The following is a 57,671-nucleotide window of genomic DNA, read 5'->3' on the forward strand; positions in this document are numbered from 1 at the left end:
TCTTCATCACCGTCCTGATCGACATCCTCGCGTTCGGGCTGATCATTCCGGTGCTGCCGCTGCTGGTGAAGCAGTTCGCCGGCGGCGACACCATCAGCGCCGCGCACTGGATCGGCATCTTCGGCGTGCTGTTCTCGGCGATCCAGTTCGTCAGCGCGCCAATCCAGGGCACGTTGTCGGACCGCTTCGGCCGCCGCCCGGTGATTTTGTTGTCGTGCTTCGGGCTCGGTGTCGACTTCATCTTCATGGCGCTGGCCAACTCGATGCCGTGGCTGCTGGTCGGCCGCGTCATCTCCGCGATCTTCTCCGCGAGTTTCACCACCGCCAATGCTTACATCGCCGACATCACGGCGCCGGAGAAGCGCGCGCAGGCGTTCGGCATGCTCGGCGCGGCGTTCGGCCTGGGCTTCATCGTCGGGCCGGTGCTCGGTGGATTGCTGAGCGAAGTCGACCTGCGCTTCCCGTTCTGGGGTGCGGCGTTCCTGGCGCTGTGCAACTTCGTCTATGGCTGGTTCGTGCTGCCCGAATCGCATCCGCGCGAGCATCGTTCGGCGAAGTTCGACTGGCGCCATGCCAATCCGCTGGGCTCGCTCAAGCTGCTGCGCAGCTACCCGAAGATCTGGGGACTGGCCGCGGTGGTCTTCCTGATCAATCTCGCCCACTTCGTCTATCCGAACATCTTCGTGCTGTTCGCCGACTACCGGTTCCAGTGGCACCCCAGACAGGTCGGCATGGTGCTGGGCGTCGTTGGCCTGTGCGGCGTGATCGTGCAGGCAGGACTGGTGAAGCACGCGGTGAAGGCATGGGGCGAGCGGCGTGCGCTGATGTTCGGCCTGTGCGCGGGCGTCGTCGGCTTCACGATCTATGGCTGGGCGCCGAGCGGTGCGTGGTTCCTCGCCGGCATTCCGATCATGGCGTTCTGGGGCTTCGCGATGCCGGCGACGCAGGCGCTGGTGACCAAGCAGGTCGATCGCACGATGCAGGGCCGCGTGCAGGGCGCGCTGAGCAGCCTGATGAGCCTGGCCGGCATCCTCGCGCCGCAGTTCTACACGGGCATCTTCGCGTTCTTCATCAGCACGCAGGGTGTGCTGCACCAGCCGGGCGCGCCGTTCTGGGCCGCGGGTCTGCTGCTGGTGGTGGCGCTGGGCATGGCGTGGCGCTTCGCGCGCGCCCCGCAGGGCGTGCCGCAACCGGCGTGATCTTTGCAGCACCGCGCCTGCGCGGTGCTGTTGGCTTTCTCGCCAAAGATCAAAAGCGCCCCGCGCAGGCGAGGCGCTACAAGACCGTGGGACGCGAAGACGACGCGCGGCTCACGGGTGCCGCGCGACACTGCATGCTCCCTCGCGACACGGAGCATCGCCATGGCCCGTTGCGACGTCTGCGGCAACGATTACGACAAGGCATTCACCATCGACGGCCCGCGCGGGCGCGGCACCTTCGACGCGTTCGAATGCGCGATCCACGCACTGGCGCCGGTCTGCGCGCACTGCGGTTGCAAGATCATCGGGCACGGTTCCGAGCACGACGGCCGGTTCTACTGCTGCGCGCATTGCGCGCGCGAATCGGGCGTGCGTGGGCTGGACGACAGGGTCTGAGGCGAGGCTGCGCGCACCACGCCATTTGCCGTAGCGGCGCTGTGCGCACGGGGCCGCGTTGCAGCGTGCGCACCGCGCACGGTACGAATCATTTGCAGTGATGCGACGCGTTGTACAACGCACGTTGCGAATCAGAACGCTAGCTTTTCCAGCTGTTCCTGCGGCAGCGGAATCAGCGCCCAGAATGGCACGCCCAGGTCGCCCCAGGTCACGGCAGCCTCGTTGAGGACATCGAGCAGGATGGCGAAGTTCTCGTCGTCCGCCCCGCGCCAGGCATCGCTGTGTTCGAGCAGCAGCAGGTAACCGTCGGCGGAGAGCCACGAGAGGTCGCCGAGGCTGTCGGCCAGTGCGTCGAAGTTGCCGCCGAACCACTGCGGAAACCGCAACGCCTTCGCGAAGGCGCGCAGCACCGAATCCTTGTCGCTGCAGCCCGCCAGGTCGATGTGCGCGACGCGGAAATCCAGCGCCTCCGCCGCATCTGACAGCGCCGCGCTTTCGCGCGCATCGACGAAATACGCGCCGCCCTGCGCCGGGTCGGCCAGCACTTCACGCACGTCGACGGCCATCACGGCGACACCTTGAAAGGCTGGAAGCTGCGGTAGTGGTCGTCGGAGTACCAGTACTCGCGCGGAGGCTCGCCACCGGTGATGATGCGGCGCGCGCCGCGGTCACGCGACCCCGGCGTCTCCACCGTGTACTCGTGGTAGTAGCCGCGCGGTTGTGCGGGCAAACGATGTTCCCGGTTCTGGAACACGCTGCCATCCTGCCGGTATTCGAAGGGGCCACCGCGCGCGATCCGCTCGAGGACGTCGTGCGCTTCCGGCGGCAGAAGTTCGGGATAGGAGTGCGCGGCTTCGGCCGCAGGTTGCGGCGACGAAGCGGGTTCGTTCGGAGGCAGCGAGAACGGCGAAGTCGACGGCCCCGCGACCTGCGACGTGGCGTTTGGGGCCTGCACCGGCGCATGCGCGTAGTGCTGCGACCACAGCCACAGGCCAAGGATGAGCAGGCCAACGATGATCCAGACGGGACGGCGCATGCCTCTGGAGTATGCAAGGCCGATGCCAGCCCGATATATGCCGGAAACCACTCAGATGCGGGTCGTTCCGGGCCAATCATGCCCGGAACGAGGTGTTATCGACGCTTCCTGCACCTGTCGATGCAACCAGGATGGACCTTGTGCGTCACCCGCAGCCGGCGCGTCAGCCACACCTGACATTCGTCACCATGTTGTTGGCATCGACATCGATGTTCAGCCGGTTGCCGTTGAACTCCATCGTCGTGGTCTCGCCGGCCTTGAGCGTGCGCGCGGTTTCCGCGCCCGCGGCGGATCGGGCCTGTTCGACGACATCGGCGGATGCCGACTTGCCCACGATGCTGCGCGCGGCCTCGGCATTGCAGGACGTCGCCGAATTGGTGGTGCTGGTGGTGGTCGTCGTTGAAGTCGGGGTCGGCGCCGACGTGGTGCTGGTCGTCGAGGTGCCGGTGGTATCGGTCGTGCTGGCCGAAGCGCTGGCTTCGGGCGTGGCGGATTCGGCCGAAGCGGTTTCGTCGGTGGTCGCACATGCGGCCATCGACAGCATCAGGCAGGCGGACAGGGGCAGCAGATAGCGGGACATTGCGGTTCTCCTCCAGGGGAGGCGGCAGTGTTGCACCGGCCATGTGTGCTGGAAGTAAATCGCGGCCTGCCTGCGCGTGGTTTCATGCGCCAGTACTGTGCCGACTGCCGATTTGTTCAAATCGCGTGCAAGCAGTCGTTAGCGAAATGGAAGCAGCAGGAGAGGACCCATGACAAAAGCCCATGCGCCTGTCTGCGAGCGCAATCGCGAGCCGATCCTCGCCGTGCTGCGCGGCTGTTTCGCCGATAGCCGCAGCGTGCTGGAAATCGGCAGCGGCACCGGCCAGCACGCCGTGCATTTCGCTGCGGCGATGCCATGGTTGAGCTGGCAATGCTCCGATCGCGCCGAACACCTGCCCGGTATCCGCCTGTGGCTCGATGAAGCCCCGCTCGCCAACACGCCCGACCCGCTCGCACTCGATGTGAGCGGCGAATGGCCGCGACGCCGCTTCGATGCGGTCTTCAGCGCCAACACGCTGCACATCATGGGTTGGACAGAGGTGGAGCGCTTCTTCGCCGGTATCGACGCCGTGCTGGAAGCCGGAGGCGTACTCGCGGTGTATGGGCCGTTCAATTACGGCGGCGAGTACAGCAGCGACAGCAATCGCGAGTTTGATGCGTGGTTGAAGGCGCGTGATCCGCGTTCGGGCATCCGCGATTTCGAGGCGATCGATGCCCTTGCGCGAAACATCGGGCTGGCGCTGGTCGACGATGTCGCCATGCCCGCGAACAACCGCACGCTGGTATGGCGGCGTGCCGTGGGCGGAGGCGACTGAGACGCGGCTCAGCGCGCCGCGGCCACCTGCCCGCGCGCGGCTTCCTGGCGACGGAACTCGCGTTCCACCAAGGGCTGCAGCTGGGTCGTGAAGCGGCGGGCATCGGCAGCGGTCAGGTGGGACCACTCGGGCAGCTCGTAGCCTTGCAGCTGCGCGTGGTCCTCGAAGTGGATGCCCGTCGCGCCGGTACGCTGCAGCAACACGTCCCAGGTGCGCGCGCGGGGCAGCGCCTTCTGTTCGAACGCGTAGTAGTCGCCAGCGCTCGGGGGCCGCACGAAGACCACCCGCACACCGCGTGCGCGCAACGTTGCGACGGCCCTGGCGGCGCGATCGATCTGCGCGGCGGCCAGCTGCTGCGCCTTCTCCGGCGTATCCATCATCGGCGGCGGCGGCCCGGTGAGCCGCTCCGTCCAGATGCTGCGGGCGAGGGCGCGATAGGACGCATCCACTTCGACCTTGCGCCACATGCGAGTGCTGCGATCGGGACCGTACTGCACCATCAGCTTGCGCACGCGCGTGTCCCTGCGCAGCCCGGAGCGTTGCGGCCATTCCTGCCGCCGGATCACCGTGGCGAGCGCGAAATCCGGATCGTAGAAGGCGAAGTACGGTTCCAGCAGCCGCTTGGACAGCCAATGGCCGCTGCGTTGCGATGGCCCTTGCTTGTGGAAGTGTTCGATCGCCTCGCCGCGATAGGCGAAGCCGCTGAAGAACAGGTCCGGTGCCACGCCGATCACCAGCCGGCCGGTGAAATTCGGGTCCTTCGCGAGATCTTCCAGCACCGGCACTGGCGAAGTGCCCTCGAGCGCGAGCTGGATCGGGCGCTCGCCGCTCAACCGTTCCCACACCGGCAATTGCACGTCGAACAGGATGCGCGACGAGCCGATCAGCACGGTCTTGCTGCCTTCGCCCTGGTCGATGCGGCGGCGCTGTTCGGCCCATGCGCCATTGCTGTTGCGATAGCCGGGGACGGCGCCAAAGTCGCGCCAGTACGCTTCCCACGCTGCCATCAGCAGCAGGAACAACAGGGCGGCACCGAGCAGGATGCGGCCCCATGGCTGCGGCGGGATGTCGCGCTCGGGCACGGGTTGCGCGACGCCGGGACGATCGGATGCGGTCAGGCGGACGAAACCGGGACGCTCGAACTGTTGCGGCATCGCGATGCCTTCGGCCGCCAGCACGGCGGCATCGGCGAGAACCGCAGTCGACGCTCCGGATGCGAGCGCGTCAGAACTGGAAATAGATGAAGGCATTGCCCGCCCCTTGTGCTGCGACCACCGCGAACGCCATCAGGCCCAGCGCCGCGGTCAGCGGCACCGGGTGTTGTCGCGCAACCATCGCTTCCAGCGTGCGGCTGCGCATGAGCCAGTGCGCGGCGACGATGCCGCCGACGATCAACGCGACCATTGCAAGATCGGCGGTTTGCAGGATCGGCGTGGCATCGGCGTTGAAACCGAACATGCCGCGCAGCATCGTCCACGCCCCGGTGAACGTCTTCGCGCGGAAGAACACCCAGGTGATGTTGACCAGTGCGTAAGTCAGCAGGCCGAGCAGGAAGAACGCGAACGGCCCCGGTGTGTAGCCGGCGAAGCGCGTGCGCAACATGCGTTCGACCGCGAGATACAGCCCGTGCAATCCACCCCACACCACGAACGTCCAGCTCGCGCCGTGCCAGAGACCGCCAAGCAGCATCGTCGCCATCAGCGCGAAGTAGGTGCGCGACGCGCCGTGCCGGTTGCCGCCGAGCGGGATGTACAGGTAATCGCGGAGCCACGCCGACAGCGTGATGTGCCAGCGCCGCCAGAAATCGGAGAAACCCACCGCCGCGTACGGAAAACGGAAGTTGTCGGGCATCGCGAAGCCCAGGCACATCGCCGCACCGATCGCCGTCGTCGAATAACCGGCGAAGTCGCAGAAGATCTGCCCACTGAAGGCCAGCGTTCCCATCCATGCATCCAGTGCGCCGGCCGCGCCGTGTCCGTCGTACACCGCCTCGGCGGCGGGCGCGAGGAAGGCATCGGCGAGCACGATCTTCTGGAACAGGCCGAGCACCATCAACGCGAGCCCGAATTGCAGCTGCTGCGCAGTGGCACGGCGCTCGTGTGCGAACTGCGGCACCAGTTCGGTCGGGCGCATGATCGGGCCGGCGACGAGGTGCGGGAAGAAGGTGACGAACAGCGCGTAGTCGAGGAAGCTGCTCGCCGGTTTCGCGCGCCGCAGGTAGATGTCGAGCGTGTAGGAGAGCGTGGCGAAGGTGTAGAACGAGATGCCGACGGGCAGCACGATGTCGAGCTTCGGCGGCTGGTACATGACGCCGAGCGACGCCATCAGCGCGCTGAAGTTCTCCATCAAAAAGCCGCCGTACTTGAAGTAGCCGAGCATGCCGAGGTTGACCACCACCGACAGCAGCATCCACGAGCGGCGCGCATGCGGATGCTCCGCGGACACCAGCTTCTTCGCCGCCCACCAGTCGACCACGGTCGAGATCCATAGCAGCACGACGAACGGCGGGTTCCACGCCGCATAGAAGAGGTAGCTGGCCACCAGCAGGTTGGCCTTCTTCGTCGTCCAGCCCAGGGGCAGGTTGTGCAGCACCAGCACACAGGCGAAGAAGACGACGAACGTCAGGGAGTTGAACACCATGGACAGCGGCTTCCGGCGGCCGCATGGGCCGTTACGCGGGAGACAACGCGTTTACGGCGACGCGCAGGACACGGGAAAACGCCTGCGTGCTTCACGCGAGCGCGAAAAACTGGCCTGAATCGGGCGGGGAAGCGTTGGCGATGCCGGGTGCACCCCCGAACGGGTAGGGTCTTCGTACGCGGGTGATCCGCATGACGGGAGCACAACATGGCGCACACAGTGACTTTCAGCGTCCCGGAACGGTCGCTCGGACGCGAGGACATCGAATTCGTGGTGATGCGCGACGGCGTGCGCTTCGGCACGCTGCTGGTGTCGAAGGGTGCGGTCGAGTGGCGCCCGACCAACAACGTCTATCGCCGGCGCCTGCGCTGGGACCGCTTCGACCAGGTGATGCGTGCGAGTGGGCGACGGGTGTAGCGCGATTCGCGCAGCCGCGTTGGTGCCGTGCAGAGCGGGGCAAGCGCGATCTACGAAGGCGCAGTGACATGGAGACGTCCACGGGGCGGGCCCGGCGCAACAGTGCTGCGGAATGGCGGCAACAAAAAAAGCCCCGCTTTCGCGGGGCTTTTCGGCTTTGCGGATCAGGCGACCTTCACGATCCGCAGCGGGTTGCTCCATTCCTTCAGCAACTCCGCTTCGCGTGCCTTGGCCTTGTGCAGATGTTCTTCCTTGACGTGGCCGTAGCCGCGGATGTGTTCCGGGATCGAGGCAATCTCGGCGGCGAGGTCGACGTTGCCGCGGTCGAGCTTGCCGAGCAGGCCGTCGATCGTCACGAAGTAGTCGGCGATCAGCTGGCGCTCCATCTTCCGCTCTTCGGTCCTGCCAAAGATGTCGAACGCGGTGCCGCGCAGGCGGCGCAGCTTCGCCATCCACTTGAACGCGGTGAACACCCACGGGCCGAATTCCTGCTTGACCAGGCGGCCCTGCGCATCCTTCTTCGCCAGCAGCGGCGGCGCGAGGTGGAACTTCAGCTTGAAGTCGCCCTCGAACTGCTGCGCCAGCTTCTTCTGGAAGTCGCCGCTGGTGTACAGGCGCGCGACTTCGTACTCGTCCTTGTAGGCCATCAGCTTGAACGCGTAGCGGGCGACGGCTTCGGTCAGGTCGGTCGAACCCGGCGCCCTGCGCTCTTCGGCTTCGCGCACCTTCGCGACGAAGTCGGTGTAGCGCTTCGCGTACGCGGCGTCCTGGTAATCGGTGAGGAAGGCGATACGGCGCGCGACCAGCTCGTCGAGCGAACGCGACAGGCGCGCATCGTCGAGCGGCAGGAACGACACGTTGTCGTCGCCATGCGCCGGCACGTGGCGCAACTCGTCTTCGTGACGCGTGTTGCGCGGCGCGGACGTGGCGCCCCATTCGTTGCCTTCCCACGCGCCGGCCTTGAGCATCGGCAGCTCGCGTGGCGTGGCTTCAGCGGCGGTCGGCGCGTTGCGGATCAGGCCCGCGGCTTCGGCGACGCCCGTCGGATCGATCGCGGCGAGGCGGCCCCAGGCGAACGCGGTCTTGTTCATATCGACCGCGGCGCCGTTGAGTTCGATCGCGCGCATCAGCGAGTCGAACGCGATCGGCACCAGCGACTTCTGCCAGGCGTAGCCGAGGATGAAGAGGTTGGTCGCGATCGCATCGCCGAGCAGTGCGGTGGCGAGCTGGGTGGCGTCGACGAGCGACAGCTTGGCGGCGGCCTGCGCATCGCTTCCCAGCGCCTTGCTGATCGCGGACACGATGTCGGTCGCCGGGAACTGCATGTCGGGACGCGTGGTGAACGTGCCCGGCATCGCCTCGTAGCTGTTGAGCACGACGTGACTGCGGCCGGTGCGGATCTTCGACAGCACCCAGTAGTCGTTGACTACGACCATGTCGCAGCCGAGCACGAGGTCGGCTTCGCCTGCGGCGATGCGCACGGCGTGGATGTCGGCCGGCGTCTTCGCGATGCGGATGTGCGTCGTCACCGCGCCGCCCTTCTGGGCGAGACCGGTCTGGTCGAGCACGGTCGAGCCCTTGCCTTCGAGATGACCGGCCATGCCGAGCAGCGCGCCGATGGTGACGACGCCGGTGCCGCCGACGCCGGTGAGCAGGATGTTCCAGGGTTGCTCGAGCGAAGGCAGCGTCGGCATCGGCAGGTCGCTGAGACGATCCTTGGCCGACGAACCTTTCTTCTTCTTCAGTGCCCCGCCTTCGACGGTGACGAAGCTGGGGCAGAAGCCGTTGACGCAGGAATAGTCCTTGTTGCAGTTGCTCTGGTCGATGTCGCGCTTGCGGCCGAACTCGGTTTCCTTCGGCAGTACCGACACGCAGAACGACTTCTTGCCGCAGTCGCCGCAGCCTTCGCACACCAGCGAATTGACGACGACACGTTTGTTCGGATCGACCATCTTGCCGCGCTTGCGGCGGCGGCGTTTCTCGGTCGCGCAGGTCTGGTCGTAGATCAGGACCGAGACGCCCTTCACCTCGCGCAGGCGCTTCTGCACCGCGTCGAGTTCCTTGCGGTCGAAGAATTCGATGCCGCTGGGGAAGATCGAATGATCCGACCACTTCGCGATGTCGTCGGACACCAGCACGATGGTCTCGACGCCTTCACTGCGCACCTGGTGCGCGATCTGCGGCACCGACAGCGTGCCGTCGACGGGCTGGCCGCCGGTCATCGCCACCGCGTCGTTGTAGAGGATCTTGTAGGTGATGTTCACGCCGGCGGCGACCGACTGGCGGATCGCCAGCGAACCGGAGTGGAAATAAGTGCCATCGCCAAGGTTCTGGAACACGTGCGGCGTTTCGGTGAACGCCGCCTGGCCCGCCCACGTCACGCCTTCGCCGCCCATGTGGGTAAAGGTGTCGGTGTTGCGGTCCATCCACGTGACCATGTAGTGGCAGCCGATGCCGCCCAGCGCGCGCGAACCTTCCGGTACCACGGTCGAGGTGTTGTGCGGGCAGCCCGAGCAGTAGTGCGGCACGCGCGGGAACTGCGCGCGCGGCAGCGCGAGTTCGGATTCCTTCTCGGCCATCCAGCGCAGCACGTTCTCGATGTGCTCGCTGTTGTGGAAGCGCTGGATCCGCTTCGCGATCACACCCGCGATGCGCGCCGGCGTGAGTTCGCCGGTCGAAGGCAGGATCCATTCGCCGCTCTCGTCATATTTGCCGACGACGCTCGGGCGCTCGGCCCAGTTGTACATGTATTCCTTCATCTGGCTTTCGATGAAGGCGTGCTTCTCCTCGACCACCACGATGTCCTGCAGGCCGCGCGCGAAGTGGCGCAGGCCGACCGGTTCCAGCGGCCAGGTCATGCCGACCTTGTAGACGCGGATGCCGAGGTCCGCGCAGGCGCGCGCGTCGAGGCCGAGGTATTCCAGCGCCTGCAGCACGTCGAGATACGACTTGCCGGTGGTGATGATGCCCAGGCGCGCGTTCGGCGAATCGAGCACGATGCGGTCGAGGCGGTTGGCGCGCGCGAACGCCTGCGCGGCCTTCACCGCGTACTGGTGCAGGCGCATTTCCTGGTTGAGCGGCGGATCCGGCCAGCGGATGTTGAGGCCGCCTTCGGGCATCTCGAAATCGGTCGGGATGACGATGTCGAGCGCGAGCGGATTGACGTCGACCGATGCCGACGACTCCACCGTTTCGGCGATCGTCTTGAAGCCGACCCAGCGCCCCGTGTAGCGCGACATCGCCCAGCCGACCAGGCCCATGTCGAGGATGTCCTGCACGCCGGCCGGGTTGAGTACCGGCATCATCGCGCTGACGAATTCGTGCTCGGAGCCGTGCGGCAACGTCGAGGAACGGCAGGCATGGTCGTCGGCCGCCAGGGCGAGCACGCCGCCGAGCCTGCCGGTGCCCGCGGCGTTGGCGTGCTTGAACACGTCGCCGCAGCGATCCACGCCCGGGCCCTTGCCGTACCACATGCCGTAGACGCCATCGACCTTGGCGCCCGGGAACAGGTTGGTCTGCTGCGAGCCCCAGACCATGGTCGCGCCGAGGTCTTCGTTGAGGCCCGGGGTGAACTTCACTCCCGCGGCTTCAAGGTGCTTCTTAGCCCGCCACAGCTCCAGGTCGAAGCCGCCCAGCGGCGAGCCGCGGTAGCCGGAGATGAAGCCGCCGGTGTTCAGGCCCGCGGCCTGGTCGCGCAGGCGCTGCATCAGCGGAAGGCGGACGAGGGCCTGCACGCCGGACAGGTAGATGCGGCCTTCGACACGGCTGTACTTGTGGTCCAGCGTGTAGTCGGGATCGACCACGCTGTTGGTAAGCGCGGTGTTCGCCGAGGACGGCGAGCTGAGTTCGGCGGTGCTGGTCATGGCGTGGCTCCGGGCGCGGCAGGACAAACCGCGTGCGTGGCTGCGGGGATTTGGAAATTGGGGATCGTCGGAAAGACTTCGCGGCACCCCAGAAGTGCCTTGAAAATCGGTTGAAATTATAGCAGTGGGCTGAACGCCGGGCGTCGCATTTACTGCGTTGAAACGGGCGAATCAGCGGCGCAAACATGCGCGAATCGTGAAATGCGTGAGAGAGAATTCGAAGCCCGCCAACGCCGCTGCGTGGCGCAAAAGCAAATCCCCCGACCCCTTCTTCGAAGGGGCAAAAGCAAGCGCTTGCTACTGCATCTGAGAGGCAAGCCCACGCTTTGCTCCTCCCCGTGACACGCTTGCTCCTCCCGTGGAACGGAGACCCCCGCTTTGCTCCTCTCTCTGAAAGAGGGAGGCCGGGAGGGAGTTGCGCCGCGGCAGCGGCGCGCCCGCAGGCTTCTACTGGGTGAAGGCGAAAACGAAGTGGGTGCGGCCCGAATCGGCCAACGCACTTTGTTCGCGCGAATTACGCCTGCCCGCCGATCCAGTTTCCCTGCACATGCAGGGCAGGATCGAGCATAACCAGGTCGGCGCGATACCCCGGTGCGATCCGCCCCAACTCGCTACCGAGCCCGAGGAATTCGGCCGGATAAGTCGACGCCATGCGGCAGGCTTCATCCAGCGGCAGCCCGACCCGTTCCACCGTGTTGCGTACCGCGCCGGCCATGTCGAGCGCGGAGCCGGCGAGCCCGCCTTCGGCCGTGCTGCACTTGCCGTCGCGGCAGGTCATCGGAATGCCGTAGAGCGTGAAGTCCTCGCGCTCGCCGCCCACCGGCGGCATCGCGTCGGTGACCAGCATCATCTTGCCGCGCGGCTTCGCCGCTATCGCGACACGCAGCGAGGCATCGTGCACGTGGAAGCCGTCGACGATGATCCCGCACCAGCTGTCGGGATCTTCCAGCGAAGCGCCGACGCCGCCCGGTTCTCGACTGCCCAGCGGGGTCATCGCATTGAACAGATGGGTGACGCCACGCACGCCGGCGGCGAAGGCATCACGCAGCTGCTCGTAAGTCGCGGCGGTGTGCCCGGCGCAGACGAGCACGCCGCGTTCGGTCAATGCGTGCAGTGTTTCCGGTGCGAAGCGCTCCGGCGCCAGCGTCACCATCGTCTTGCCCACGCCGAGCGACGCGACGAGATCGAGTTCACGCGCATCGGGCATGTGGAACTTGTGCGAGTCGTGCACGCCCTTGCGTGCTTCGGCGAGATACGGACCCTCGAGGTGGATGCCGAGGATGCCGGGCACGTTCTGCGCGATCGCCTCGCGCACCGCTTCGATCGCGCGCTGCATCACCGCGACGTCGTCGCTGATCAGCGTCGGCATCAGGCCCGTGGTGCCGAAGCGGCGATGCGCCGCTGCGATCCGGCGCAGGCCTTCAACCGTCGGTTCGTCGTTGAACAGCACGTCGCCGCCGCCGTTGACCTGGGTGTCGATGAAACCGGGCACGAGATAGGTGCCCTGCAGGTCGACGGTCGATGCGGTAGTGGTCGTGCTGTCGCCGGGCAACACGGCGACGATGTAACCGTCTTCCACGACTACGCTGACGTCGCGTTCGAAACCGCGATCGGTGAGGACGTGGCCGTTGTGGAAGACGAGGGTGTTGTTCATGGTCATCTGTCTGGCTAGGCGAATGGCGACGTAGGGAACGGTCATCCCGAGCGTAGCGAGGGACCTGCTTCTGCTTTCACTTCGACGATCAGCCGGATCTGCGTGGCGCTCGGAACGATGGGCGACGCGATCCGCGGTTCTTAAACCGTCTCGGTGACCTTGTTGAGATGCGGCGGAACATCGGGATTGTGCCCGCGCGCTACCGCGAGCGCGTTCACCGCGCCGTAGAACGCCTGGATCGTGAGCAGCGGCGTGCACGCCGGATGCAGCGATGCCGGCAATGGCAGTACGCCCGCGCCGTGCGCGCCCGGACGCGCGAGCCACACCGGCGCGCCGCGCTTGCGGAATTCCTCGGCGACGGCCGCGGTGCCATCGCCGGTGCTGTCGTCCTGCGCAAAAACAAGCACGGGGAAGTCGGCATTCACGATCGCCATCGGCCCGTGCTTCACCTCGGCGGAGGAAAACGCTTCCGCGTGCAGGCCGCAGGTTTCCTTGAACTTCAATGCGGCTTCCTGCGCCGCGGCGAGGCCGAGGCCGCGGCCGAGCACGAACAGGTTGTTGGCCAGGCGAAGGCCGGACACCAGCGGCGACCAGTCCTGCTTCCAGGCTTCGCGCAGCGCGTCCGGCAACTTTTCGACAGCGGCAAGCAGCGCGGCATCGCCGCTCCAGCGGGCGGTGAGCTGCAGCAGCGCGGCGAGCGAACACAGGTAGCTCTTGGTTGCGGCGACGCTGTTTTCCGGGCCGGCGTGCAGCGGGATCACGGTATCGGCGAGCTGCGCCAGCGGCGAATTGGCGACGTTCACCAGCGCGACGACCTGCGCGCCGGCGGATTTCGCGATCTCCGCGTTGCGCAGCAAATCGGGACTCTTGCCCGACTGCGAGATCGCGATGAACAGCGCGCCTTCCAGTTGCGGCTTCACCGCGTACACCGAGCCCACCGACGGCGAAGCCGATGCGGTGACCAGTCCGAGCGTGGTTTCGAACAGGTATTTGCCGTAGGTCGCGGCGTGGTCGGAGCTGCCGCGCGCGCAAGTGACGATGAAGCGCGGCGGTTGCTGTTTCAGGCGCGCGACGAGTGCGTCGATGACCGCGGCGTTTGCGGCGAACTGGCGCGCAACCGCGTCGGCGGCTTCGGCCGCTTCGGCGTGCATTTTCGTGGTGGTGGGGTTGGTCATTGCGGATGCGTCCGGATGCATTAATGCTGCCGTTGTTTTTGCTCGTCATTCCCGCGGAAGCGGGAATCCAGTGTCTTTGCTCTGCTGGTTCTTGCAGTTGTTCTAGCTCGCCGTTCCCTGGGAAGGCTATGTCCGGTCATCCAGTGCCTCTGCTGTTGCCGTCTTCTTGCTGCATTGGAAAGCCAGGTCACTGGATTCCCGCCTTCGCGGGAATGACGAGCAAAAACGGGCAAAGCACGCGAAGCGAAATCCTCACTCACTGTGCAATTCGGCAACAAAGTCATACGCATCGCCGCGATAGAACGACCGCGTGAACTCCACCACGCGCCCATCTTCAAGAAACGTGCGCCGCTCGATGAACAAACCCGGGCTGCCCTCCGGCAACTGCATCAGCCGCGCCTGCTCGGCGTCGAACGCAATCGCGCGTAGGCGCTGCAATGCGCGGGACGGACGAATGCCACGCTCGGCGAACGCTTCGTACAGCGAATTCCCCACCATCGAAGGATCCGCGAGCACCGACTGCGGCACCGCGGTGCGTTCCAGTGCGAGCGGCTGGTCGCCGGCGGTGCGCAGGCGGTAGTAGCGGACAACCTGCGTACCGGGCGAGACGTTGAGCGCCATCGCTTCCTCGGGCGTGACTTCGCCCAGGCTGCGGTCGAGGAACACCGACTTCGGATCCAGCCCGCGCGCGCGCAGATCGTCGGTGAAGCTGGTTAGCTTGGAGAACGACTTGACGATGCGTTCGGCGACGAAGGTGCCGGCGCCATGGCGCTGGACGACGAGCCCGTCGCCGACCAGGCCGGCGATCGCCTTGCGCACGGTGACGCGGGAGAGGTCGAGCAGCTTGCCCAGTTCACGCTCACCGGGCAGCGCTTGGCCCGGCTTGAGCTCGCCGTTCTCGACCGCGTGCTGCAGGGTCCGGCGCAGGTGCTGGTAGGCCGGGGCCCGACGGGCCTCGGACTGGCGCTGGAATTCGCTGACCAGATAGCTGTGCATGGCCTAGACAATACCAGTTGCAGACCATATCGGGCAAATTATGAAGAGTGGTATGCAAGTGGTATCTCAGCTGGTATCGTGGCCCCACTGCCAACGGACCTGTCCCCATGACCCCCGTCGTACCCGCCGGTTCCGCTGCCCACCCGGCTCATCTCGCTCCCCTCCCCGCATTTGACCTGGTGATCTTCGGCGGCTCCGGCGACCTGGCCATGCGCAAGCTGTTGCCGGCGCTGTTCCACCGTTATCGGGACGGACAGATCGTCGACGGCACGCGCATCGTCGGCATCGCCCGCGATACGCGCAGCGACGAGGAATACCGGGAACAGGTCCGCGCGGCGCTCGCCGCTTCCGCCGAAAAGGAAGGGGCGGGCGCCGCGTTGGCAGACTTCCTCAAGTTGCTACACTTTCGCCGGCTCGATCTCGCCAATGACGCCGGCTGGGAGGAGTTCGCGAATGAAATGCGGCGCGAGCAGCGCGTGTGCGTGTTCTATCTCGCCGTGGCGCCGCAGCTGTTCGCGGTCGCCGCGGAGAAGCTGCACGCATGGAACCTGATCGACAACGACACCCGCGTGGTCGTCGAGAAGCCCATCGGCACCGACCGCACCAGCGCCGATGCGATCAACGACGCGCTCGGCCATGTCTTCGCCGAACGCCAGATCTTCCGCATCGACCATTACCTCGGCAAGGAAACGGTGCAGAACCTCACTGCGCTGCGTTTCGGCAATGCATTGTTCGAGCCGCTGTGGCGCGCGGAGCACATCGACCACGTGCAGATCACCGTCGCCGAAACCGTCGGCGTCGAAGGCCGCGCGCCGTACTACGACCGCAGCGGCGCGCTGCGAGACATGGTTCAGAACCACCTGCTGCAGCTGCTGTGCCTGGTCGCGATGGAACCGCCCACCTCACTCGACGCCGACGCGATCCGCGACGAAAAACTCAAGGTGCTGCGCGCGCTGCGTCCGATCGATGCAGGCAACGCCGCACAGCTGGTCGTGCGCGGCCAGTACCGCAATGGTGCCGCCGAAGGCCGCGCGGTGCCTGCTTATGCCGAGGAACTCGGCCACGCGTCCAACACCGAAACCTTCGTCGCCCTGAAGGCCGAGGTGCGCAGCTGGCGCTGGGCCGGCGTGCCGTTCTACCTGCGCACCGGCAAGCGGTTGCCGAATCGCGAGTCGGAAATCGTGGTGACCTTCCGCCAGGTGCCGCACTCGATCTTCGAAGGCGTCAGCGAACTGGCGCCGAACCGCCTCGTACTGCGCCTGCAGCCCGATGAAAGCGTGACGATGTGGCTGATGAACAAGGTGCCCGGCCCCGGTGGCCTGCGCCTGCGCCACGTGCCGATGGACCTGAGCTTCGCCGAAGCGTTTGGCGGCCGCCAGGCCGACGCGTACGAACGCCTGCTGATGGACGTGGTGCGCGGTAATCCGATGCTGTTCATGCGCCGCGACGAAGTCGAGGCCGCATGGAAGTGGATCGACCCCATTCGTGCCGCATGGGAAGCCAACAACGATGCGCCCAAGCCCTACACCGCCGGTACTTGGGGCCCGAGCGCGGCAGTCGCCCTCATCGAACGCGATGGCAGGACCTGGCATGAAGACGCGCCGTGAGCATCTCACCGTGATCACGCCGGACCGCCCCGCGTTCAATGAAAGCCGCCACGCGGGCAGCGAAGTACTCGCGGCTGCACTGGCGCGCAACGTGGCCGACGATCTGCGCAACGCGATCGCCACGCGCGGTGTAGCGAAGCTCGCGCTCTCCGGCGGCAGCACGCCGCTGCGTTTCCTGCAGGCACTATCGCGCGAAGTCCTCGACTGGTCGCGCGTGTTGGTCGTGCCGGTCGACGAACGCTGGGTCCCGCCCGTGCACAAGCGTTCCAACGAACGGCTGCTGCGCGAAGCCCTGCTGCAGAACGAAGCGGCTTCGGCCGCGTTGCTGCCCCTGTTCCGTCCGGTCGCGACGCCCGAACGCGCGCTGCAGGGCGTGCTCACCCAAGTGTCGTTGCGCGCGCTGCCGCTCGACGTCGCCGTGCTCGGCATGGGCGAGGACGGGCACATCGCCTCGCTCTTTCCCGACCTCGCGCGTCGCGACATCGGCCTGCAACCCAGCGGCCGGGCGCCGGTAATGGCGGTGCGCAGCAACGCCGCGCCGGAGCCGCGCATGTCGCTCACGCTCAGCGCGATCTTCAGCGCACCGAAGCTGTATCTCCACATCGAAGGCGAGGCGAAGCGCCGCGTGTTCGACAACGCCGTCGACGATCCGCGCAACCGCCTGCCGATCCGTTCGTTCCTCGCGCAGGCGCCGGTACCCCCGCGGCTGTTCTGGTGTCCGGATGCGGATGCCGCGCGCGAAGCACCTGCTGCCAGCGCCGCGAACGATCTCGACCTCTTCCGCACGGGAGCGGCATGACCAGCCTGCATTCGGTTCTTGCCGACGTCACCCAGCGCATCATCGAACGCAGCCGAGAACGCCGCACGGCGTACCTGTCGCGCATCGATGCAGCTGCGGGCAACGGCCCGCAACGGCGACAGCTCGCCTGCGGCAACCTCGCCCATGGTTTCGCCGCATGTTCGCCCGAAGACAAGGCCGCGTTGCGCGCGGGCATCGCACCGAACCTCGGCATCGTCAGCGCGTACAACGACATGCTCTCGGCGCACCAGCCGTTCGAACGTTTCCCGTTCCTGATCCGCAACGCCGCGCGCAGCGTCGGCGCCACCGCGCAGGTCGCCGGCGGCGTGCCGGCGATGTGCGACGGCGTGACCCAGGGTCGCGAGGGCATGGAGCTGTCGCTGTTCTCGCGCGAAGTAATCGCGATGTCGACCGCGATCGCGCTTTCGCACGACATGTTCGACGCCGCGCTGTACCTGGGCGTGTGCGACAAGATCGTGCCGGGGCTGCTGATCGGCGCGCTGAGTTTCGGCCATCTGCCTGCCGTATTCGTCCCGGCGGGGCCGATGACTTCGGGCCTGCCCAACGACGAGAAGTCGCGCGTGCGCCAGCGCTACGCCGAAGGCAAGGCGACGCGCGAGGAACTGCTCGAAGCCGAAGCGCAGAGCTACCACGGCCCCGGCACGTGCACCTTCTACGGCACGGCCAATTCCAACCAGATGTTGATGGAAATGATGGGCCTGCACCTGCCCGGGGCCAGCTTCGTCAATCCGGACACGCGCCTGCGCGACGCGCTCACCGCTGAAGCCACGCGCCGCGCGGCCGCGATCACCGTGCTCGGCGACGACTACCGTCCGGTCGGCCGCATCGTCGATGAGCGCGCGATCGTCAACGGCGTCGTTGGTCTACACGCGACCGGAGGTTCGACCAACCACCTGCTGCATCTGATCGCGATCGCCGCCGCGGCTGGGATCGACCTGCGCCTGGACGACATCGAAGCGCTCTCGCACGCCGTGCCGCTGCTGGCGCGCGTGTATCCCAACGGCAGCGCCGACGTGAACCACTTCCATGCGGCGGGCGGAATCGCGTTCGTGATCGGCGAACTGCTCGATGCGGGACTGCTGCACGACAACGTGGAAACCGTCGCAGGCCACGGCCTCTCGCGTTATCGCGTCGAAGCGCGATTCGACGCAGGCACCGGCAAAAGCGGTGATGGCCTCAGTTACGTGCCGGCGGCCGGACGCAGCGAAGATCTCTCCGTCCTGCGTCCGGCCGCCGAGCCGTTCCGTGCCGATGGCGGCCTGCGCGTGCTGCGCGGCGCGCTGGGAACCGCGGCGATCAAGATCTCGGCGGTGCCGGAAGACCGTTTCGCCATTGAAGCGCCGTGCCGGGTGTTCGCCGACCAGGCTTCGGTGAAGCGGGCCTTCGAACGCGGCGAACTCGACCGCGACGTGATCGTGGTGGTGCGCTTCCAGGGCCCGCGCGCGAACGGCATGCCCGAGCTGCACCAGCTCACGCCGCTGCTGACGGTGCTGCAGAAAAAGGGCCATCGCGTCGCGCTGGTTACGGATGGCCGCATGTCCGGCGCATCCGGCCAGGTGCCCGCGGCGATCCACGTCAGTCCCGAAGCCGAGTGCGGCGGTCCGATCGCGAAGTTGCGGGACGGCGACGTACTGCGGCTCGATGTGCACGGCGGCAGCCTTGATGCGCTGGTCGATGAAGCCGAATGGGCCGCGCGCGAAGCCGCGACCGCCGACCTTTCCGCCAACAGCGTCGGCATGGGCCGCGAACTGTTTGCGGTGTTCCGCAACATTGCCGCGACCGCCGATGCCGGTGGCGGTGTCTTCAACACGCCCCCGCTGTCGTAGTGCGCGCTGCGCATACGTTCGCCCGTCCGGACGCGCGAACTGCGCACGCGAAGCCACGGGCTCCCGAGCGCCAGTCTCCTGCGCCCGGAACGACTGCATCCGCAAAAAGAAATCGAACAACGAGGTTGGAAGAAATGGGTCTGCTCGAATCGGTACTGCATGCGTCGCCGGTGATCCCGGTGGTGGTCCTCGAAGATGCGCGTCACGCCGTCGCACTCGCGCGCGCCCTCGTTGCCGGCGGTGTGCCGGCGATCGAAGTCACCCTGCGTACGCGTGCCGCGCTCGATGCCGTGCGCGCGATCGCCGCGGAAGTCGAAGGCGCGATCGTCGGCGTCGGCACGGTGCGCCGCCCGCAGGATCTGCTCGATGCGGAGAAAGCCGGCGCCCGCTTCGCGGTGTCGCCCGGTTCGACACCGGCGGTGATCGCTGCAGCGAAAGATTCCGCATTGCCATGGTTGCCGGGCGCCGCTACCGCGAGCGAGGTAATGACCCTGGCCGAAGCGGGTTTCGCATACCAGAAGTTCTTCCCTGCCGAAGCCGCGGGCGGCGTCGCTGCGCTGCGCTCATTGCACGGCCCATTGCCGGACGTGCGCTTCTGCGCGACCGGCGGCATCGGCGTGCACAACGCGCGCGCTTACCTGGCAGCACCGAATGTCAGCTGCGTGGGCGGTTCATGGCTGACGCCGGTGAAGCAGATCGAGGCCGGCGACTGGAAGGCGATCGAGCAGCTGGCGCGCGGGGCGGCGTCGCTGCGTTTTTGATGTGTGTCCGGGATTGCCAGTAGGACTGGCAGCTGCACGCTCTCAAAACGCTCGTCATTCCCGCGAAAGCGGAATCAGCGACTTCGCTTTTGCTTGCAAAGAGCGAACGCAACGACAAGAGCAAGACACTGGATGAACGGACATTCGTCCGTGGAAAAGACGCCCGCTTTCGCGGGAATGACGGGCAACGGCAACGGCAACGGCACTGCGCTGCAATTGCAACGGCGACAGTAGCGACAGTAGCGACAGTAGCGACAGTAGCGACAGCAGTATCAGCAGCTGAAAAGCGCTGCAAAACACCCCAGGCGGTGCCTAGGCCGCCCGCTCAACCCTTCGGTCGCGGCGGCGCAGTCGACCCCCGCACCACCAGCTGCGGACTGAACCCCTCGTTCTGTGCCGTGCCCACGCGCCCCTGGATTTCCTCCAGCAACCGCCGCGCCGCGTGCTGCGCGATTTCCTCGGTCGCCTGCTTCGCCGTCGTCAGCGCCGGCCAGCTCTGCTTGGAGAACGGGCTGTCCTCGAAACCGGCGATCGACAGGTCGTACGGGACATTCATCCCGCTCGACTTCGCCGCCGCAAGCACGCCCGCGGCGATTTCGTCGTTGCTGCCGAAGATCGCGGTCGGGCGGTCGCCCAGGGCCAGCAACCGGCGCGCGCCGCGGAAACCGTCATCGAACGAATAGTCGCCTTCCACCACGAGCTCTTCGTCGAGCGGAATGCCGTAGTCGCGTAGGGCGTCGACATAGCCCTTGTAGCGTTCCCACGACGAGCCGTGCGACTTGCCGCCCCAGAGGAAACCGATGCGGCCGTGGCCCAGTTGAATCAGATATTCGGTGATCTCGTACGCGGCGTCGCGGTCGTCGACGTAAACGCAGGCACTGCCGTCCTGCGGGTCGGCGGAAGCCGAGACGATGCGCACCAGGTGGATGTCGTGCGCGACGAGTTCAGCGACAAGTTCCTTGCGCTCGGACATCGGCGGTGCCAGCACCAGCCCCGCCAGGCGCGAATGGCGCACCAGGTTGACGAGGTCCGCGGCGAGATCGGGCGACGAGGAGTCGCACGGATGGATCTGCAATCCATAGCCGGTGTCGCGGCACACCGACAGGACGCCGTTCTGCACTGCGATGACGTAATAGGGATTCGGGTTGTCGTAGATCAGGCCGATCGCGTACGACTGCGCGCTGCGCAGGCTGCGCGCGGAGGGGTCGGGCCGGTAGCCGAGTTCGGCGATCGCCTGCTGCACGCGCTCGCGCGTGCGCGCCAGCACCGCGGGTTCGTCGTTGATGACGCGCGAGACCGTCTTGAGCGACACCTGGGCGCGCTCGGCAACATCCTTGATCGTGGGTCTGCGCAACGAAGCCTCGCGTTAGATGCAGCGGCCGCGGCATCGCGTGCCGCCGTGGGTAACCAAGCCTAACCAACCACCGCCGCGTGCGAAACACGTGCGGTGGCGTCTGGTATGCCTCAGTTTTGTGACAGCGCGCCGCGCGCGGCCGTAGTCGCAACGGCGGCCTGATGCCCGACGCGATGACCGCGCACGGCGAAGTACAGGATGTACAGATAGCACGGCACCATCAGCAGCAGGAACACCAGCTGGAAGTCGTGCGCCTGCTTGAAGTGCACGAACAGTTGCGGGATCACCGCGCCTCCGGCGATGCCCATGATCAGCAGGGCCGAGCCCTTCTCGGTCAGTGATCCGAGACCGTGGATCGCCAGCGGAAAGATCGCCGGCCACATCATCGCGTTGGCGAAGCCCAGCGCGGCGACGAAATACACCGACGCGTAACCCTTAGTGAGGAAGGCGCCCGTCGCGAGCGCGATGCCGAGCACGGCCGAATAGCTCAGGTACCGTTCCTGCGATATGAAGCGCGGGATCACGACCAGGCCGACCATGTAGCCCACGAGCATCGCGCCCAGCGTGAAACCGGTGAAGTACTTCGTCTCGTCGAGCGGCAGGCCGAAGGCCTGGCCGTACGTGCCGATCGCATCGCCCGCCATTACTTCCACGCCCACGTAGACGAAGATGCACAGCGCCCCGAGCCACACGTGTGGAAACTGGAACAGGCTCTTCTTCGATGCGGAGCCGCTTTCGACGTTGGCGTCTTCTGGCCGGATTTCCGGCAGCGGCGAAAACACGATGCCCACCGCGAGCAGCGCCAGCAGGCCGGCCATGACCATGTAGGGGTCGTGGATGCGCGCGGCGAACTCATTCAGCACGCGCTCTTTCGTCGCCGGATCCGCGCCTGCGATCTGCCCGGCGACATCGCCCATGCCGTGCATCACCAGCGTCCCGATCACGAACGGCGCGGCCCAGCCGGCGATCTTGTTGCAGATCCCCATCACCGCGATGCGCTGCGCAGCGCCTTCGATCGGGCCGAGGATGCTGATGTACGGATTCACCGCGGTCTGCAGGATCGCGAGCCCCGCGCCGATCATGAAGATGCCGGCGACCGCGCCCGGATACACGCGTGCGGTCGTGTACTGGCCGAACACCAGCGCGCCGATCGCCATCACGAACAGGCCCAGCGCCATGCCCTTCTTCATCCCGGTCCTGCGCAGGATCAGCGACGAGGGCAGGGCGAGGAAGAAATACGACAGGTAGAACGCGCTCGGAATCAGGAACGCGAGCGTGTCGCTGACATCGAAGGCGAGCTTGGCGAAAGAGATCAGCGGGCCGTTGAGCCAGGTCACGAAGCCGAACACGAAGAACAGTGCGCCGACGATCGCGATGGAGCCGTAGCGGCCGGGCGACGCGGAGAGGGTGGCGGACGAAGCGGACATGCGGGACTTCCTTCGGAAAGGCGGAGCGCCAGGGCGGTCCGTAACGGTTTGACTCATACGACATCAAACAGGCCAACGTTGTCAAAGGCCGGCCGTACGGGACGGCCATGCGCGCGGACAGCCCGTCTTTACGGGCTTCTGGGCGCAACGGGCATGTTGCCCTGCAACACAAATCAGGCAGGGCCTGCCCCGTAAAACCGCAATGGAGACGATTTCACGACAGGCTCTTGACATCGTTGTCATTGCCGGAGCAGTCTCGGCCGCACCGAAGTACGGGAGCCGGGGACAGACATGCATTGGCGGGGCGACAGCGAACACGGAACACCGGGTGCCGCGCCATCTGCGCCCCCGTGCCCTGCGCAGGACAGGCACTGACGCCATGGCGCAGACGGCCTTTTCCGCTCCCGTGTTCATCGCCGCCGACGTCGGCGGCACCAACGCGCGCATCGGCGTGGTGCGGGTGGATGGCGACGGCAGCGTCGCCGTGCTCGCCTATCGCAAGTACTCCTGCGGCGATTACCCCAGCCTCACCGCGATCCTGCGCGACTTCCTCGCCACGCATGCCGCATATGCCGGCATCGATCGCATGGCGATCGCCAGCGCCGGCGTGGTGCTGGACGATGAAGTCATCAATTCCAACCTGCCCTGGCACATCTCCCTCTCGGAGATGCGCCGCGAACTGCAGTTGCGCGAGCTGCACGTGATCAACGACTTCGCCGCGGCCGCGCACGGCGTGCAGTCACTCGCACCCGGCGAATCGCGGCTGCTCACGCCCGGCATTCCGACGGCCGAACCCGGCCCCGTGCTGGTAATCGGCCCAGGCACCGGTTTGGGCGCGGCGATCTGCATTCCGCACCGTGGCGAAACCGTGGTGCTGCCCACCGAAGCGGGCATGACCGCGTTCGCGCCCGGCAGCGACACCGAGATCGACATCCTGCGCTGGCTGCGCCGCCGCAGCGCGCACGTCTCCACCGAACAGCTGCTCTCCGGCCCCGGCCTGGTCAATCTCCACGACGCGCTCTGCGCCATCCGCGGCAGCGCATCCATGTTGCGCGCGCCCGCCGCGATCACCGACGCGGCACGCCACGGCGACGCGATCGCGCGCGAAGCAGTGTTGACGTTCTGCGGCCTGCTCGGCAGCGTGATCGGCGACCTCGCCGTGACCGGCAGCGCGCGCGAAGTGTTCATCGCCGGCGGCATCGTGCCGCAGCTGCTCGACTTCATCGCCACCAGTGATTTCCACTCGCGCATGGTCGACAAGGGCGCGATGCGCGCCGTGCTCGAACGCGTGCCGGTGCGCCTGATCGAAAACGAAAAGCTCGGCGTCATCGGCGCCGCCAACTGGTTTCTGCAACACCTGGACCACCGGCAAGAGGCCGGCCTCAGCAACGCCGCGCACGATCACAGCAGCGCGGCCTAGATAAAAACCGAGCCGAAGGAACCGCGTTAATGCGGGAATCCCGAGGCCGACCAACTGCCCGACGGAGGGGATAAAGCAATGCAACTTCGCAAGAGGATTCTTTCGCTCAGTATCGTTGCCGCACTCGGCGTCGCCGGCACCGCCAGCGCGCAGGACGCGGCACCCGCCACGCAAGCCGCACCTGCGGACCAGACTGCGGACGAGGCCACCGATCTCGACACCGTGGTGGTAAGAGGTATTCGCGGCGCCATCCAGCAGTCGCTCGATACCAAGCGCGAAGCCAGCTCGCACGTCGAAGCCGTCAGCGCCGAGGACATCGGCAAGCTGCCGGCCAAGAACGTCGCCGACACGCTGCGCGAACTGCCTGGCGTGAACATCAGCTCCGCCAGCGCGAGCGAGGGCGGCTTCGACGAAGCCGACCGCGTCAGCCTGCGTGGCACCAACCCGAGCCTCACCCAGACCACGGTCAACGGCCACGCCGTCGGCACCGGCGACTGGTTCGTGCTGAGCCAGGTGCAGTCGGTCGGCCGCAGCGTCAGCTATTCGCTGCTGCCGTCGGAGATCGTCGACCAGGTGGTCGTGCACAAGACCTCGGAAGCCAAGCTCGTCGAAGGCGGCAGCGCCGGCTCGGTCGACATCATCACCCGCAAGCCGCTGCAGTACGCCGATCCGTTCACCGCTTCGGCGAACATCGGTGCGGTCTACGCCGACCTGCCGGGCAGCACCGACCCGCAGTTCGATGCGCTGATGAACTGGCAGAACGCCGCCGGCAACCTCGGCGTGCTTGTGCAGGGCTTCTACGAGAAGCGCAGCCTGCGCCGCGATGGCCAGGAAGTGGTCGGCGGCTACGGCGTGATCGGCGCAGACGCACCTGTCGTGCAGACCAATCCGGACCTGGCCGGCGTGTACTACCCGAACCTGCTCGGCGCGGTGCTGTTCGAGCAGGAACGCGAGCGCAAGGGCGGCGTGATCGACGTCGAATTCAAGGCTTCCGACTCGCTCACGCTCGACCTCAATGCGTTCTATTCGAAGCTTGAGGCCGACAACTACAACCGCAATTTCATGATGTGGACGAGCCAGTTCGCCAACAGCCAGGCGCCGCAGCCGGGCTACGTTGTCGAAGGCAACGTGCTGAAGAACGCGGTCTATGCCCCGGTGAACAGCACGACGGTCACTCCCTACGGCGTGTACGACATGATCTCGCGCCCCGGCGCCAGTTCCTCGTCGAACTTCGTCGCCCTCAGCGCCGACTGGCAGGCGAGCGACAGCCTCGGCTTCAACTTCCAGGCGGGCACCACCAAGGGCAAGGGCAGCAGCCCGACCCAGGACGTGCTGGAAACCGGCCTGGCCGGCAACGCCGGCGCGAGCTGGAACATGAACGACATCGGCGAGGCGATCGACTGGAACCTCGGTGGCACCAACACGCCGGCGACGCATCTGCCGCAGAACGGCTGGATCTTCGGCGGCCAAGGCATCAACGTGGACGACAAGGAAGACTGGTTCGCCGCTGATGGCGAGTACTACGCGAACGGGTCGGTGCTGAGCTCGCTCGATTTCGGCGTGCGGTATGCCGAGCATGAGCGCGGCAACGACTTCGAGATCGCGCAGGGTCCGAACAGTGCTGCATGGAACGACATCGCCTCTTATGCCCAATACGTCGGTGGCGCCGGCCACTACCCCGGCGACTTCGGCAGCGGGCTCGGCGGCAACTTCCCATCAGGCATCTGGTACTACACGCCGGAACAGCTCAGGCAGATCAACGCCGACTTCGCCAACCGCAACAATCCGGAGCGCTTCTACTTCTCCGACGTGTATTCGGTGAACGAGAAGAACTCGGCGGCCTACGTGCAGGCCAACTTCGCCGGCGACGGCTGGAGCGGCAACGTCGGCCTGCGCTACGTGAAGACCGACAGCGACATCGGCTATACGCAGGCGCTGCCGGTGAACTCGGGCATCCCGGGTGCGATCACCGGGTCCGCGTTCGGCGACTACCTGAAGGTCAGCACCAGCAACAACTACAGCGAGGTGCTGCCCAGCGCCAACCTGAAGTTCGACCTGCGCGACGACATGGTGCTGCGCCTGGCCGCGTCGAAGACGCTGACCCGGCCGGACTATTCGGCATTGGCTGGCTCGTTATCGCTTGCCGACCTGACCCACACCGGCAGCGGTGGCAACCCGAACCTCAACCCGCTGGTGTCGACCAACCTCGACGCGTCGTTCGAGTGGTACTTCGCTCCGCGCGCGCTGTTGTCGCTGAGCGTGTTCTCGATGGACCTGAAGGACTACATCGCCTTTGGCAACCAGACCATCCAGTACAAGGACCAGGCCGCCAGCGCCGCCGCGGGCACCGACGTCTACTCGGATTACCTCGTCTCGGTGCCGGTCAACGAGGACGGCAAGCTCACAGGCTACGAAGTCAGCTACCAGCAGCCGCTGGGCGAGTACTTCGGCATCGTCGCGAACTACACCTTCGCCGATGGCGAACTCGACGACGGCCGGCCACTCAACGGGGCTTCGCGCAACACCTGGAACCTCTCGGGCTACTTCGAAAACGATAAGTTCAGTGCGCGGGTGAACTACTCGTTCCGCGAGGCGTTCTACGCGGGCGTCAGCCGCACCGACGCGTTCTACCAGGACGACTTCGGCACGCTGTCGGCCTCCGTGGCGTACAAGGCGACCGACTGGCTGACCGTCAGCCTGGATGGCCTGAACCTCAACGACCCGGAGTACTCGTACTACACCAGCTCGCCGGTGGGCATGCTGCCGTACGCGATGTATTCGAACGGCCGCCAGTACTACGTCAACTTCCGCATCAAGTACTGATTGGTGGGCTAACGGAAGTTGATGTCCAAGGGCCCTGCGTTGCCGGGCCCTTTTTTCTGCGCCGCCTGCCTGCAGTGCACTTCGGCTTCCACGCGCCTTTGCCGCGTCTGCCCGCCTGTTGTGCCGCAGCGCCGTTCACCGTGTTTGCGGCGGCTGGCAGATGCCCGCAGCCGCAGCGAGCGGTAACATCGGCGCAGCAACAGGGGGCCTCCACCATGTCAATCCGTACCGTATTCCTGCTTATCGCGGGACTGGCCGCGGCCGGTTCCGCATCCGCGCAAGCGCTGCCGAAACCGGCTGAGTTCTATTTCGATGCCGAGCCAACCACCACCCGTCCGATCGTCGCGGTCAGGGAAACCGGCGACGCCGCCGCGCAGAAACTCCTGAAGGTCATCGAGCGCAATCCGCACGCCAAGGCCGAGCACGCGCAGCTCGCGCATCTGGCGATGGAAGCCGGACGCGTCGACCTCGGCAAGGACCTCTACACGCGCACCTTCGCCCGCGTCTCCGACACCGATGCGCTGTGGCGCCCGGTCGTGTGGAACTACGGCTGGGACCTGTACCGCAATGGCGATGCCGCCGGCGCACTCGCGCAGTGGCAGCAGCTGGTGACGGCGCGCCGCAGCAACGGCAGCTGGGTGCCGCCGACGCTCGCCCTCGCGTTGTGGAGCAACGGCCGCAAGGACGAAGCGGTGCAGTGGTACGCCGCGGCGGTGCGCACCGAGCCGCAGCTGTGGCGTGATCCGGCCAACTTCGCGCGCCTGCTGCCCGAGTGGCGCGACGAAGAACGCGCGCTGCTGGCCGAAGTGCAGGCCGCCTGGGCCGCGAACCCGCCCGCGTGGCCGTGACCCGCTGACGGCGCGCGTACACGCGTCTCCGACGGGGCGGTAGGTCGGGCGGTGCGAAGCCTGCGCACACACGCCTTGATCGGGGCTAAAGTGCGCGAGGCCACCGGGATCGCCCGCGCCGCAGTCCGCGGCGCGCGACAGGCCAGCTCACAGGGGGGCGGACGGGATGTCCTTGTCGCAACTAAGCGTGATGGTCGTGGAGGATCACGGCTTCCAGCGCCGCATGGCGCTGCGGCTGTTGACCGATCTTGGGATCGGCGGGCTCAGCGAAGCCGCCGACGGCCACAGCGCGCTGCATCTGCTCGAAGGCAGCAGCCAGCCGCCCGACGTGCTGCTGGTCGATCTCGACATGCCCGGCATGGACGGCATCGAATTCATCGGCCACGTTGCCCAGCGCCAGCTCGCGCGCGCAGTGGTGGTCGCCAGCGCGCTCGATCCCGCGCTGCTCAACACCGTGCAGACGATGGCCCGTGCCTACGGCCTGCGCGTGCTCGGCAGCGTCGAGAAGCCGCTGACCCGCGACAAGCTCGCGGCCGTGCTCGGCAGCTTCGACGATCAGCTGCATGCCTATGACGATGATGAAGTGGTCGAGGTCACCGTCGCCAACCTGCGCGATGCGCTCGCCAACAACGAAATCGAACCGTGGTTCCAGCCGCAGGTGGAACTCGGCAACGGCAAGCCGGTGGCGGTGGAAGCGCTCGCGCGCTGGCGCCGCAACGATGGCCATGTCGTCCGGCCCGTGCATTTCATTCCGCTGATCGAGCGCGAAGGCATGGTCAGCGAACTCACCGACCACATGCTCGCGCAATCCTGTCGCTGGAAACGCCAGTGGGACCAGCAGGGCATCCGCCTCAACCTGGCGATCAACGTCTCTCCGCAAGTGCTGGGCGATGAAGGCGCCGCCGACCGCTACCAGGAGATCGTGCGCCGCGAAGGCGTCGCGCCCAACGAGGTGATCCTGGAGCTCACCGAGAGTTCGGTGATGGCCGATGCCGCGCGCGGGCTGGGCGTGCTCGCGCGTCTCAGGCTGAAGGGTTTCGGCCTGTCGATCGACGACTTCGGCACCGGCTATTCGTCGCTCTCGCAGCTCTCGCAGATTCCGTTCACCGAACTCAAGATCGACCAGGGCTTCGTCTCGGGCGCGCACAAGCAACCGCGCAAGCGCGCGGTAATCGAAGCGAGCCTCGATCTCGCCCGCAAACTGCAGCTCGACGTCGTCGCCGAAGGCGTGGAAACCGTCGAGGACTGGCAGATGCTCGCCGACCTCGGCTGCGGCATGGCACAGGGCCACCTGATCGCGCAGCCGGTCCCTGGCGAGGAACTGCCCGCCGCCCTGGGGCGCTGGCGGCGGCCGGAGCATTGAGGATGGTCGGCTCACCGTTCTCCTGGCTCGTCACATCTACTGCTCGTCATTCCCGCGAAGGCGGGAGTCCAGTGTCTTTGGTTTGCCCTTTTGATCCGTGGACCAACAGCAAAGTCACTGGATTCCCGCCTTCGCGGGAATGACGAGCAAGAGCAACCTCAAAAGAGAGCCAGCTACTGGCATGAAGCTCGGCATCCGCCACCAGCTCTGGATCCTGTTCGGCCTGTTCCTGCTCACGGGCGCGACCGTGCTGGTGGTGGACGAAATCGCCCAGTACCAGGCGCGGCAATCGCTGCTCGCCCTGCGCGGGCAGTCGCTGCTCGCACTGCGGGAAATAAAGTCGGTATCCGACGCCTATGGACTCGATGTCGTCGACACGACGTTTCGCACGCGCAACGACCTGATCACCTGGGAAGAAGGCGCAGCCGCGATCGATGCGGCGCGCCAGCGCATCGATAACAGCTGGGCGGCGCTGGCGAACGTGCCGCGCACGCGTGAAGAAGACACGCACTTCCGCGTGGCTGCGAAGGAGCGCATTGCCGCCGATGCCGCAATGGTGGAGCTGCGCCAGATCCTCGCGCGCAAGGACCTCGCCGCGCTTGGCCACTTCGCCGACACCCGGCTGTACCCCGCGATCGATCCGGTCACGCTGCGGCTCAAGCTGCTGTCCGATCTCGCCACGGTGAAGGCGGATGCCGTGGTGCGCGACAACCTGCGCACCAACCGCCGTGTCAGCGCCCTGCGCATCGGCCTGTCGCTGGGCGCGTTGTTCGTGGTCGCACTGATCGGCCGCACCGTGTTGCGCAATGCCTACCGCGGCATCGAAAGCCTGACCTTCATCGCCCGGCGCATGCGCAGGCACGACTACACCGCGATGCCGCGCTACCTGCCTAAGACCGGCGAGCTGGCGATGGTCACCGACGCATTTCTGGAAATGCGCCGCGACGTGATCGATTTCGAAACCGAACTCACCCAGCAACTCGCGCGCAACGAACGCGTCAACGCCGAACTCGCGCGCCGCGAAGCGCTGCAACGGTCGCTGATGGAGGCCGCGCCCACCGCCATCGCGGCAATCGACAGCCAGGGCCGCTATTTCCTCTTCAATCCCGGCGCGGAACGCCTGCTCGGCCACGACGCGACGGACTTCATCGGCAAGGATGCGCCGATGCTCGACAGCGTGGGCGACTTCGCCCCCGCACTGGTGCCGGCCGCCAGTTACGAACAGCTGGCGATGATGTTGAGCGAACGCACCGGCGAAACCGTTCCCGCCGACTGGCGCGTGCTGCTCAAGGCCGGCGAACTCGGGCTGCCGCCCAGCGAAACGCTGATGCTTCATCGCGATGGCCATCTCGTGCATGCGCTGCTCGCGCTCGCGGCGATTCCCGACGAATTGCATGGCGGCAACGGCCTGCTCGGCGTCGCCGTCGACCTCACCCGCATCAAGCAGCTGGAAGACGAGCTGCGCGCGAGCGAAGCCCGTGCGCAGGAAGCCAATCGCGCCAAGTCCTCGTTCCTCGCCGCGATGAGCCACGAGATCCGCACGCCGATGATCGGCGTGACCGGCATGATCGAGATCCTCGCGCATTCCAGGCTCGACAACGACCAGCGCCACGCGCTCAACGTGATCCAGCAGAGCTCGCAGTCGCTGCTGCAGATCATCGGCGACATCCTCGACTTCTCGAAGATCGAGGCCGGGCGCCTGGAGATCACGCCCGGCGTCGTCGACCTCGGCGCGGTGTTGCGCAGCACGGTGGCCAATTACAGCGGCGCAGCGTCGAGCAAGGGCCTCACGCTCACCTGCGAGGTCGACCAGCGCGTCGGCCCCGCGCACCTGGCCGATGCGCTGCGGTTGCGGCAGATCCTCGGCAACTTCCTGTCCAATGCGATCAAGTTCACCGCGAAGGGCGGTGTGGAAGTCGCCCTCGAATGGCGTGGCGGGGCGGCACCGGATCCGGCGCAGCATGCCGGTGAACGCGGGCTCGGCGCCGACCTGTTGAGTTTCCGCGTCACCGACACCGGCATCGGCATCAGCGCCGAAGCGCAGCAGCGCCTGTTCCAGCCATTCGCGCAGGCCGAAGGCGACACCACGCGGCGCTACGGTGGCACCGGCCTCGGCCTTGCGATCTGCACGCGCCTGGCCGAACTGATGGGTGGGCTGGTGACGATGGACTCGGTGCCGCAGATCGGCACCACGCTGCGCCTGGCCATCACGCTGCCGCGCGCATCGGCAGCGGACCTGCCCGCCGACAACGCGCCCATCGGCAGCGCGGCCGCGTTCAAGCCGCGCCCCTTGCCGACGATCGAACAGGCCGCGCGCGAACGCAGCCTGGTGCTGCTCGTGGACGACCATCCCACCAACCGCATGGTGATCGCCCGCCAGCTAGCGCTCGCCGGTTACGCCAGCGAAGCGGCGGAAGACGGCGAACAGGGCCTCGAGTGCTGGCGCAGCGGCCGCTATGCGCTGGTGTTGTCCGACATCCACATGCCGCGCATGGATGGCTACGCGCTGGCCGGCCGGATCCGCGAGGAAGAACGGCAACGCGGCCTGCCGCGCACGCCGGTCATCGCACTCACCGCGTCCGCACTGAAGGGCGAAGCCGAGCGTTGCCTCTCCGCCGGCATGGACGATTACCTCGCCAAGCCGGTCGCCGTCGCGGTGCTTGCGGCTGCGCTGCAACGCTGGCTTCCGCACACCGCGATGAACCTGCCCGCGCAAGCACAGGCCGGTGAAACCAACGCCGCCGTGGCGCGCTCCGCAGGTGGTTTCCCGCAGCTCGACGAAGCGCCGCCGCTGCTGGACTTCCACGTGCTGCACGAACTCAGCGGCGGCGACGAAGGCGAAACCGGTGCGCTACTGCGGGAGTTCCTCGACGCTACCGCGCAGGACGTCGCGCAACTCGCGCATTGCCGCGAAGCCGGCGACATCCCCGCGATCACCCGCCAGGCGCACAAGATCAAGGGCGCCGCGCGTCTGGTCGGCGCCACCGAACTCGCCCATGCCGCCGGCGACCTCGAAGCCGCGGGGCAGGATGGCGAGTGGTCCGGCATCCTCCCGCTGGTGGCACACGTGGAAACCGCTGCGGAGCGCCTGAAGCTGTTCGTGGCCGAGCGCTACAGCACGGCATGATCGCCGGGCGAGGGCGCGCCGGGCGCGCTGATCCGGAAAAGCAGCTCCATGCGTGCGGCGCTAGGATGCGGGTTCCGCGTCGAATCCCACCGCTCCCATGCGCATCCTGCTGCTCGCCTCTCTCCTGACCCTATCGGTTACCGCCATGTGCGCCGACCGCATCACCGGCAAACCCTTCGCCACCCGCAGCGAGGTCTACGCGCCGCACGCGATGGCCGCGACCTCGCATCCGCTCGCCACGCAGGTCGCTTTGGACGTGATGAAGTCGGGCGGCAGTGCGGTCGATGCCGCGATCGCGGCGAATGCCTCGCTCGGGCTGATGGAGCCGACCGGCAACGGCGTCGGTGGCGACCTGTTCGCGATCGTGTGGGATCCGAAGACGAAGAAGCTGTACGGCTACAACGGCTCGGGCCGTTCGCCGAAATCGCTGACGCTGGCCGAATTCCAGAAACGAGGCCTCACGGAAGTGCCATCGCACGGGCCGCTGCCGGTCACCGTGCCGGGCACGGTGGACGCGTGGTTCGCGCTGCATGGCCGCTTCGGGCGCAAGCCGATCGCGGAGGATCTCGCGCCCGCGATCCGCTACGCCCGCGAAGGCCATCCGGTGCACGAAGTCATCGCGTACTACTGGGGCCGTTCGGTGCCGACGCTGTCGAAGTGGCCGGGCTTCGCCGAGCAGTTCACGGTGGATGGCAAGCGAGGGCCCCGAACCGGCGAGATCTGGAAGAACCCGAACCTCGCCAACACGCTGGAGAAGATCGCCAACGGCGGCCGCGATGCGTTCTACAAGGGCGACATCGCGCGCACCATCGACGCGTACTTCAGGGCCAACGGTGGATTCCTGTCGTATGACGACCTCGCTGCGCACAAGGGCGAGTGGGTCGAACCGGTTTCGACCAACTACCGCGGCTTTGATGTGTGGGAACTTCCGCCGAACGGGCAGGGCATCGCCGCGCTGCAGATCCTCAACCTGCTCGAACCCTATGACCTGAAGAAGTACGGCTTCGGCAGCCCCGAACACGTGCACCTGTTCGCCGAAGCGAAGAAACTCGCCTTCGCCGACCGCGCCGCCTCGTACGCCGATCCCGATTACTACAGGACGCCGGTAGCGAAACTGGTCTCGAAGGAATACGCGCGCGAACGCGGCAAGCTGATCTCGATGGACAAGGCGATGAAGTCCGCCGAGCCCGGCGTGATCCCGCAGCTCAACGAAGGCGACACGATCTATCTCACCGTCGCCGATGCCGACGGCATGATGGTCTCGCTGATCCAGTCCAACTACCGTGGCATGGGCAGCGGCATGGCGCCGCCGGGACTCGGCTTCATCTTCCAGGACCGCGGCGAGCAGTTCGTGCTGAAGGAAGGCCACCCGAATTCGTTCGCACCCGGCAAGCGTCCGTTCCACACCATCATTCCCGCGTTCGTGACGAAGGACGGCAAGCCGTGGCTGTCGTTTGGCGTGATGGGCGGTGCGATGCAGCCGCAAGGGCACGCGCAGATCGTGATGAACCTCGTCGATTTCGGGATGAACCTGCAGGAGGCCGGCGACGCGCCGCGCATCCAGCACGACGGTTCCACTGATCCCGCGGGCCAGGCCATCGCGATGAGCGACGGCGGCGAGCTCGACCTCGAATCCGGTTTCCCCTACGAAACCGTGCGCGCGCTGATGCGCAAGGGACATTCCGTGCGCTTCGCCGACGGTCCTTACGGCGGCTACCAGGCGATCATGGTGAATCCGAACGGCGGCTACATCGGCGCCAGCGAATCGCGCAAGGACGGGCAGGCCGCGGGGTATTGAGCAGTGATCAATACGGGCCTCGACCTTGCCTTCTGGCGGGAACAGTTGCGGCGAAACGGCCGCATGCAGGTTACGGGCTACCTCCTGCCCGATGCGGCCGAACGCCTGCGCACGTGCCTGGCTGAAGAGGTGCCATGGACGCTCGCGCTGCGTGATGCGCAAGGCGCGCGCACCATCGACCACGCGACCTACAGTGTGCTCACCGATGAGCAGGCGCAGCGGCTGTTCGCCGAGACGGCCGCGAGCGCAGGGCAGGAAGGCGACGATGGTTTCCGCTTCGCCTACGACAGCTACATGATGGTGCGCGCCTACCAGGAGCGGCGCGATCCCGGCCTGCTCCTTCACCGCGTGCTGGAATTGTTCAACTCACCCGACTATCTGGCGTTCGCACGCCATCTCACCGGCGACACGCGCATCCGCCGCATCAACGCGCAGGCGACGCGTTACCGGCCGGGTCAGTTCCTGCGCCATCACAACGACGAGGAACTCGACGAAGGCCGCCTCTACGCTTACGTGCTCAACCTGAGCCGCGGCTGGCAGGCGGACTGGGGTGGGTTGCTGCAGTTCATCGGCGACGATGGCCGCGTGCAGGACACGTTTCTTCCCACCTGGAACACGCTGTCGCTGTTCGCCGTCCCCGCGGGTCACGCGGTATCGCTGGTGGCGCCGTGGGCGAGGGACGACCGCCTTTCCATCACCGGATGGATGCTGATGTGAGCACGGGAGCCGCGGCGGATCGCATGGATCGCTTTTTTCGGCCTCGATCCTGATGGCATTTGATGCATTCGCCCTCGTGCTGGCGATGCTCGTGCTGGGCTACGTCTTCCAGCGCCTGCGTGCGCTGCCGGAAAACGCCGCGCAGGTGCTCAATCTCGTCGTGCTCTACGTCTGCCTGCCCGCGGCCGTACTGCGTTACGCGCCGCGATTGCACCTGGAGCCGGCGCTGCTCGCGATCGCCATCGTGCCGTGGCTGTTGTTGCTCGTCACGCTGGTGTGCGTCGGCGCACTGTCGCGCTGGCTGCGCTTCCGCGACGAGGAACATGCGGCGCTGCTGCTCACCGTCGCGCTCGGCAACACCAGCTTCCTCGGCTATCCGCTGACGCGTGCGCTGATCGGCGAGCACGCGTTGCCGTACGCGGTGGTGTACGACCAGTTCGGGGTGTTCCTGATCCTGTCGACGTTCGGCCTGTGGGTGGTCGCGCGTTACGGCGGGGCGTCGGTCGATGGCCACCCACCCGGCGCGAAGGACATGCTGCTGCGCATCGCGCGGTTTCCGCCGTTGTGGGCGCTGGTGCTTGGCTTCACCGTGATGCCGGCGGAGCCGCCGACGTGGATCGCAGGTGGATTGCAGCGCCTGTCCGATGCGCTGCTGCCGCTGGCGATGCTGACGATCGGCCTGTCGGTGCGGCTCACCCTGCCGCGCGAGGAACTCAAGCCGCTCGTCACCGGCTTGCTGCTGAAGCTGGCGCTGATGCCCGCGCTCGCCGCGCTGCTGGTGCCCGTGCTCGGACTGCACGGGGAGATGGCGCGCGCCACGGTGCTCGAAGCCGCGATGCCGCCGATGGTCACGGCGGGGGCATTGGCCATCGCCCACAACCTTGCCCCGCGCCTGGCGGCCGCGATGGTCGGCTACGGCTTGCTGCTCTCGTTGCTGACGCTGCCGTTGTGGGCGCAGTGGGGCCTGTAGGAGCGCCCCTCGGGCGCGACCTCCCGCATCACGTCTGTCGCGCCCGCGGGACTCTCCCGCGGGAATCGGCCATCAATCCGCCGGCACCGTGCGTTCGCGCGCCCATTCGCGCAGTGCCTCCACTTGCTCGGCCATCAGCACGGACAGCGGACGCGTCTGCTTGAGTTCGGCGCGCACCGCGAAATCGGACAACGCAACATTGGCCGCGCTCGCCGCAAACATCGCCGACACGATCGCCTGTTCGATTTCCGCCCCCGAAAATCCTTCGCTTGCCGCCACCAGCGCGGGCAGTTCGAACAACGCCGCATTGAAGCCGCGCTTTTCCAGGTGCAGCGCGAACAGTTGTTCGCGCGTGGCCGCGTCGGGCAGGTCGACGAAGAACACCTCGTCGAAGCGGCCCTTGCGCAGCAGTTCCGGCGGCAGCGCCTCCACCGAATTCGCGGTGGCGACCAGGAACACGCGCGAGCGCCGCTCCGCCATCCACGTCAGCAGGTAGCCGAGCACGCGCCGCGAGACGCCGCCGTCGAGGTCGCCCGTGTCCGATGCGAGTCCCTTCTCGATTTCATCGATCCAGACCACGCAGGGTTCGAGCTGCTCGGAGGCGGCCAGCGCCTCGCGCAGGTTCCTTTCGGTTTCGCCCTGGTACTTGTTGTAGAGCGAGCCGAAATCGAGCCGCACCAGCGGCACGCCGAAGCCGCCCGCGACCGCCTTGGCGATCATCGACTTCCCGCAGCCCTGCACGCCGAGCAGGAGCAGGCCCTTCGGCGGCTCCAGCGCCAACGCCGGCGACTTCACGGCCACGGTGTCCGCGGACGCGACCTCGCCCACGGGCTCGGCATCGGCGACGAACGCCTTGCGCCGCTGTTCCACCCAGCGCTTGATCCGCCTCGCGCCGGCGACATCGGCGAACCGCGCCGTGTCGTATTCGAAGCGCAGCAGGCCGCTGCGGTTGAGCAGCTCGAACTTCAGCTTCGCCAGCTGCGGCAGGTCATTCGGTCCCAGCGCGCCATCGTCGTTGATCAGATGGCGCGCTATGCGGCGGATGTCCACGCCGTCGAGGCCACGCAGGTTGCGCACGATCGCGTGGATCGCCTCGCCGTCGATTTCGACGCGGCGCCCGCCGTTCTGGCGCGCATAGGCGTCGGCTTCCTCGCGCACCAGCTTCAGGCGGGTAGCGGCGTCGGGAAGCTGCGGCGTGTAGCGCACGGCATGTGTCGCCAGTTCCGGCGGCAACTCGAGCTTGTGGCCGACCAGCACCAGCACGTGCGGCTGGCAATTGCGGCGTTCCAGGATTTCGCGCACCTGGCGCTGGGTAATCGCCGCGCCCATGAAGGGCACGGCGTCGAACAGCAGGTACACGCCGCGATGCGCCGCCTCGCGGATCGCGTCGAGCGTGCTGGACAGGTCGGCGGGGCCGCCGGGCTCGTCCTCGCGGTCCAGGTCGAAGCGGCGCAGCCCTTCGGTGATCGACCAGCGGTGCATGTGCCGCCAGACCTGCGACAGCGCCTGGCGGAAGAGTTCGACCACCCGCGCTTCATCGCGCGTTTCGATCAGGATCAGGGGCGTGTCGGCGCGCAACAGCGCGACCAGGTCCTGCAGTTCGGTCATGGAAACCAGCGCATCCGTGGGCGGCGTAAACCCGAATGATAGCGGCGCACCAACCTGTCCCGGGCTCCCGCGCGGACGCGAAAACTGCGATGTCCGATGTGAAAGCCGTCATCACATCGGCCGGACTAGTTTTTTCCGTTCCTTCTTTATTTCAATACCAGACCGGCTCGGCACGAGGCGCCGGTCGCCTCGCGATGAGCCAGACGGGGGGCTTACGTGGCAACGGAACTCAAACGGCGCGTCCGCTCGCGCGAGCGGCTCGTAGACGAAGACCCGTCGGAGTACATGCTGGCACTGCTCGCCGCGATGCAGGCGGTGGAAGCCGGCGACTTCTCGGTATCGCTGCCGGTGCACTGGCCCGGCGTCGAAGGCAAGGTGGCCGAGGCCTTCAACTCGATCGTCCAGCTCAACCGCCGCCTCGCCGAAGACCTGCAGCGCGTCGGCGTAAAAGTCGGCCGCGAAGGCCAGACCCGCCAGCGACTCACCGCCGCCAACCGCCAGGGCGCGTGGTCGGGCATGGAGCGCTCGGTCAACGACCTGATCGACGATCTCGTGCGTCCGGTCGAAACCATGACCGAGGCGATGGCCGGCGTGGCCAAGGGCGACCTCACCCGGACCGTGCCGTTGGAAGCCGATGGCCGTCCGCTGCAGGGCGAATTCCTGCGTTCGGCGTCGATCGTCAATCGCATGATCGAGCAGATGGGCGAGTTCTCGTCGGAAGTGACCCGCGTCGCGCTCGAAGTCGGTACCGCCGGCCGCCTCGGCGGCCAGGCGAAAGTAAAAGGTGTATCGGGCGTGTGGAAGGACCTCACCGACTCGGTGAACCAGATGGCGTCCAACCTCACCGGCCAGGTCCGCAACATTTCCGAAGTGACGATCGCCGTGGCCAACGGCGATCTCTCGCGCAAGATCACCGTGGACGTGCGTGGCGAGATCCTGCAGCTGAAGGAAGCCATCAACACGATGGTCGACCAGCTGCGCGGCTTCGCCTCGGAAGTGACGCGCGTGGCGCGCGAGGTGGGCACCGAAGGCAAGCTCGGTGGCCAGGCGATCGTGCCCGGCGTGGCGGGTACGTGGAAGGACCTGACCGACTCGGTCAACGCGATGGCGTCGAACCTCACCTCGCAGGTGCGCAACATCGCGGAGGTGACCACCGCCGTGGCGAAGGGCGACCTGTCGCGCAAGATCACCGTGGACGTGCGTGGAGAAATCCTCGAACTCAAGAACACCATCAACACGATGGTGGACCAGCTCAACGGCTTCGCCGCGGAAGTGACCCGCGTGGCGCGCGAAGTGGGTACGGAGGGAAAACTCGGCGGCCAGGCGCAGGTGCCCGACGTCGCCGGCACGTGGAAGGACCTGACCGACCACGTGAACTCGATGGCGTCGAACCTGACGTCGCAGGTGCGCAACATCGCCGAAGTCACCACGGCGGTAGCGAAGGGGGACCTCTCGCGCAAGATCACCGTGGACGTGCGCGGCGAGATCCTCGAGCTCAAGGACACCATCAACACGATGGTGGACCAGCTCAACGGCTTCGCCGCGGAAGTGACGCGCGTGGCCCGCGAAGTCGGTACCGAAGGCCGTCTGGGCGGCCAGGCGATCGTGCCGGGCATCGGCGGCACCTGGAAGGACCTGACCGATTCGGTCAACGCGATGGCGTCGAACCTGACCTCGCAGGTGCGCAACATCGCCGAGGTGACCACGGCCGTGGCGCGCGGCGACCTCTCGCGCAAGATCACCGTGGACGTGCGCGGAGAAATCCTCGAACTCAAGAACACCATCAACACGATGGTGGACCAGCTCAACGGTTTCGCCGCGGAAGTGACGCGCGTGGCGCGCGAAGTGGGCACGGAAGGAAAACTCGGCGGCCAGGCGCAGGTGCCCGGCGTCGCCGGCACGTGGAAGGACCTCACCGACAACGTCAACTCGATGGCGTCCAACCTCACCGCGCAGGTGCGCAACATCGCCGAAGTCACCACCGCGGTGGCGAAGGGCGACCTGTCGCGCAAGATCGCGGTGGACGTCAAGGGCGAGATCCTGCAGCTGAAGGAAACCATCAACACGATGGTGGACCAGCTCAACTCCTTCGCCGCGGAAGTGACGCGCGTGGCGCGCGAAGTCGGTACCGAAGGCAAGCTCGGCGGCCAGGCGCAAGTGCCCGGCGTCGCCGGCACGTGGAAGGACCTCACCGACAACGTCAACTCGATGGCGTCCAACCTCACCACGCAGGTGCGCAACATCGCCGAAGTGGCGACGTCGGTGGCGAAGGGCGACCTCTCGCGCAAGATCGCCGTGGATGCGGAAGGCGAGATCCTGCAGCTGAAGGAAACCCTCAACACGATGGTGGACCAGCTCAACGGTTTCGCCGCGGAAGTGACGCGCGTGGCGCGCGAAGTAGGTACCGAAGGCAAGCTCGGCGGCCAGGCGCAGGTGCCGGGCGTCGCCGGCACGTGGAAGGACCTCACCGACTCCGTGAACCAGATGGCGTCGAACCTGACGACGCAGGTGCGCGGCATCGCGAAGGTCGTGACCTCGGTCGCCAATGGCGACCTGCACAAGAAGCTGACCGTGGAAGCCAAGGGCGAAATCGCGGAACTGGCCGACACCATCAACGCGATGACCAACACGCTGGCGATCTTCGCCGACCAGGTGATCACGGTGGCGCGCGAAGTCGGCGTGGAAGGGCGCCTGGGTGGCCAGGCCTTCGTGCCGGGCACCGCGGGCATCTGGAAGGACCTGATCGCCAACGTGAACCAGCTCGCCGCCAACCTCACCAACCAGGTGCGTGCGATTGCGGAGGTTGCCACCGCGGTGACCCAGGGCGACCTCACGCGCTCGATCCAGGTCGACGTGCGCGGCGAAGTCGCCGACCTCAAGGACAACATCAACCTGATGATCGGCACCCTGCGCGCGACCACCGAGTCGAACCGCGAGCAGGACTGGCTGAAGACCAACCTCGCCAAGTTCAGCGGCATGATGCAGGGCCAGCGCGACCTGATCACGCTGGGCCACATGCTGTTGAGTGAGCTCGCGCCGCTGGTCAACGCGCAGCAGGGCGTGATGTACGTCGTCGACACAGAAGCCAGTGGCCGCACCGTGCTGCGCCAGCTCGCCGGCTACGCCGACAGTGGAGGCGAGGACGAGCGCACGCTGGAATTCGGCCAGGGCCTGATCGGCCAGTGCGCCGCGCAGGGCGAGATGATCCTGCTCGACAACACCTTGCTCAAGAGCGGGTCGGCCGGCTCGGTGCAGATTTCCTCGGGACTGTTCAGCGCGATCCCGCGCAACGTGATCGTGCTGCCGGTACTGTTCGAGGACCAGGTGAAGGCGGTGATCGAACTCGCCTCGCTCGGCGAATTCTCGCCCTCGCAACGCGCGTTCCTCGAACAGCTGTCGGGTTCGATCGGCATCGTGCTCAACACCATCGAAGCCTCGATGCGCACCGAGTCGCTGCTGTCGCAGTCGCAGCAGCTCGCCGCGGAACTGCAGTCGCAGCAGAAGGAACTGCAGCAGACCAACGAGGAAATCGCGCTCAAGGCGACGCTGCTCGCCGAGCAGAACCGCGAAGTCGAAAGCAAGAACCTGCAGATCGAGCACGCCCGCCGCGCGCTCGAGGACAAGGCGGCCGAACTCGCGCTCACCTCGCGCTACAAGTCCGAGTTCCTCGCCAACATGTCGCACGAACTGCGCACGCCGCTGAATTCGATCCTGATCCTCGGCCAGCAGCTGGCCGAGAATCCCGATACCAACCTCAGCCCGCGCCAGGTCGAGTTCGCCAAGACCATCCATGCGGCCGGCACCGACCTGCTGCACCTGATCAGCGACATCCTCGACCTGTCCAAGATCGAGTCGGGCACGGTCACCGTCGACAGCGAGGAGATCGCCTTCGACCACCTGCGCGAGAACATGCAGCGCAGCTTCCACCACGAAGCCGAACGACGGAGCCTCGACTTCAGCGTCGACCTCACGCCCGGCCTGGGCCACGCGCTCACCAGCGATCCCAAGCGCCTGCAGCAGATCCTCAAGAACCTGCTGTCGAACGCGCTCAAGTTCACCGAACACGGCAGCGTGCGCCTGCGCGTCGGTGCGGTGGCGGGTGGCTGGACGCCGGGCCACACGATCCTCGACAACGCGCCGACCGTGGTCGCGTTCGAAGTGCGCGACACCGGCATCGGCATCTCGCCGGAAAAACAGAAGATCGTGTTCGAAGCCTTCCAGCAGGCCGACGCAGGCACGTCGCGAAAATATGGCGGCACCGGCCTGGGCCTGGCGATCTCGCGCGAAATTGCCGGCCTGCTGGGCGGCGAACTCAAGCTCCACAGCGAAGTCGGCAAGGGCAGCGTGTTCACGCTGTATCTGCCGCTGCGTTATGCCGGCCCGGATGCGCCGCACGCCGCGCGCGCCGCCAGCAGCCTGCCGCCGGCACGTTCTAGCGAAAGCATCCTGCCGCTGCCGCCACCGGAACAGATCGAGGACGACCGGGACAATATCCGGCCTGGCGAGTCAGTGCTGCTGGTGGTCGAGGACGACCCACGTTACGCGGCGGTGATGCGCGACATGGCGCGTTCGCAGGGCTTCCGCGTGCTGGTCGCCAACCGCGGTGCGGATGCGTTGCGCCTCGTGCGTGACTACAAGCCGACCGCGATCTCGCTCGACATTTTCCTGCCGGACATGCTCGGCTGGACCGTGCTCGCGCGCCTGAAGCAGGATTCCTCGACGCGCCACATCCCGGTGCAGATCGTCACCGTCGAGGAAGAGCGCCACCAGAGCATCGAACGCGGCGCCTTCGCCTACCTCGCCAAGCCCGCCACGACCGAGTCGATCGCCGAAGCGCTGCAGCGGATCAAGGACTACACCCTGCCGCGGGTGAAGCGCCTGCTGGTCATCGAAGACGATGTCGGCGAGCGCATGAGCATCGAGGAGCTGATCCGCCACGACGACGTCGCCATCGACACCGCCGGCAGCGGCGCCGAGGCGCTGGAAGCGCTGCGCAGCGGCCAGTACGACTGCGCCGTGCTCGACCTGCGCCTGCCGGACATGAGCGGTTTCGAGCTGCTCGAGCGGATCAAGGAAAGCCCGCTGCTGCAGAACATGCCGATCGTCGTGTTCACCGGCAAGGAACTCACCGTCGACGAGAGCCAGCGCCTGAAGAAGGTCGCGCGCAGCATCGTCATCAAGGGCGTGGAATCGCCCGAGCGCCTGCTCGACGAGACCGCGCTGTTCCTGCACCGCGTGATCTCCGAACTGCCGCCGACCAAGCAGCAGATGGTGCAGCGCCTGCACGAATCCGACGACGCGATCCGATCGAAACGCGTCCTCGTGGTCGACGACGACGTGCGCAACATCTTCGCGCTGTCGAGCGTGCTGGAGCGCCACGGCATGGATGTCGTCACCGCCGGCACCGGCCAGGAAGCGATCGAGAAGGTCGCGACCGATCCGGATATCGACCTCGTGCTGATGGACATCATGATGCCGGGCATGGACGGCTACGACACGATGCGCGCGATCCGCGAGAGGCCTGAATCGCGTTCGCTGCCGATCGTCGCGCTGACCGCCAAGGCGATGAAGGGCGACCGCGAGAAATGCCTGGAAGCCGGCGCGTCCGACTACCTCGCCAAGCCCGTGGTCACCGACCAGCTGCTCGGGGTGTTGCGCCAATGGCTGCATCGCTGAGAGCCGCCGGGCGCATCGAGACCGCGATGACACCGCAGAAGCTCCGCGAGCCGGTGAACGTGCTGCTGGTCGACGACCAGCCCGGGCGCCTGCTGACGTATCGCGCGATCCTCGAACCGCTCGGCGACAACCTCGTCGATGCGGCTTCGGGCACCGAAGCCCTCAAGCGGCTGATGGAAACCGAGTTCGCGGTGATCCTGCTCGACGTCAACATGCCGGGCATGGATGGCTTCGAGACCGCGAGCCTGATCCACCAGCACCCGCGCTTCGAGAAGACGCCGATCATCTTCGTCACCGCGGTCAATGTCTCGGACCTCGATCGCCTGCGCGGCTACAAGCTCGGTGCGTTCGACTACGTGATGGTGCCGATCATCCCGGAGATCCTGCGCAGCAAGGTCGAAGTGCTCGCGGAGCTGCATCGCAAGCGGCGCGAAGTGGAAGTCGTCAACGCCGAACTCGCCGCCGCCAACCGCGCGCTGCAGACCGAGAAGGCGCGCGAACTGGAAGCCTTCAACGACACCCTGCGCGAAGCCAACGCCGCGCTCGCCACGCGCAACACCGCGCTGCAGATGGAAATCGCGCAACGCGCGCGCGCCGAGCAGCGCCTGCGCGAGGCCGACACGCGCAAGGACGAATTCCTCGCCACGCTCGCGCACGAGTTGCGCAATCCGCTGGCGCCGCTGCAGAACGCGCTGTCGATCCGGCGGCTTGCGCTTGCCGGCAGCAACGACGAACTGCAGGACCTGATGGAACGGCAGCTGTCGCTGCTGGTGCGGATGCTCGACGACCTGCTCGACGTCGCCCGCATCACCCGCGGCAAGATGCTGCTGCGGCGCGCCCCGACTGCATTGCGCGAGGTGCTGCGCAATGCGGTCGACACCGCGCAGCCGTTGTTCAACCAGTGGGGGCACGAACTCGTGCTCGAGCTGCCCGGGCAGGACGTCATGCTTGACGCCGACCCGGTGCGGCTGGCGCAGGTCTTCGCCAACCTGCTCAACAACGCGGCGAAATATTCCGAACCCGGCCGGCGCATCGAACTGCGCGCCGAGCTGCGGCGCGAGCCGGCGCTGCCGGCGCCGCTGCAGGTCGCCGTCCAGGTGGTCGACCAGGGCATCGGCCTGGACGCGGGGCACCTGGAAACCGTATTCGACCTGTTCCGCCAGATCGACAACCGCGTGGAGCGCGCGCACGGCGGCCTCGGCATCGGCCTGACCCTGGTGCAGCGCCTCACCCAGTTGCACGGCGGCCATGTCAGCGTGCACAGCGACGGACCGGGGCAGGGCTGCACGTTCACCGTGCTGCTGCCGTGCAGCGAGCGCGTGGCGGCGCTGCCGCCCAAGCCGGCGCCGGGCCTATCCACGGGTGTACCGGAAACAGCGGCCCAGCCGCTGCGCGTGCTGGTCGTCGACGACAACCGCGACGCCGCCGACACGCTGGCGACGATGGTCCGGCTGCTCGGCCACGATGCCGAAGCGCTGTACGACCCGCAGGTGGTCGAAGCCGCGGTCGCACGGATGACGCCCGACCTGATCTTCCTCGACCTGGGCATGCCGGGCCGCAGCGGTTTCGATGTCGCCCGCAGCCTGCGTGCGCACCCGCAAGGCCGCGACGTGCGGCTGGTCGCGGTCACGGGCTGGGGCCAAGCGGAAGACCGTAGACGCTCCCTTGATGCGGGTTTCGATCAACATCTGGTGAAGCCCCCGGATCTGGATACGGTGAAGCAGCTGTGCACCAGTCAGCAGGGCCGCCCCGATCGCCAGGCGGAAGTCGAATGACCCATCCGGAATGGTTCCAGCGCGTTGCCCATGACCTGCGAGACCCGTTGTCGCCCCTGCAGACGGCGGTCTACCTGCTGCGCAGCGCCGACATCACCGAGGAGGAGCGCGGCCGCATGCTCGAACTGATCGAGCGCCAGGGCGTGCGCCTGGCCGGGATGATCGACGAGCTGTCCGACTGCCTGCGCGCCGAGCGCGGCCGCCTGCTCGGCCGACGCATCCAGGTCGACCTGAGCATGCTGGCCGCGCTCGGCGTGGCCAGGGCCGACGCGGCGCCGCTGCGGTTCGAAGACGATGGCACCAGCCTGCACGTGCTCGGCGACGACAGCCGCCTGCTGCAGCTGCTGCGGATCCTGCGCGAGCTGCGCCTCTCGCCGGAAGAGGTACTGCCGGCGCCCCTCTTCCTCGAACGCGAAGGCCACCACGCGCGCCTGCATCGCCGCCTGGCCTGCCTGCCGGACTTCCTCGAAGACCCCACGCGCCTGCTCGAGGGTCCCCTGCCGGTGGCGCTGGGCAACCACGGGCTCGGCCTGCAGTTGCCGCTGGCCGCGGCCATCGCCCGCGGGCACGACGGCCATATGCGCGCGGAAGTCGAGCCGGACGGCCGCGTCGCGCTGATCGCCGAACTGCCCCTGATGGCCTGAATGACCATTCCCGCGGGGCGCGCCAGCCGGGGGTCGCCGCTCTCGCGCCGCCGTTGTACGCTGCGGACTCGTTGCGCCAATGAGGGGGTTTGATGAAGACCGTTCTGGTGGCCAGTTCCAAGGGGGGCGCGGGCAAGACCACGATCGCGACCCATCTCGCCGCGCAATCGGCAATCGATGGCCTGCGTACGGCGCTCGTCGATGCCGATCCGCAGGCGTCCTCCACCCGTTGGGCGCAGAAGCGCGCCGGCCTCGACAGCGCGGTTCTCGCGATCGACGGCACCCGCCGCAAGGCCTGGCGCAAGCAGGTGCCCGACGATACCCAGCGGGTCATCGTCGACGGGGCTGCGGGCGCCATGGCGGAGGAACTCGATCCGTTCCTGGAAACCGTCGATGCGGTGGTCGTCCCGATCGTGCCTTCGACCTTCGACATCGAAGCCACGGTGCCCTTCCTCGACTCCCTCGCCAGGCACCCGCGCGTGCGCAAGGGCACGCTGCGCGTCGGGCTGGTCGGCAACAAGCTCAAGCCGTGGACCAACGTCTCGCAGCAGGCGCTCGACCTGCTGAAGCAATGGCCGTACCCGCTGATCGCGCAGCTGCGCGACAGCCAGGGCTACGTCGTCACCACCGCGCTCGGCAAGAGCCTGTTCGACTACCACTCGGCGCAGGTGCGCGAGCACCAGTCGGACTGGCAGCCGCTGCTGCGGTGGTTGAAGAAGTAAGGATGAAGGCGGAAACGGAACGCGCAGCCGGCGGGCCGCATCGCCGCCGCGCGACGCTTCGTTCCTGCCGTCCGGTCCTCCTGCCCGCACGCCGCGTGGCATCGTCGCAATCACACGCCCGGGATGATGGGGACGCTGCGTTCCCATTCCCGCTTCTCTTTCCCCGATCCCGGCCCTGAATCCATGCGCGAACTGATCCTGCTCCGCCACGCCCACGCCGAACCTGCCGCACCCGGCCAGGCCGACCTCGACCGGCCGCTGTCCGCGGAAGGCCTCGCCGAAGCGGAGGCCGCTGGCCGCTGGCTCGCGGAGCAACGGCTGGTGCCCGACTGCGTGCTCTGCTCGCCGTCGCGGCGCTCACGCGAAACGCTGGAAGCCGTTCTCGGCGCGATCGGCTACGTCGACCAGCGCATCGAACCCTCGATCTACGACGCCACGCCGGGCACGCTGATTTCGCTCGCCGATGCGCATGCGCAGTCCACGCGCCTGCTGATGGTCGGCCACAACCCCGGCTTCGAGCAGCTCGCCGCGCTGCTGCACAGCGGCCAGTCCGGCGACTACCGCGGCATGCCGCCCGGCGGCATCGCCGTGCTCACGCTGCCCGCGGGCGCCGCGCTGGAACCCGGCGCCGCGCAGCTCAGCGCCTTCTGGTGGCCGTGACCGCACCCACGCGGACCCGGATCGTCTTGCAAGGGAATGCGCTGCGGCGCTTGCTGCACGCCGCGCTCGCATTCGCCTGCCTGCTGCCGGCGTGGGCCACGGCACAGGCACTGGATCCCGCGCGCAGCCGCATCGAATTCGAACTGGAAACGCGCTGGGGCCAGACCATCACCGGCCACTTCCCGCGCTACGACGGCGAAGTGGTGGTGTTGCCCGACGGCCGCCACGAAGTGCGCATCCGCCTGGCGACGACGTCGGTGGAAGTCGAAGGCTCGCGCCGCTACACGCGGTTCGCGCGCGGCGAACGCTTCCTCGATGCCGAACATCATCCGTGGGTCGAATTCCGCTCCGACCCGTATGCAGGCGAACTGGTGCGCAGCGGCGGGCCGCTGTACGGCACCCTGAGCATGCACGGCGTCAGCCGACGCGAAGCCTTCATGCTGGAACCGAGCGACTGCGCGCGTCCGGCGCGCGATTGCGACGTGGTCGCGCAGGGTCGTGTATTGCGCACGAACTACGGTGTCGAAAGCTGGCGCTGGGCGCTGACCGACGACGTGAATTTCCGTCTGCGCGTGCGGCTGCAGGCTCCGGCGCCGTAAGGTGCAGGATATGGCAAGTGCACCAGGGATTCGTCGCGCAACCGCAAGCCGCACGCCTGTTTTCCCCGCGCACGGCGGTGCGGTGGGCCGTGCCGCAGCCTGATGGCCTGGCGGCGCCCTACAATCGCCGGCCATGACCCTGTCGTCCCGCTTCGTCCTTGCCCTGTGCGCGCTTGCGTTGAGTGCGTGCGCGAGCCTGTCGCCGGCGCAGCGCGAACAGAGTGCGCGGATCGTCAGCGCGGCGCGGCCCACCACGGTCGAATGCACGGCAATCGACAAATGCGCGCAGCCTTCGCCCCTGCGCGATCTCGCCGCGCGCGCGCTGGCCGAATCCACGCCGGAACAGCCGCGCCACTACGCGGTGATCATCGATCGTGGCCCGGACGCGATGCTCGCGCGCATCAACCTGATCCGCGCCGCGACCACGCGCATCGACCTGCAGACCTACATCTTCGACGAGGACGATGCCGGGCAGCTGGTGCTGGACGAACTCCTTGCCGCCGCGCGCCGCGGCGTCCAGGTACGCCTGCTGCTCGACCAGCTCTCGGCGCTGCGACGCGTGGAAACACTGGCCGCGCTCGCTGGCGCGCACGCCAACTTCGAAGTGCGCATCTACAACCCGGTGCTGCACCGTGCGCGCATCAACTATCCGCAGTACGCCGTCGCCGCCGCGTGCTGCTGGAAGCGGCTCAACCAGCGCATGCATTCCAAGATGCTGCTGGTCGACAGCGCGATCGGCATCACCGGCGGGCGCAACTACCAGGACGACTATTACGACTGGGACGACGAGTTCAACTTCCGTGACCGCGACCTGCTCGTCGCCGGCCCGGTCGCCGCGACGATGGACGCCGCGTTCGTCACCTTCTGGAACGATCGCCGCAGCGTGCCCGTGGAAAATCTGCGCGACGTGCACAAGCTGCTCGTCGACAGCGGCGTGCCTTCGCTGAAGCCGCCAACGTTCGAGCGGCCGCAGCGCGCGGAAACAATGCGTCGTGACGCGGTTGATCCGGAGATCGTGCAGCAGCGCCTGGTGGCAAGCGCGATCGCGGTGGGCGACGTGCATTACGTGTCCGATACGCCGGTGAAGCAGCGCCGCGCCGGCCGCGAACGCGACTGGACATCGGACAGACTGCGCCAGCTGATCGAAACGGCGCAGGGCGAAGTGATGCTGCAGACGCCTTATCTGGTGATGTCGAGGCCGGCACAGGCGATGTTCCGGCGCATGCACGCGCGCAAGCCACGCCCGCGGGTGATCGTGTCGACCAATTCGCTCGCATCCACCGACGCGTTCATCGCCTATGCGCTGTCGTACAAGTACAAGCGCCGCTACCTGCGCGAATTCGGCTTCGACATCTACGAATACAAGCCGTTCCCGCTGGACGCGCCGATCGACATCGCCGCGACCGGTGCGGAGCTGCCGGACCTGCTCGACAGCGAGCAGGGGCCGAGCGAAGCGCTGCCGCGTCCGGGTCCCGGCTCGGGGTCGGGCGCCGACGGTGCGCGGAGTGCTGCCGAGGTCCGCAAGGATCGACAGGCGCAGCGCCGCCGTTACCGCGAGCCGGGCAGTGTCGTTTATCGCTACCAGCCGCCGCTATCGCGTGAATACGCCGCCAAGCGCTACGGCCGCCGCCGCGCGAACGAACCGGTGCCGCTCGCGCGCGCGGGCGTGCGCATCGGCCTGCATGCGAAGTCGGTGGTGATCGACGAACGCATCGGCGTGATCGGCACGCACAACTTCGATCCGCGCGGCGACACCTACAACACCGAGAGCGCGGTGGTGATCGAGGACCCGGGCTTCGCCCGCGCACTGGCCGACAGCATCCGCCGCGACATCCAGCCTGAGAACGCGTGGGTGATCGCACCGCGCGACAAGCCGCCGCTGTTTTCGGGGCTCGAATATTCCATCGGCAAGATGTCCGAGCGGCTGCCGATCTTCGACCTGTGGCCGATGCGTTACGCCACCAGTTACGAATTCATGCCCGGCCCGGCATGCCCGCAACCGCTGCCGCGCAATCATCCTGGCTTCCGCGCGTGTTACCGGCCGGTCGGTGATTTCCCGGAAGTGAACGTCGGCCTGAAGTCGCTCACGACGCGTGTGTTCACCGCGTTTGGTGCCGGACTCGCGCCGATCCTGTAATCACAAGCCATTCTCCCTCGCCCCGCTTGCGGGGCGAGGGACAGCGTTGCGATAGCAACGCAGGGTGAGGGGCCGTTGCGAGAAGCAAAACAACTCGCTCGCCTCCCCTCACACCCCAAGAGTGCTTCCTGCGGGCGTCCGTCCTTCGGGCACCTTCTCCCCGCATGCGGGAGAAGCGAAGCGCCACGTCAGGCGCGCCTTATTGCGCCCCGCCATGCAGGTAATCCAGCGTCACCTGCAGCATCGCGCGCAGGCCGAGATCGAGCGCCGATTCGTCCATGTTGAACTGCGGCGAATGATTGCTCGGCGCCGTCGCCGGATCGATGCCTTTCGCCGTCGCGCCCACGAAGAAATACATCGACGGCACTTCCCTCGCGAAGTACGCATAGTCTTCCGCGCCCATCTGCAGCGGCGGTTCGACCACGTTGTCCTTGCCCGCGACCGCTTCCAGGCTCGGGAGCATGCGCGCGGTCAATTCCGGATTGTTGACCGTGACCGGATTGCCCGGCGCATCGGGTATGCGCGCTTCGGCGGTTGCGCCGTGCGCGGCGCTGACGTGCTCGGCGACGTTCTTCAGGTCGGCGAAGATCTTCTCGCGCATGCCGGGATCGAACGTGCGGATCGTGCCGCTCATCTCGACGTCGTCGGGAATGATGTTGAAGCGGATGCCGCCGTGCACGGTGCCGAAGGTGACGACCGCCGGCAGCTTCGCCAGGTCGGTGCGACGCGAAACGATCGTCTGGGCGGTGCCGATCACGTCGGCCGCGGCGACGACCGGGTCGATGCCGCCCCACGGCCGCGAGCCGTGCGTCTGTCGTCCCTTCACCTTGATGGTGAAGCGGTCCGAGGCCGCCATCAGCGGTCCCTGGCGCACGCCGATCTGCCCGGCCTGCAGCGTCGAGAACACATGCAGGCCGAAGATAGCGTCCGGTTTGAACGTCTTGAAAACGCCTTCCTCGAGCATCATTGGCGCGCCACCTTTTTCGCCCGGAGGCACGCCTTCTTCCGCCGGCTGGAACACCAGCATCACCGAGCCCCGAAGCTCCTTGCGCATCGCCACCAGTGCATCGGCGACGCCGAGCAGGATGCTGGTGTGCCCATCATGGCCGCACGCGTGCATCACGCCGGTGGCCTGGCCGTTGAAGGTCGCCGTCACCTTCGATGCGAACGGCAATCCGGTCTGCTCGGTGACGGGCAACGCATCCATGTCGGCGCGCAACGCGACTTTCGGGCCCGACTTGCCGCCCTCGATGATCGCCAACACGCCGTGGTGGGCGACGCCGGTCTGCGGTTTCAGGCCGAGCGAACGCAGGTGTCCGGCGACTTTCGCCGCAGTGCGTTCCTCGCGATTGGACAGCTCCGGGTTCTGGTGGAAGTCGCGGCGCCAGGCGATCAGCCTCGCCTGCTCGGCTTTCGCCGCGGCGGCGACTTCGGGGCGCTGCGCGGACTGCGCGAGGACACCGAATGCGCACAACGACCAACACGCACCGAAAACCAGCACACGGGAAAGGGGAAGGGCCGCACGACGCATGGAGAACTCCGGCACGGAAAGCGCCGATGCTAACCGCAAAGCCGCGCCGCTCCTGTGCCGCGCATGGCGGCGCATGTTGAGAAGCGTCTCTGCGACGACGTGGTCAATGGGGTGCGGCAAGCAATGCCTGCGCGCTTCACGCGAGCCGCTCGCGGTGACGCGACACAAATGACGGTGCCGCCGCGCCGGAACAAGCATATGTCCGCCCGTACTTGGAGCGGCGCCTTCCGCATGCGACCCTGCGCCGACTCCGCCAGGCTGCCGCCGATGAACGACTCCAGGCCACTGCTCCACGGCGCTCCCCTGCGCGGCGACGCGGCACTGCTGCGCGCGGTGGGCTCCTTCGCGCTCACCGCCGCGGTGATCAACATCATCGTCGGTGGCGGCATCTTCCGCATGCCTTCCGCCCTGGCGGCGCAGATGGGGGCCGCGGCGCCGCTGGCACTGGTCGCCGGCGCGTTCGCGATCATTCCGATCGCGCTTTGCTTCGCCGCGGTGGGCAGCCGCGTGCAGGTGACCGGCGGGCCGTACAGCTATCTCGGTGCGACGTTCGGACCCTTCGCGGGCTTCATCGGCGGTGCGTTGCTGTGGATCAGCAACTTCACCTCGAGTGCCGGCGTCGCCGCGGCGCTGTCGGTGCAGGTCGCGAACCTCGTGCCCGCGTTTGCGCCGCCGTTGCCGCGTGCGTTGCTGCTGACGTTGGTGTACGCGGCGCTGTTCGCGCTGAACGCGTTCGGCGTGAAGCTCGGCGCGCGCGCGATCACCACGCTGGCCGCGTTGAAGCTGACGCCGCTGTTCCTGCTCGCGGCGATCGGCGTGTTCTTCGTCGACTGGAGCCAGGTGAGTTTCGCGATCGGCGACGTGCCCTCATGGGGCGCGCTGGGCGCGTCGATGGTGCTGGTGATGTTCGCGTATTCGGGCATGGAAACCGCGCTGGTGCCCTCCGGCGAACTCAACGATCCCGCGCGCGACGTGCCGCGCGCGACGATGGTGGCGATCCTGCTCGTGGTGCTGCTCTATATCGGTCTGCAGGTCGTTGGCCAGGGCCTGCTCGACGCGGAACTGGCGAAGAGTGGCGTACCCGTCGCCGACACCGCGGCCGCATTGTGGGGACCGGGCCGCGTACTGCTGCTCGTTACTGCGTGCATCTCGATGGCCGGCTTCCTGATGGGCAATCTCTTCGGCACCGCGCGTCTGGTGTTCGCGCTTGGTCGCGACGGTTATCTGCCCAGTATCTTCGGTACCGTCAGTGCGACACACCGCGTGCCGCTGTGGGCACTGGCCGCGCATGCGGTGCTGGCGTGGAGCCTTGCGATTGCCGGCAACTTCGATGCGCTGGCGCTGATTTCCGGTGGTGCGATCTGCCTGGTGTACGGACTGGTGAGCCTCGCCGCGTGGCGCGCGCAATCGTTGGACCTGCGCGAACGCGGCGACCGGCCGTTCGTGTTGCCGGGCGGCTTCACCGTGCCGCTGCTCGCGATTGCCGCGATGACCGCGATCCTCACCACGCTCACCGGCAAGGAATGGCGCGCGATAGGTATCGCGCTCGCGGTGCTGGTGGTCGTCTACTCGCTGCTCAAGTTGCGTCGTCGCCCCTGAGTCGCGTCATGCTGGCCCGACGAGGTTGGCGTCGCGGGCCAGCTTCCAGCGGCCGTTATCGCGGCGCAGGACGGTAAGCGCATAGCCCGCGCGGACCATGGTCTCGCCAGCGGGTGGCGTCACCCGCACGGTCAGGTGTGAACGCATGAACGCCCAGTCGCCGCTGACCTGGATTTCCTCGATGTCGCTCTCGCCGTCGATGTGCAGCGCGGACTGCGCCTGCGCGGTTTCGGCGAATTGCGCCTTGCCGAACGGCGCCTGGCCGGGCACGAGAAACACGGCGTCATCGGTCATGAGATCGAGCACCGCCTGCACATCGCCGGCCTTCGTCGCGGCCATCCAGGTGGCGACCAGCTCGCGGATCTCGGCTTCGTCATTGCGCATCGTTCGACTCCGATGAAGGACGCTGCCGCCTGCGCGGCATCAGCTCCGGTGTTCGAGCGCCAGGTATTCGGCTGACTGCATTTCGATCAGGCGCGAGGCAGTGCGCTCGAAGGCATGGTTGAGCCTGGTACCGGCGTACAGCATCGTCGGCGATGCTGCAGCGGTGCAGATGAAGTTGACGTGGCGGTCGTACAGTTCGTCGATGAGGTGCACGAAGCGGCGCGCCGGATCGTTGTTGGTGTCGTCGAACTGCGGGATGCCGCCGAGCAGGATGGTGTGGTGCTCGGTCGCGATCTCGATGTAGTCGCTGGCCGCGCGCGGGCCTTCGCAGAGCGCCGCGAAGTCGAACCAGGCGTGGCCTTCGGCAGCGGCGCGGACCGGAATCTCGCGGCCATCGATCACCATCTGCCCGGCTTCGCCCATGCACGGATCGCAGGGCAGGCCGGCGGTGAGTTCGCGCCAGCGCGTCGCCAGCCAGTCGTCCGATTGCGCATCGAGCGGCGTGCGATACACCGGCGATCTGGTCAGCGCGCGCAGGCGGTAATCGTTGGGGCTGTCGAGCAGCAGCTCGACGGTGTGCTGCTGCAGTTGCGCGATCGCGGGAAGGAAGCGCTCGCGTTGCAGGCCATGCGCATACAGGTTCGCCGGCGCGGTATTGGAACTCGTCACCAGCGCAACGCCTTCCGCGAACAGGCGCTCGAGCAGGCGCCCCAGCAACATCGCGTCGCCGATGTCGTTGACGAAGAACTCGTCGAGCACCAGCACGCGCAGGTTGCGCCGCCATTCGCTCGCGATCTTCGCCAGCGGATCGCTCTCGCCGGCATGCGCGCGCAAGGCCGCGTGCACTTCGCGCATGAAGCGGTGGAAATGGGTGCGGCGTTTCTCGGTGATCGGAAGCCCGTCGAAGAACAGGTCGATCAGGAAGGTCTTGCCACGGCCCACGCCGCCCCACAGATACAGGCCGCGCGGGGCTTCGGCCTTCTTGCCGAACAGCGAATCGAGCAGCCCGCGCCTGACCGGCTGCGTGAGCGCCACATGCAGGCGATCGAGTTCGCGCAGCGCGGCATGCTGCGCCGGATCATCGTTCCACTCGCCGCGCGCGGCGCCTTCGGCATAGCGCTGCGATGGCAGCGGTGCGGTCTCATCCGCGACAGGCGTCGACGCGAGCTGCTTCGATTGCGGTTGCTTCAATCGGCCACCGGGTTCGGAAGATACGGCCGGATGCCGGCCTTGATCGCGCCACGCAGGTCCATCAGGCGGCGATGGAAGAAGTGGCTGGTGTCGGGGATGCGCACGAGTTCCGCCGGTTGCGACAGCTGCGGCCGGACCGAATCGAACCAGTCGTAGACTGCCTGCGGCTCGACGACTTCGTCGGCGTCGCCCTGCACGATCAGCCACGGGCAATCCGGCAGCGAAATCGTGCTGAAGTCCCAGCTGCGCCCCGCGGCGGGCGGCGCGATCGAAATCAGCATGCCGGGTTTGAGTTCGGCCGCGCACTTGATGGTCACGTAGGAACCGAAACTGAAACCGGCCAGCCACAGCTGCGCATCCGGGCGCTGCTCGCGTACCCAGCGCGCGACGAAGCGGAGGTCGTCGGATTCGCCCTGGCCATTGTCGAAGTGGCCGTGCGAGGTGCCGGTGCCGCGGAAGTTGAATCGCACCGTCGCAATCCCCGACTCGCGCAACGCACGCGCGGCCATGGTCACGACCTTGTTGTGCATCGTGCCGCCTTCGGTGGGCAGCGGATGGCAGACGATGGCGACGACGGGCTGCGGCGCGCCTTCGGGCAGGTCGATCGCGGTTTCGAGTGCGCCGACCGGGCCAGGCAGGCTCAGCGCCGTGGATTCGCTGGGGAACGTGGGGGCGCTCATGCGCAGATGATAAAGGCCCCGCGTGGACGACAGCGAAAAGCAGATCCGTTCTGACGGCGCGCGCCTGCGCGACAGGAGTGCACGCAGCACAAGAACGACAACGCCGCCCGAAGGCGGCGTTGCAGATCGCCGAACGACAGCAATTACTTCAGGTTTGAAACCATCCAGTCCACCGTGGCCTTGACCTGTTCCTCGGTCAGGGCCGGGTTGCCGCCCTTCGCGGGCATCACACCGGCGCTGCCGGTGAAGCCTTCGATCGCGTGCTTGTACAGCGTGTCCTTGCCCTGCGCGATGCGCGCGCCCCAGTGGGCCTGATCGAGGGTCGGGGCACCGCCCGCGCCGGAGGTGTGGCAGCCGGTGCAGAGCTGGCCAAAGATCACCGAGCCGTCGGTGGTGCCGCCATAGGCGACCTGCGAAGCGGCCTGCGCAGCGGCGGCGGCCTTCGCGGCTGCCTGCGCGGCGGCACCAGTGCTGCCGGCGTAGACCGCGCCGGCGGGCGCGATGCGCGCCTGCGTCTTCTTGGCGGCGATCGGGTTGACCTCTGGCGGCAGCTGCAGGTGCACGTAATAGGCACCGGCCATGAGGCCCAGCGTGACCAGCATGAGGAAGCCGATCACCAGGGAGAATTTCTTGAGGAATTCGAGATCGTAATTGCGCACGAGGGACTGTTCCTGAGGCTTGTTCCCGGAGCCGCGGAGGGCCGTGCCCGCCGGGTCAAAGAGCGCGAATTATTCCAGAAGCGCGGGGCTGGCGCGAGTTTTCCGGTGCGCCGGGCGTCCCGGTCCGGACAATCACGGGTGGAATTCAGGCCTCGAAGCCGGCCGCCGTCGCCGGCGGCTCCCCGGCGATGTCGCGCCACAGGTGGTACATGACGCCGAACATCACCACGTACAGCACCAGCACGAACACCATGTAGAGCGGCAGGAACACCACCACGGCCAGCACCGGATGCAGCAGGCCCAGGATCCCCGCGACCAGCACCAGCACCAGGCCCGCCGCCATCATCAGCGCGAAGGCGACCGCCGCCATAACCAGCAGCGGCAGCAGGTTGCGCGCCGCGCCGGCGAGGCCATCGGCGAGTGCCCCGCCCAGGCCGCGATCGCGCAATGCAACCTGGCCGAAGCCGACCGCGAACACCGCCGCGACGAACAACGCGAACAACCCGCCCAGGCTGAAGAGGCCACCGAGGCCTTCCGGTGGAGGCGGCAGTTGCGCCGGCTTGTCCGGAGTAGCGTGCTGCAACAGCTGGGCCACGCTCACGTACCAGTCCTGCAGGTTCTCAAGCGCATGTCCGAACAGCGCAAACAGCAGCGACAGCGCGCCCAGCTGCACCAGCAGCATGATGAAACTGAAGCCGATCAGCCGCTGCGCATCGTGCGCGTTGCGGAACGGCGCGAGCACGTCGGCGGCGTGCGCGGGCTCGCCGCGTTCGCTGCGGTCGATGACGCGCAGGTAGCCGCCCATCAGCGGCCCCAGCAGCACGACGGCCAGCACGGTGGTGAGCGCCGCGATAAGCGTCGCGCCGCCCACACCCGGCTTCAGCACCGAATGCGCGAACGCCTGCAGGAAGCCCGGGATCAGCGCGGCCACCATGATCAGGGTCGCGCCGCCAAAGATCGCGCGCGGGTTGTGGCGCCCGGAATTGAAGCCGCGTTTCAGCCAGGCGAGGCCGGCGAGCGGGCCGTTGGCGCGAGTGGTCATTACGGATGCATCTCCAGCAAAAAAGGCGTAGCCGCAAGATGCGGCCGCACACAGGGAATTCCAGCGATCAGCGCGGCAGCCCGCGCGCGTGGCGAACGAAGCGGCGCAGTACCAGCCGTGCATGCGGGGTCGCGCTCACGCTGCGCGCCAGCTGCCTGTGGCAGCGGCCTTCTCGGGCGAGCGCTTCCTCGCGGGCGCGCACGTAGCCGCGCATGTGCGTGGCGGAAAATTCGGGATGGAACTGGACGCCCCAGGCGCGATCGCCCCAACGGAACGCGTGGCAGGCATCGTGCACCGACTTCGCCAGCACCGTCGCGCCTTCCGGCGCGCGCAGCACGCTCTGCAGGTGCGTGGCCTGCGCGGGAAACTGCGCGGGCAGGCCGGAAAACAGCGGATCGTTCTCCGCCTGCGGGTGCAGCTCCAGCTGCACGGTGCCCATCTCGCGTCCGGCCGGGTGGTAATCGACTTCGCCACCCAGCGCATGCGCGATCAGCTGGTGGCCGTAGCAGATGCCGAACAGCGGCATGCCTTCGTGCGCGGCGTCGCGCAGCCATTGCGCGGAACGCTCGCTCCACTCGTGGCGGTCGGTGACCATCGCGCCCGAACCGGTGACGATCGTACCGGCGAAGCCTTCGCGCGAAGGCAGCGACTCGCCGGCTTCGACGTTCACTACGACGGCTTCGTCGGCCTGCAGTCCGGCGGCGACGCGGATCCAGTGCGGAAAGCCGCGATGGCGGCGCATGGAGGCGACCGGCTGGCCGGTTTCTAGAATCAGGAAAGGAGCATTCACGGGCGTTGAAAGGGCTTGGAAAACGGCGGAAAACCAGTGGCGGCAAGCCTCGCGGCTATACTACCGCGCTTTGCCCCGCGGCCTTTCCGAACCCATGTCACAAGCCAGCGCGCCGCCTTCCCCGATCACGTTCCAACAGCTGATCCAGCGCCTCAACGCGTACTGGGCCGAACGCGGCTGCGTGCTGATCCAGCCGCTGGACCTCGAAGTCGGCGCCGGCACCTTTCATCCCGCGACCTTCCTGCGCGCGCTGGGCCCGGAGCCGTGGAATGCGGCTTACGTGCAACCCTGCCGTCGTCCCACCGATGGCCGTTACGGCGAGAACCCGAACCGCCTGCAGCGCTACTACCAGTACCAGGTGGTGATGAAGCCCTCGCCCGAC

The 57,671-nt window shown here is 67.1% G+C and carries 44 protein-coding genes (2 of these 44 running past the window's edge); 25 read left to right on the top strand and 19 right to left on the bottom strand.

Annotation, left to right across the window (positions count from 1 at the left end; all coding sequences use genetic code 11):
• On the top strand, nucleotides 1-1,199 hold the 3' portion of the coding sequence (locus tag ASD14_RS00235; RefSeq protein ID WP_343123451.1) for a TCR/Tet family MFS transporter. The gene continues 46 nt to the left of window position 1, outside the view; the window shows 1,199 of its 1,245 coding nt (coding positions 47-1,245); its start codon lies beyond the left edge, outside the window; it ends in the stop codon at nucleotides 1,197-1,199.
• A gap of 162 nt (nucleotides 1,200-1,361) precedes the next feature.
• Nucleotides 1,362-1,595: a hypothetical protein gene (locus ASD14_RS00240; RefSeq protein ID WP_056127280.1), complete on the top strand. Its 234-nt coding sequence runs from the start codon at nucleotides 1,362-1,364 to the stop codon at nucleotides 1,593-1,595.
• A gap of 131 nt (nucleotides 1,596-1,726) precedes the next feature.
• Here the strand turns inward: ASD14_RS00240 and ASD14_RS00245 are convergent, their stop codons facing one another.
• From ASD14_RS00245 to ASD14_RS15605, 3 genes are all read right to left on the bottom strand, one after another.
• Entirely contained in the window at nucleotides 1,727-2,161 is a 435-nt protein-coding gene (locus ASD14_RS00245; RefSeq protein ID WP_056127283.1) for a barstar family protein, read from the bottom strand.
• The gene (locus ASD14_RS00250; RefSeq protein WP_056127288.1) at nucleotides 2,161-2,631 is read right to left on the bottom strand and encodes a ribonuclease domain-containing protein; all 471 of its coding nucleotides are present in this window, start codon (nucleotides 2,629-2,631) and stop codon (nucleotides 2,161-2,163) included. Before ASD14_RS00250 ends, ASD14_RS00245 begins: the two co-directional genes overlap by 1 nt.
• 163 nt (nucleotides 2,632-2,794) lie before the next feature.
• The gene (locus tag ASD14_RS15605) at nucleotides 2,795-3,211 is read right to left on the bottom strand and encodes an I78 family peptidase inhibitor (RefSeq protein ID WP_082538627.1); all 417 of its coding nucleotides are present in this window, start codon (nucleotides 3,209-3,211) and stop codon (nucleotides 2,795-2,797) included.
• A 169-nt stretch (nucleotides 3,212-3,380) separates the two neighbouring features.
• On the opposite strand from ASD14_RS15605, the gene ASD14_RS00260 reads away from it, so the two are divergent.
• Nucleotides 3,381-3,986 carry a DUF938 domain-containing protein gene (locus ASD14_RS00260; protein ID WP_056127292.1) on the top strand — a complete coding sequence of 202 codons (606 nt, stop codon included), beginning with the start codon at nucleotides 3,381-3,383 and terminating at the stop codon, nucleotides 3,984-3,986.
• Nucleotides 3,987-3,994: 8 nt separating this feature from the next.
• On the opposite strand, the gene ASD14_RS00265 is transcribed toward ASD14_RS00260, so the two are convergent.
• Both ASD14_RS00265 and ASD14_RS00270 read right to left on the bottom strand, forming a co-directional pair.
• A complete protein-coding gene (locus tag ASD14_RS00265) occupies nucleotides 3,995-5,236 on the bottom strand; it encodes a hypothetical protein (protein WP_235565263.1) in 1,242 nt (413 codons plus the stop codon).
• Nucleotides 5,211-6,626: an MBOAT family O-acyltransferase gene (locus ASD14_RS00270; protein ID WP_056127295.1), complete on the bottom strand. Its 1,416-nt coding sequence runs from the start codon at nucleotides 6,624-6,626 to the stop codon at nucleotides 5,211-5,213. Before ASD14_RS00270 ends, ASD14_RS00265 begins: the two co-directional genes overlap by 26 nt.
• Before the next feature lie 207 nt (nucleotides 6,627-6,833).
• On the opposite strand from ASD14_RS00270, the gene ASD14_RS00275 reads away from it, so the two are divergent.
• Nucleotides 6,834-7,043: a hypothetical protein gene (locus ASD14_RS00275; RefSeq protein ID WP_056127299.1), complete on the top strand. Its 210-nt coding sequence runs from the start codon at nucleotides 6,834-6,836 to the stop codon at nucleotides 7,041-7,043.
• Between the two features lie 164 nt (nucleotides 7,044-7,207).
• Here the strand turns inward: ASD14_RS00275 and ASD14_RS00280 are convergent, their stop codons facing one another.
• The 4 genes from ASD14_RS00280 to ASD14_RS00295 all read right to left on the bottom strand — a co-directional run bounded on the left by ASD14_RS00280 (nucleotide 7,208) and on the right by ASD14_RS00295 (nucleotide 14,731).
• Nucleotides 7,208-10,906 (bottom strand): indolepyruvate ferredoxin oxidoreductase family protein, encoded by a 3,699-nt coding sequence (locus ASD14_RS00280; protein ID WP_056127301.1) that lies wholly within the window; start codon nucleotides 10,904-10,906, stop codon nucleotides 7,208-7,210.
• Between the two features lie 514 nt (nucleotides 10,907-11,420).
• A complete protein-coding gene (nagA, locus tag ASD14_RS00285) occupies nucleotides 11,421-12,560 on the bottom strand; it encodes an N-acetylglucosamine-6-phosphate deacetylase (RefSeq protein WP_056128697.1) in 1,140 nt (379 codons plus the stop codon).
• Between the two features lie 140 nt (nucleotides 12,561-12,700).
• Nucleotides 12,701-13,735 carry an SIS domain-containing protein gene (locus ASD14_RS00290; RefSeq protein ID WP_056128699.1) on the bottom strand — a complete coding sequence of 345 codons (1,035 nt, stop codon included), beginning with the start codon at nucleotides 13,733-13,735 and terminating at the stop codon, nucleotides 12,701-12,703.
• A 252-nt stretch (nucleotides 13,736-13,987) separates the two neighbouring features.
• Nucleotides 13,988-14,731, bottom strand: a complete 744-nt coding sequence (locus tag ASD14_RS00295) for a GntR family transcriptional regulator (RefSeq protein WP_056127305.1) — start codon at nucleotides 14,729-14,731, stop codon at nucleotides 13,988-13,990.
• Between the two features lie 107 nt (nucleotides 14,732-14,838).
• Between ASD14_RS00295 and zwf the strand changes: the two genes are divergently transcribed.
• The 4 genes from zwf (at nucleotide 14,839) to eda (ending at nucleotide 19,745) form a co-directional block, all read left to right on the top strand.
• Nucleotides 14,839-16,338 carry a glucose-6-phosphate dehydrogenase gene (gene zwf / locus ASD14_RS00300; protein WP_082538628.1) on the top strand — a complete coding sequence of 500 codons (1,500 nt, stop codon included), beginning with the start codon at nucleotides 14,839-14,841 and terminating at the stop codon, nucleotides 16,336-16,338.
• Nucleotides 16,322-17,137: a 6-phosphogluconolactonase gene (gene pgl, locus ASD14_RS00305; protein WP_056127308.1), complete on the top strand. Its 816-nt coding sequence runs from the start codon at nucleotides 16,322-16,324 to the stop codon at nucleotides 17,135-17,137. Before zwf ends, pgl begins: the two co-directional genes overlap by 17 nt.
• Nucleotides 17,134-18,984: a phosphogluconate dehydratase gene (edd, locus tag ASD14_RS00310; protein ID WP_056127310.1), complete on the top strand. Its 1,851-nt coding sequence runs from the start codon at nucleotides 17,134-17,136 to the stop codon at nucleotides 18,982-18,984. The genes pgl and edd overlap by 4 nt, the downstream gene beginning before the upstream one ends.
• Nucleotides 18,985-19,118: 134 nt before the next feature.
• The gene (eda, locus tag ASD14_RS00315; protein WP_056127313.1) at nucleotides 19,119-19,745 is read left to right on the top strand and encodes a bifunctional 4-hydroxy-2-oxoglutarate aldolase/2-dehydro-3-deoxy-phosphogluconate aldolase; all 627 of its coding nucleotides are present in this window, start codon (nucleotides 19,119-19,121) and stop codon (nucleotides 19,743-19,745) included.
• 325 nt (nucleotides 19,746-20,070) lie between these two features.
• Here the strand turns inward: eda and ASD14_RS00320 are convergent, their stop codons facing one another.
• Both ASD14_RS00320 and ASD14_RS00325 read right to left on the bottom strand, forming a co-directional pair.
• Nucleotides 20,071-21,099 carry a LacI family DNA-binding transcriptional regulator gene (locus ASD14_RS00320; protein ID WP_056127317.1) on the bottom strand — a complete coding sequence of 343 codons (1,029 nt, stop codon included), beginning with the start codon at nucleotides 21,097-21,099 and terminating at the stop codon, nucleotides 20,071-20,073.
• Between the two features lie 110 nt (nucleotides 21,100-21,209).
• Nucleotides 21,210-22,526 (bottom strand): sugar MFS transporter, encoded by a 1,317-nt coding sequence (locus ASD14_RS00325; RefSeq protein WP_056127320.1) that lies wholly within the window; start codon nucleotides 22,524-22,526, stop codon nucleotides 21,210-21,212.
• Between the two features lie 379 nt (nucleotides 22,527-22,905).
• Here ASD14_RS00325 and glk point away from each other — a divergent pair, with 379 nt between their 5' ends.
• The 8 genes from glk to ASD14_RS00365 all read left to right on the top strand — a co-directional run bounded on the left by glk (nucleotide 22,906) and on the right by ASD14_RS00365 (nucleotide 35,592).
• Nucleotides 22,906-23,946, top strand: coding sequence for a glucokinase (gene glk / locus ASD14_RS00330; RefSeq protein WP_056127323.1), 1,041 nt, complete (start codon nucleotides 22,906-22,908; stop codon nucleotides 23,944-23,946).
• 78 nt (nucleotides 23,947-24,024) lie between these two features.
• Entirely contained in the window at nucleotides 24,025-26,769 is a 2,745-nt protein-coding gene (locus tag ASD14_RS00335) for a TonB-dependent receptor (protein ID WP_056127326.1), read from the top strand.
• A gap of 215 nt (nucleotides 26,770-26,984) precedes the next feature.
• Complete coding sequence (locus tag ASD14_RS00340; RefSeq protein ID WP_056127328.1) at nucleotides 26,985-27,617, top strand: tetratricopeptide repeat protein; 633 nt, start codon at nucleotides 26,985-26,987, stop codon at nucleotides 27,615-27,617.
• A 166-nt stretch (nucleotides 27,618-27,783) separates the two neighbouring features.
• Complete coding sequence (locus tag ASD14_RS00345) at nucleotides 27,784-28,980, top strand: EAL domain-containing response regulator (RefSeq protein ID WP_056127331.1); 1,197 nt, start codon at nucleotides 27,784-27,786, stop codon at nucleotides 28,978-28,980.
• 181 nt (nucleotides 28,981-29,161) lie between these two features.
• On the top strand, nucleotides 29,162-32,107 hold the full coding sequence (locus ASD14_RS00350; RefSeq protein ID WP_056127334.1) for a response regulator: 2,946 nt from the start codon (nucleotides 29,162-29,164) through the stop codon (nucleotides 32,105-32,107).
• A 97-nt stretch (nucleotides 32,108-32,204) separates the two neighbouring features.
• Nucleotides 32,205-33,905 carry a gamma-glutamyltransferase gene (gene ggt, locus ASD14_RS00355; protein WP_056127337.1) on the top strand — a complete coding sequence of 567 codons (1,701 nt, stop codon included), beginning with the start codon at nucleotides 32,205-32,207 and terminating at the stop codon, nucleotides 33,903-33,905.
• 3 nt (nucleotides 33,906-33,908) lie between these two features.
• Entirely contained in the window at nucleotides 33,909-34,622 is a 714-nt protein-coding gene (locus ASD14_RS00360; protein ID WP_056127340.1) for a 2OG-Fe(II) oxygenase family protein, read from the top strand.
• Between the two features lie 52 nt (nucleotides 34,623-34,674).
• Complete coding sequence (locus ASD14_RS00365) at nucleotides 34,675-35,592, top strand: AEC family transporter (RefSeq protein WP_056127342.1); 918 nt, start codon at nucleotides 34,675-34,677, stop codon at nucleotides 35,590-35,592.
• Between the two features lie 72 nt (nucleotides 35,593-35,664).
• Here ASD14_RS00365 and ASD14_RS00370 read toward each other — a convergent pair whose 3' ends face one another.
• Nucleotides 35,665-37,200, bottom strand: a complete 1,536-nt coding sequence (locus ASD14_RS00370; protein WP_056127344.1) for an AAA family ATPase — start codon at nucleotides 37,198-37,200, stop codon at nucleotides 35,665-35,667.
• Nucleotides 37,201-37,416: 216 nt separating this feature from the next.
• On the opposite strand from ASD14_RS00370, the gene ASD14_RS00375 reads away from it, so the two are divergent.
• From ASD14_RS00375 to ASD14_RS00405, 7 genes are all read left to right on the top strand, one after another.
• Complete coding sequence (locus tag ASD14_RS00375) at nucleotides 37,417-42,876, top strand: HAMP domain-containing protein (RefSeq protein WP_200946993.1); 5,460 nt, start codon at nucleotides 37,417-37,419, stop codon at nucleotides 42,874-42,876.
• The gene (locus tag ASD14_RS00380; RefSeq protein WP_235565264.1) at nucleotides 42,861-44,651 is read left to right on the top strand and encodes a response regulator; all 1,791 of its coding nucleotides are present in this window, start codon (nucleotides 42,861-42,863) and stop codon (nucleotides 44,649-44,651) included. Before ASD14_RS00375 ends, ASD14_RS00380 begins: the two co-directional genes overlap by 16 nt.
• Nucleotides 44,648-45,295, top strand: coding sequence for a histidine kinase dimerization/phospho-acceptor domain-containing protein (locus ASD14_RS00385; RefSeq protein ID WP_056127350.1), 648 nt, complete (start codon nucleotides 44,648-44,650; stop codon nucleotides 45,293-45,295). The genes ASD14_RS00380 and ASD14_RS00385 overlap by 4 nt, the downstream gene beginning before the upstream one ends.
• A gap of 92 nt (nucleotides 45,296-45,387) precedes the next feature.
• Nucleotides 45,388-46,017, top strand: a complete 630-nt coding sequence (locus ASD14_RS00390) for a ParA family protein (RefSeq protein ID WP_056127353.1) — start codon at nucleotides 45,388-45,390, stop codon at nucleotides 46,015-46,017.
• A 183-nt stretch (nucleotides 46,018-46,200) separates the two neighbouring features.
• Entirely contained in the window at nucleotides 46,201-46,677 is a 477-nt protein-coding gene (locus tag ASD14_RS00395; RefSeq protein ID WP_056127356.1) for a histidine phosphatase family protein, read from the top strand.
• A gap of 50 nt (nucleotides 46,678-46,727) precedes the next feature.
• Complete coding sequence (locus ASD14_RS00400; protein ID WP_235565265.1) at nucleotides 46,728-47,276, top strand: YceI family protein; 549 nt, start codon at nucleotides 46,728-46,730, stop codon at nucleotides 47,274-47,276.
• 133 nt (nucleotides 47,277-47,409) lie between these two features.
• Entirely contained in the window at nucleotides 47,410-49,413 is a 2,004-nt protein-coding gene (locus ASD14_RS00405; protein ID WP_056127358.1) for a phospholipase D family protein, read from the top strand.
• A 199-nt stretch (nucleotides 49,414-49,612) separates the two neighbouring features.
• On the opposite strand, the gene ASD14_RS00410 is transcribed toward ASD14_RS00405, so the two are convergent.
• On the bottom strand, nucleotides 49,613-50,944 hold the full coding sequence (locus tag ASD14_RS00410) for a M20 family metallopeptidase (RefSeq protein WP_056127360.1): 1,332 nt from the start codon (nucleotides 50,942-50,944) through the stop codon (nucleotides 49,613-49,615).
• Nucleotides 50,945-51,142: 198 nt separating this feature from the next.
• Between ASD14_RS00410 and ASD14_RS00415 the strand changes: the two genes are divergently transcribed.
• Nucleotides 51,143-52,543: an APC family permease gene (locus ASD14_RS00415; protein ID WP_162247653.1), complete on the top strand. Its 1,401-nt coding sequence runs from the start codon at nucleotides 51,143-51,145 to the stop codon at nucleotides 52,541-52,543.
• Nucleotides 52,544-52,549: 6 nt separating this feature from the next.
• On the opposite strand, the gene ASD14_RS00420 is transcribed toward ASD14_RS00415, so the two are convergent.
• The 6 genes from ASD14_RS00420 to ASD14_RS00445 form a co-directional block, all read right to left on the bottom strand.
• A complete protein-coding gene (locus tag ASD14_RS00420; RefSeq protein ID WP_056127366.1) occupies nucleotides 52,550-52,927 on the bottom strand; it encodes an SgcJ/EcaC family oxidoreductase in 378 nt (125 codons plus the stop codon).
• 39 nt (nucleotides 52,928-52,966) lie between these two features.
• A complete protein-coding gene (gene zapE / locus ASD14_RS00425; protein ID WP_056128717.1) occupies nucleotides 52,967-54,058 on the bottom strand; it encodes a cell division protein ZapE in 1,092 nt (363 codons plus the stop codon).
• A gap of 56 nt (nucleotides 54,059-54,114) precedes the next feature.
• Nucleotides 54,115-54,798, bottom strand: coding sequence for an alpha/beta family hydrolase (locus ASD14_RS00430; protein WP_082538697.1), 684 nt, complete (start codon nucleotides 54,796-54,798; stop codon nucleotides 54,115-54,117).
• Between the two features lie 143 nt (nucleotides 54,799-54,941).
• A complete protein-coding gene (locus ASD14_RS00435; RefSeq protein ID WP_056127369.1) occupies nucleotides 54,942-55,457 on the bottom strand; it encodes a c-type cytochrome in 516 nt (171 codons plus the stop codon).
• 145 nt (nucleotides 55,458-55,602) lie between these two features.
• Nucleotides 55,603-56,499, bottom strand: a complete 897-nt coding sequence (locus ASD14_RS00440) for a hypothetical protein (protein ID WP_056127371.1) — start codon at nucleotides 56,497-56,499, stop codon at nucleotides 55,603-55,605.
• A 67-nt stretch (nucleotides 56,500-56,566) separates the two neighbouring features.
• Nucleotides 56,567-57,289, bottom strand: coding sequence for a glutamine amidotransferase (locus ASD14_RS00445; RefSeq protein WP_082538633.1), 723 nt, complete (start codon nucleotides 57,287-57,289; stop codon nucleotides 56,567-56,569).
• Nucleotides 57,290-57,383: 94 nt separating this feature from the next.
• Between ASD14_RS00445 and glyQ the strand changes: the two genes are divergently transcribed.
• Nucleotides 57,384-57,671: the beginning of a glycine--tRNA ligase subunit alpha gene (gene glyQ, locus ASD14_RS00450; RefSeq protein WP_056127377.1), read on the top strand. Its footprint extends 651 nt past the window's final position; 288 of the gene's 939 nt are visible here — the first part of the coding sequence; its start codon is at nucleotides 57,384-57,386; the stop codon falls past the right edge of the window.

The organism is Lysobacter sp. Root494 (assembly GCF_001427225.1).
In the GTDB taxonomy this organism is placed as follows: Bacteria; Pseudomonadota; Gammaproteobacteria; order Xanthomonadales; family Xanthomonadaceae; genus Agrilutibacter.

Coding starts and splice junctions, on each gene's coding strand:
- ASD14_RS00405 (WP_056127358.1), top strand. CDS start 47,410: ATGACCCTGTCGTCCCGCTTCGTCCTTGCCCTGTGCGCGCTTGCGTTG.
- ASD14_RS00340 (WP_056127328.1), top strand. CDS start 26,985: ATGTCAATCCGTACCGTATTCCTGCTTATCGCGGGACTGGCCGCGGCC.
- ASD14_RS00240 (WP_056127280.1), top strand. CDS start 1,362: ATGGCCCGTTGCGACGTCTGCGGCAACGATTACGACAAGGCATTCACC.
- ASD14_RS00390 (WP_056127353.1), top strand. CDS start 45,388: ATGAAGACCGTTCTGGTGGCCAGTTCCAAGGGGGGCGCGGGCAAGACC.
- ASD14_RS00440 (WP_056127371.1), bottom strand. CDS start 56,499: ATGACCACTCGCGCCAACGGCCCGCTCGCCGGCCTCGCCTGGCTGAAA.
- ASD14_RS00430 (WP_082538697.1), bottom strand. CDS start 54,798: ATGAGCGCCCCCACGTTCCCCAGCGAATCCACGGCGCTGAGCCTGCCT.
- ASD14_RS00265 (WP_235565263.1), bottom strand. CDS start 5,236: ATGCCTTCATCTATTTCCAGTTCTGACGCGCTCGCATCCGGAGCGTCG.
- ASD14_RS00365 (WP_056127342.1), top strand. CDS start 34,675: ATGGCATTTGATGCATTCGCCCTCGTGCTGGCGATGCTCGTGCTGGGC.
- ASD14_RS00410 (WP_056127360.1), bottom strand. CDS start 50,944: ATGCGTCGTGCGGCCCTTCCCCTTTCCCGTGTGCTGGTTTTCGGTGCG.
- edd (WP_056127310.1), top strand. CDS start 17,134: ATGACCAGCCTGCATTCGGTTCTTGCCGACGTCACCCAGCGCATCATC.
- ASD14_RS00380 (WP_235565264.1), top strand. CDS start 42,861: ATGGCTGCATCGCTGAGAGCCGCCGGGCGCATCGAGACCGCGATGACA.
- ASD14_RS00270 (WP_056127295.1), bottom strand. CDS start 6,626: ATGGTGTTCAACTCCCTGACGTTCGTCGTCTTCTTCGCCTGTGTGCTG.
- ASD14_RS00350 (WP_056127334.1), top strand. CDS start 29,162: ATGAAGCTCGGCATCCGCCACCAGCTCTGGATCCTGTTCGGCCTGTTC.
- ASD14_RS00325 (WP_056127320.1), bottom strand. CDS start 22,526: ATGTCCGCTTCGTCCGCCACCCTCTCCGCGTCGCCCGGCCGCTACGGC.
- ASD14_RS00420 (WP_056127366.1), bottom strand. CDS start 52,927: ATGCGCAATGACGAAGCCGAGATCCGCGAGCTGGTCGCCACCTGGATG.
- ASD14_RS15605 (WP_082538627.1), bottom strand. CDS start 3,211: ATGTCCCGCTATCTGCTGCCCCTGTCCGCCTGCCTGATGCTGTCGATG.
- ASD14_RS00385 (WP_056127350.1), top strand. CDS start 44,648: ATGACCCATCCGGAATGGTTCCAGCGCGTTGCCCATGACCTGCGAGAC.
- ASD14_RS00260 (WP_056127292.1), top strand. CDS start 3,381: ATGACAAAAGCCCATGCGCCTGTCTGCGAGCGCAATCGCGAGCCGATC.
- ASD14_RS00345 (WP_056127331.1), top strand. CDS start 27,784: ATGTCCTTGTCGCAACTAAGCGTGATGGTCGTGGAGGATCACGGCTTC.
- glk (WP_056127323.1), top strand. CDS start 22,906: ATGGCGCAGACGGCCTTTTCCGCTCCCGTGTTCATCGCCGCCGACGTC.
- ASD14_RS00395 (WP_056127356.1), top strand. CDS start 46,201: ATGCGCGAACTGATCCTGCTCCGCCACGCCCACGCCGAACCTGCCGCA.
- ASD14_RS00295 (WP_056127305.1), bottom strand. CDS start 14,731: ATGCACAGCTATCTGGTCAGCGAATTCCAGCGCCAGTCCGAGGCCCGT.
- ASD14_RS00290 (WP_056128699.1), bottom strand. CDS start 13,735: ATGACCAACCCCACCACCACGAAAATGCACGCCGAAGCGGCCGAAGCC.
- ASD14_RS00280 (WP_056127301.1), bottom strand. CDS start 10,906: ATGACCAGCACCGCCGAACTCAGCTCGCCGTCCTCGGCGAACACCGCG.
- ASD14_RS00245 (WP_056127283.1), bottom strand. CDS start 2,161: ATGGCCGTCGACGTGCGTGAAGTGCTGGCCGACCCGGCGCAGGGCGGC.
- ASD14_RS00335 (WP_056127326.1), top strand. CDS start 24,025: ATGCAACTTCGCAAGAGGATTCTTTCGCTCAGTATCGTTGCCGCACTC.
- ASD14_RS00275 (WP_056127299.1), top strand. CDS start 6,834: ATGGCGCACACAGTGACTTTCAGCGTCCCGGAACGGTCGCTCGGACGC.
- ggt (WP_056127337.1), top strand. CDS start 32,205: ATGCGCATCCTGCTGCTCGCCTCTCTCCTGACCCTATCGGTTACCGCC.
- ASD14_RS00415 (WP_162247653.1), top strand. CDS start 51,143: ATGTCCGCCCGTACTTGGAGCGGCGCCTTCCGCATGCGACCCTGCGCC.
- nagA (WP_056128697.1), bottom strand. CDS start 12,560: ATGAACAACACCCTCGTCTTCCACAACGGCCACGTCCTCACCGATCGC.
- ASD14_RS00250 (WP_056127288.1), bottom strand. CDS start 2,631: ATGCGCCGTCCCGTCTGGATCATCGTTGGCCTGCTCATCCTTGGCCTG.
- eda (WP_056127313.1), top strand. CDS start 19,119: ATGGGTCTGCTCGAATCGGTACTGCATGCGTCGCCGGTGATCCCGGTG.
- pgl (WP_056127308.1), top strand. CDS start 16,322: ATGAAGACGCGCCGTGAGCATCTCACCGTGATCACGCCGGACCGCCCC.
- ASD14_RS00370 (WP_056127344.1), bottom strand. CDS start 37,200: ATGACCGAACTGCAGGACCTGGTCGCGCTGTTGCGCGCCGACACGCCC.
- zwf (WP_082538628.1), top strand. CDS start 14,839: ATGACCCCCGTCGTACCCGCCGGTTCCGCTGCCCACCCGGCTCATCTC.